We start from the raw sequence: 57671 nt of genomic DNA on the forward strand, positions 1-57671 counted from the left end.
GATGGCGGATACGGCAAGAAGTACTCGCGCGCTTTGGCCGTTGCTTCCTTATCCTGTCCGGCGAATACCGTGAACAAGTGATCCGGTAACACATCGTGTTGCAGTGCCTCGGCAACGCCTGGACGGCATTGTCCCGCCGCGCAGCCGCAGACGGAATTGATGACGACTAGCGTAGTGCCCTCTGCCGTAGGAAGCTTAGCTTCCACTTCTTCAGGCGTCCTTAATTCCTGGATTCCGATCCGAGTAAGATCATCGCGCATCGGTTGTACCATATCCAACATATATCTTTCGAAAGACATCGACATAGAAGGCCCCTCGCTTTCCGGTTTCTGATATTGGCGGTTCGTTCTTTCCGCTATTACTTATTATAGCGCGCCGCCGCAAGCTCCGTCAAAGAATAGCAGCCCTTCTCCGCCGAACTTCAAGGTTCATCGAGCACTTCGGGCACCGAGAAGTAATCGTCGTCATCCATATCGATCGAAATAGCGGTCGAATGGGTCGGATGCATGAACAAACCCGAGTTGGGAGCGATGCCCCGTTCGAACAGATCTTTGTTCTCCTCGGTTAGGAAGCCGATATCCTTGTAGGGGTGCACCCATTGCTCTCCCGCCATGACGGATGGATCCGTCTCCTTGCTCCACTGCTCGAGCGGCGATGTCGCAGACACGTAGTCGTGATCGCCAATCACGACTCCATGGGCATTCACGAAAGGCTCCCGCGGCCCCCGGTTGGCGCGGAATTCCGGGCGAAAATCTATCTCGTACGGATCCAATGCCGAATCGTCATGCCCCCCTGCGGGTCGAACGCCCGCATAGGGATTGCTTGGCTGATCAGCGATAACTTATGTCGACGGTCTGTTCGGGCCGTCTAATTTCTTGTCGAATCCCGGGGTTGTTGGCGAGACGTTTTTCCGATTGCGGTTAGCGCGATTCCGTCCTGTTTGAGACGGTCCCTGAGAGCTTGGCATGGAAGCATCCTCCTTGTCTGGATGAGTCCTCCGTAGTGTAACCGAATTAATAGGGCTTATCCGCTACCTTTACAAATCACCAGCAATTTCTGCCCGGCTTGCAGAAGGATACGATGAACGAAGTTCCTCGTCCGGGCTCCGATTCCACGTGAATTTTACCATTGTGCCGTTCGACGATACTAAGGCATAGGGCCAAGCCCAAGCCCGTTCCGTTGGTCTTCGTCGTATAGAACGGCTCGAACAGCTTTTCCAGCTTCTCCGGGGCGATTCCCACGCCATTGTCGGTAACCCGAAGCTGAATCGTATTCGCCATATTCAATGTTTCGAGTCGCAGGGTCCCCTTGTCGTTCATCGCTTCCATTCCGTTGCGAGCCAAGTTCAGGACGAGCTGCTTCATCTCTTTGCTGTTCATATGGAGCAAGTCCATTTCCTCGCCTAGCCGCATGTCGATGATTTGCCCGCGCAAATTGGCGTCCGCCCATAATAAAGGAAGCAACTCGTTCATAAGTTCGTTCAGATTGGAAGCTTCCTTCTCTACGATCCGGTTCTGCGCTAACGACAGGAAATCGTTAATGATAGCGTTGGCGCGATCCAATTCATCGATTACGATACGAAAATAAGACTGCTGGTCATCGGGACTTCTCTCGTTAAGCAATTGGACGAATCCTCGAATAACGGCCATCGGATTGCGAATTTCGTGCGTAATGCTCGCCGCCATTTGCCCGACGAGACTTAGACGGTCCATGCGATTCACTTCGTCCTTGAGTTGCTGGATTTCGGTAATGTCATGCCCGATGAAGAGCACACCGTCCATGCCCCCCAAATGCAATTGTTTGATCGGGCAAGTTACTGTGTAGTAAGCCCTGCCTCGCGCGCGAACGACCTCCGTATATCTATCCTCGTCTTGGAGCACGTGCTCCACGGGATTCGTTTCCGCTTCCATTTCCATTCTTTTCGCGAAGAAAGAAAAATAACGATTTATAATATCGCTGTTACCAAGGGGACTGACCAGTCTCTGCGCCATATCGTTAATATGGGTTACCCTCCCTTCCGCGTCGCAGAACACGACGATAAGAGGAGTATTATCAATAAACTGTTGCAGCCTGCGAACCTCGCCCCGATATTTATTGGAGACGTCGTACAATTGGATTTGCAGTTGAATTCTTTCGAAGCCTAATTCCACGAAATAAACGCACAACGTGGTTGCCAACAAAAAAAATAGGTAAAACGTGATGCTGGCGACGATATGCACGGGAAGTTCCGATGCGCTCCAATCGGAACCGCTATCGAAAAATTGCGCAACCTGAAACAACGCCAATAGCGAGCATAGAAAATAAACGATCCTCCGTTTTTTGGCACGACCGCTTGTCTTGTAAGCGCGGATTCTATAAAAGAGAATCGGAAAATAAATCATGACAAACGCCGCAAACAAAATAATATCCGCTTGCTGCGACAAATCGTTCAAACACATCGCGAGATAAATGATAATCAATAGGATCGCCCCCGGAATCCCACCGTAGAGGGTGCCGACAACGAACGGAACATGGCGAAAATCGAATATTACGGCGTCATTGCTGACTAGAGCGAATTGGAAGCTCAAGCAAATGGCCACTCCGCATACGATCGTTAAGAACGCCGGAACGTAACGGGTTTTTTCCGGTCTTGAGTACCACACCATGAAAATAAATACAGGGAAAAAGGCGATCAGGATCTGTAGCATCGAATCTTTCCACATCGATAGAACCCCCGGCTTGATCAGTCGACATATTCCAAGTATATTTTTCCACTCTGTAAATTAATTAGATTAAAACACATCTCACCAGAGGTTACAATATTAGCCATTCATATTGTCATAATATTTCGCTTTTTGCAGAATAAATACCATTCAATCACAATCCTGTCTATACTTAATCGGTATTTGGTATTCAGCCTTAACTGGTGTTAAACTTCGAGTATATTAATCGACAGATCGGAGCATGGAAATGAAATACGACGTCATCGTTATCGGGGGCGGCTCGGCCGGGCTAATGGCCGGCATTGCGGCCAGCAAGCAGGGAGCGCGCGTTCTACTGCTGGACAAAGGGGACAAGTTGGGGCGCAAGCTCGGCATTTCCGGGGGCGGCAGGTGCAACGTCACGAACAATAAAGAACTGGACGAACTGATCCGGCATATTCCCGGCAACGGGCGTTTCCTCTATAGCTCTTTCTCCAACTTCAATAATAAAGACATTATCGATTTCTTCGAGAGGTTGGGCATTCGTCTGAAGGAGGAAGACAACGGGCGCATGTTCCCCGTAACGGACAAAGCCAAAACCGTCGTGGATACGCTGGTGGCGCAAGTTCGCAAGCAAGGCGTCGAGATTCGGCTCGGTTCGCCGGTCGATACCCTTTTGTACGACGACGGTCATGTGGTCGGGGTTCGGCTACGAACCGGAGAAACGCTGGAATGCCGATCGGCCATCGTCGCGGCGGGAGGAAAGTCCGTTCCCCAGACGGGGTCGACGGGAGACGGATACGCTTGGGCGGAGAAAGCCGGACATTCGATTACGGAGCTCTTTCCTACCGAAGTCCCGCTCACCTCTAACGAACCTTTTATTTCGAGCAAAGAACTTCAGGGGCTCTCCTTGAGGGACGTATCCCTTTCCGTCTGGAATCCCAAAGGCAAGAAGCTAATCGAACACCGGGGAGACATGATCTTCACGCATTTCGGGATATCGGGACCGATCGCTTTGCGCTGCAGCCAATTCGTCGTCAAAGCGCTCAAGCAATTCGGAACGGGCAACATCGAAGTATCCGTTGACCTGATGCCGGATGCCGGCACGGACGAAGCTTATACGGAAACCCTAAAACTGGCGGAAAAAGAACCGAAGAAGTCGACCAAAAACATCCTTAAAAGCTTCTTGCCCGAGAAAATGGTTCCACTCTTGCTGCAACGGTCGGGACTGTCGGAATCTCTCACCTTCGACAATATCCCGAGGCAAGAATGGATGGAATTGGCCAAGCTCATGAAACGGTTCCCGATTCGAGTGTACGGAACGTTGTCGATCGAGGACGCTTTCGTAACGGGGGGCGGCATTAACCTGAAGGAAGTCGATCCGCGAACGATGGAGTCGAAGCTAATGGGCGGCTTATATTTCTGCGGGGAAATTCTCGACATTCACGGCTATACGGGAGGCTATAACATTACGGCCGCTTTCTCCACCGGATACACGGCAGGCCTCCATGCCGGCACGGAGGCTTGACCGCACTATTCAGGACTTGCCGGAAAGACATTCAAGTCGCGCTAAAATGGTCGTAGGAACCTGTGTCAGGCGTGAAATCATCTTCCTCGATCGAGGTCGGGTCATCCCCGCCTTGGAGATACTTATCCTCCCAATCCTCGTTGACGGTATGCGCGGGAATTCGGATACCGTCCATTCCGTACGCCATGTCGGTTACGTCCACGACTTCCGCCGGCGCATGCTCCATCAACTGTCCCGCGTAACATTGCACGATTTCCAGAGCCGAAGTCAAATCCTCGTCCTGCACGTGAATGTGCAGGCGTCCTCCCTCGTGCTGCTGCGGTTCGTATCCCAGATCGCCAAGCGTCTCTCCCGCCAATCTCGCCTGAGATTCATCCGGAAACTGGAACATCAAAGCGGCTCGGTTCATCGAATGATCCACTCCAATCGCTATGTACTCGACAAGCATCCCGCATAGCATTCCCAGTTATTGTTTCCCAATACATCGACGCCGGCCATGACAAAAAGCCTCCTCCCGGTTACCGGCCGGGAATTGCGGAGGCTTTCGGGAAAAGGGAGGCACCCTGATCCTAAAGTTTATTTTAGCCGATATTGCTAATTTCGAAAAGCATACAAGGCGTGGTTGATGCCCTTCGTCTGACCGTATGCTTCTTGGTAGATACCGAAGATCCGCTCGTATCGGAGGCTTGCTTCTTCGTTCGGGATATACGTTCGCGCTTGTTTTACGAAGTCGTCCCCGCATGCTTTCAGGCTCGGATACCAACCGCTGCCGACCGCCGCCAGCATGGCCGCGCCCATGCCGGGTCCCTGTTCGTTCTCCAAAGATACGACATTCGCGCGGAAGATGTCCGCTTGCATCTGCAGCCAGAGCGGATTTTTGGCGCCTCCGCCGATCGAGACGATCGTATCGACGCGTTTGCCGGCTGCCCGGAAAATCGCAATAGATTCGTTAAGCGAGAACGTAATGCCTTCCATAACGGCCCGCGCGAAGTGCGATCGGGTATGGCTTCCGTCGATTCCGATGAAGCTTCCGCGGATTTTCGCGTCCGCGTGAGGCGTGCGCTCCCCGACGATATAAGGCGTGAACAGCAAGCCGTTCGAGCCTTCGGGAATATCGCCGATGCCTTCGAGCAACGCGTCGAACGACTCGCCCTTGGCGAATGCGTTGCGGAACCAGCTTAAGGAATAACCCGCCGCCAACGTCACGCCCATCGCGTAGAACGCGTTTTCCTGACCATGGTTAAAGAAATGCACTTTGCCTTCGTAATCCGCCGACGCATCCGCTTCGTAAGTCAGGATTACGCCCGACGTACCGATGCTGCACAGCGTCACGCCAGGCGACAGAATGCCCGATCCGATTGCGCCGCAAGCATTGTCCGCGCCGCCCGCGAACACTTTCGTCGTCGTTGCGAGCCCCGTCGATTCCGACGCTTCGGGCGTAATCGTTCCCGTTAACGCGACGGCCTCGACGAGAGGAGGGCAGAACGAGGACGGAATGCCGAACGCTTGAAGCACGTCCTCGCTCCAACGCTTGCCCGCGATGTCTAGCATCAGCGTACCCGCGGCATCGGACAAGTCCATGTGCAAAGCTCCCGTCAGGCGCAGGCGAAGATAGTCCTTAGGCAGCAAGAAGCTTTTCGCTTGCGCGAACACTTCCGGTTCATGCTGCTTTACCCATAGGATTTTCGGCAAAGTGAACCCTTCCAACGCCGGATTGCGGGTAACGGCAAGCAACTTGTCGCCAAGCGCGCGTTCGATTTCGCGGCATTGCTCCGTCGTACGCGTATCGTTCCATAGAATCGCCCTGCGGATCGGCTTGTTCTCCGAATCCAGCAACACGAGCCCGTGCATCTGTCCGGAGAAGCTAATGCCGTCGATATCGGCCGGGTTTACTCCCGAGTCGGCCAGCAACGCCTTAATGGCCCCGATCGTGCCCGTTACCCAATCCTCCGGTTCCTGTTCGCTCCATCCCGCTTGTTCGTGATAGAGCGGGTACTCTTCCCTAGCTTCCGCCGCGAGGGTGCCGTTCCGCGACACGAGCAACGTCTTTACCGCGCTCGTGCCGAGATCTACGCCAATGACATATTTCATGGAGAGTCTCCTTAGAATTCCGATTAAACGCCGAAGATTACGTCGTTCAACGTTGCTTTAATTTGCTCTAGGCGAGCGGATTCGTTACGAATCGGCTTCGCTTGCAGCGCGTAAGCTTCAAGGGATTTCAACGTGGCTTTGCCGGATACGATGTCCGCGCCGATGCCTTCGCCGAAGCTGCGGTAACGATTGGCCACGATGTCTTCCAATACGCGGTCTTCGATGATCTTAGCCGCCGCTTTCAAGCCGCGTGCGTAAGTGTCCATACCCGCGATGTGAGCGAAGAACAAATCCTCGTCCTCGAAGGAAGAACGACGTACTTTGGCGTCGAAGTTCACGCCGCCGCGACCGATTCCGCCTTCGTTTTTCAGGATTTCGATCATCGCGAGCGTCGTCGCCACGAGATCCGTAGGGAATTCGTCGGTATCCCAGCCAAGCAGCATGTCGCCTTGGTTCGCGTCGATGGATCCGAGCATGCCGTTAATGCGCGCGACCGCCAGCTCATGTTCGAAAGTGTGGCCGGCCAGCGTCGCATGGTTCGCTTCAATGTTCAGCTTGAAATGGTCCTTCAAGCCGTAGCTTTGCAGGAACGCGATCGCCGTAGCGGCGTCGAAGTCGTATTGGTGCTTGGATGGTTCTTTCGGTTTAGGCTCGATCAGGAATTGAGCGTCGAAGCCGATTTCTTTCGCGTAGTCGACGGCCATGTGCAGGAAACGTCCCAGGTTGTCGAGCTCCAGCTTGAGGTCGGTGTTGAGCAACGATTCGTAGCCTTCGCGGCCGCCCCAGAATACGTAGTTTTCCGCGCCGAGCTCTTTGCCGACTTCGAGTCCTTTTTTCAGCGTAGCCGCGGCATAGGCGAATACTTCGGCGTTGTTCGTCGTGCTCGCGCCGTGAACGTAACGCGGGTTCGTGAACAGGTTAACCGTGTTCCAGAGCAGCTTCTTGCCGGAAGACTTCTGATAGTCCTTCAGCATCGCGACGATCACGTCGATGTTTTTGTTCGATTCGGCCAGCGTTGCGCCTTCCGGAGCGATATCCGCGTCATGGAACGCGTAGAAAGGCACGTTCAGCTTCTCGAGCAGCTCGAAGTTCGCTTCCACGCGAGCTTTCGCTTTATCCAGCGGAGAGTAGGAATCCCAGCTGCGAACCGCCGTGCCGGCGCCGAACGGATCGGATCCGTTAGCGTTGAACGTATGCCAGTAAGCAACCGCGAAGCGGAGGTGCTCCTCCATCGTTTTACCGAGAACGACCTCTTGCGGATTGTAGTGTTTGAAAGCGAAAGGGTTTTTCGAAGCGCGTCCTTCGTACTGAATCTTAGGAACATTAGGGAATTTGCTCATTTGGGAAAAAGGCCTCCTTGAAAGCGTTATCGAATTTGAGTTCTGAACACAGTTTATCACGCCCAAACTTAGTTTGTCTATCCAATAAACTAAGTTTAAATGACGTAAATATGATATGATGAATGGAAAATAGAACGATTACGCGAAGGAGCCTCTTTCCTGCCATGACGACACCGACGGGCGATCAAGCTCTCATCAAAAGAATAAACACGGCCATCGTGCTGGAATCGATATTGCGGAACGCTCCGCTGTCGCGCGCGCAAATCTCCGAGCAATCGGGCTTGAATAAAGCGACCGTCTCCAGCCTCGTTCAAGATCTGATCGACGGCTCGCTCGTAAGGGAGATCGGCACCGGACAATCCAGCGGCGGAAGAAAGCCGGTCATGCTGGACTTCGTCTCGTCTTCGGGGTACGCGATCGGCATCGACCTGGGAGTCAACTATATCCGCGGGGTATTGGCGGACTTGCGCGGCAACGTCGTGGCGGAACGGACATCCTCTCTCCGCTTAGGGGATGCCGGCGGAGAGGCCGGCGTCTCGATTGCCGTCGATCAACTGTGCGGCTGTATCGAATCGCTCATGACCGAAGCCCCGGCGAGCGCATACGGGATCGTCGGCATCGGCGTCGGCGTGCCAGGACTCGTCGACGATGGCGGAACCCTTCTGCTCGCGCCTAACCTGAAATGGCGGGACGTACCTCTTCAACGGATATTGACGGACAAGTTTTCTTTGCCGGTCACGATCGACAACGAAGCGAATATGGGCGCGCTCGGCGAGCAGAAGTACGGCGCCGGCCGCAGCATCGGCAATATAATTTACGTCAGCGTCGGTATCGGGATCGGAACGGGATTGATTCTGAACAAGTCGCTTTACAAGGGCGCATCCGGGTTCTCCGGCGAGATGGGTCACTTGTCCGTCGAAGCGCACGGCAAGAGCTGCACATGCGGCAATCGGGGGTGCTGGGAGATGTACGCCTCGGAGCAAGCGTTGCTCGAACAAGCCTCCCCCCTCGGCTTCGATGACTTGGAGAGCTTGCTCGCGGCTGCCGGAGAAGGTCGCGCCGACGTGCTTGAGCTATTCGCCGGCATCGGAGAATACCTCGGAATCGGCATCGCCAACATCGTTAACGTATTCAACCCGGATGCCGTCGTCATCGGCAACCGGATGAGCCAGGCGAGACCGTGGCTCGAGGACGTTCTGCGCAGAACCGTCGTTCAGCGCGCGCTCGGCTTCCATCTCCGCAAAGTCCAGCTCTTGTTCGCCGAGCTCGGAGAACGCTCTACTATGATGGGCGCCGCGGAAATGGCGATCGAAGGCTTCTTCGCCCGCGTTAAGGCGACCTGAATGGCTCTAGTCGATTCTGGGTTATCTGTTGGCGGATCGCGGCATTCTAGGCTGAAGGCGGCTCCTACGATGCGATAGTCGAATAAGTTGGAAAAACTACAGCAAATCGGGGATCATTGGGCGATAATCAAACATCAGTTGGAAAAAGTCCATTTAATTTTATTTCCAGTAGCTCTTGTCGTTCAGCACGATAGAAATACCTGGGTTTATTCCAACTAAACATCGTCAAGTGACCGAATACGGAAAATAACTGTACATTGTCCAATCAGTCCCTCCCGCTTCGATAAAAAGCCTGAATTTTATATTTTCAAAACAAAGGGACACGCCGAGAAATTCCGGAGTGTCCCTTTTGTTTGACTAACGATTTATTTGCTGCCCGTAAACGTAATCCCTTTAACGAAGAACCGGTTGAACCCGATATAAATGAGCAAAGCCGGAATCGTCATGATAATCGATGCAGCCATAATATAGTTCCAGAAGCTGATGTACTGTCCTTTGAACGTGTTCAGACCGACCGATAAAGTAAACATCGCCTTGTCGGACATCATCATGAGCGGCTTCAAGAACTCGTTCCAAGCTCCCATGAAGATAAAGATCGTCTGTGCGGCAAGCGCCGGTTTAGCCAGCGGAAGCACAACGCGGTAGAACAATCCGAATCTGCCGAGACCGTCCAGCTCCGCCGCTTCTTCCAGCTCTTTAGGGAAGCTGATGAAAAACTGCCGCATCATGAAAATGTAAGTCGCCTGCGCCCCCATCGGGACGATAATGGCTTGGTAACTGTTCAACCAACCCAAGGACTTGATGATCAAGTAACTCGGAATGATCGTCAATTGACCGGGAATCATGATCATAGCCAGAATGCTGAAGAACATGAGCGTACTGCCCGGAAATTTGATTCTCGCGAGCGCGTAACCGGCCATGGAATTGAACAACAGGTTAAACACCGTAACGGTTACGGCGATAAAGGCGCTGTTCAAAAACCAGCGGACGAATAACGGCTCCTGATGGAAAATGGTCCGGTAATTATCGAAAGTAAAATGTTTCGGAATGAAGCTAATGCCGCCCTTCACGATTTCCGGCAACGTCTTGAAGGAAGCCGATAATGCCCATAGGAACGGAACGAACGTGATGAGCGCGTAGACTCCGAGCAGGACATAGAACAACGGCCTGAACCGTTTCATCGATTTATTCACTTCTATTCCCTCCTAGTTCAGCTTTTCTTCCTTAAAGATAAGTCGCTGGATAACCGTGATCAGCATGATGACGACCGCGAGCAGGAAGGCCAGAGCGGACGCGTAACCCATGTCCAGGCTCTTGAACGCGTATTGGTAAATGAGCAGCACCATCGTCAGCGTCGCATTGTTCGGACCCCCGGAACCCGCGGAGAAAATATACGATTGGTCGAACAACTGGAAAGTTCCTATAATGCCCATGACGACGACGTAAAATGTGACCGGTTTAAGTTGCGGAACGGTGATGCGCCAGAATTTCTTCCAGCCGTTCGCGCCGTCGATTTCGGCCGCTTCGTATAACGACTCCGGAATATCCTGCAGCGCGGCCAAGTAAATAACCATAAACAATGGCGCGGTCGACCAGATATTCATGATCATGATGCCGATCAGCGCGACGGACGGATCTCCCAGCCAGTTATACGTAGGCAGGCCGACCATCTCGAGGAAGTAGTTGAGCAGTCCGTTTTTATTGTAGATCCACATGAAAATTAGCACGAGTACGGCGGACGAGGTGACGGTCGGAAGATAAAAGGCCACCCTGAAGAAGTTCCGGTACTTGAGCTTCATATTCAGTATCGCGGCTAATACGAGCGCCAGAATCGTTTGCGAAGGCACGACGATCAACGCGTACTTGACCGTATTTCTTAAAGCGATCCAAAGACGGGGATCGTCGAGCATTCGCTCGAAATTCGCCGTCCCCGTAAATTTGTAACTTACGGTTCCAAGGAGATTCACCTTATGAAATGACAAAAAGATAGCATAAGCGATCGGCAGCAATAAAAAACCGCCTATAATGAGGATCGCGGGGGTCATGAAAGAATAACCCGACACTGCGTCCCTCCACATGCGTTTTACGTTTGGTTTAGCCATCTTTGGTGCCACTCCTTTCTTCCATTTCGCATTGGGGCACGGAACGACTAGAGCCGTAGAATCCTTGCGTCTGCGGCTTCACTCGTTCCCCGCCAAGGCGCAAGCGGATTTAAGGGAATGCCGGAACGGACGGACTGTCCTCTCCCGGCACTCCCCAAGCATTAGGTTTTCGCTAAATTATTTTGCCGCTTCGATTTCTTTGTTGGCGGTATCTTGCCCCTTCTTAAGAGCATCGGACAGCGTGGACTGACCGGAATATGCCGCCACGAATTGGTTGTTGAAGTTGTTCATGATCGTCGGCAACGTAGTGCCTGCTTGCCATGACGTCGCATAAGATCCTCCGGCAACCAATGCGCCGCGAATCGGATCTTTATCGTAGCCGAGTTCGGCTGCAACGGATTTACGGGTTGGCAAAGCAAAACCTTTGCTCGTCCAAGTTTTCATTCCTTCTTTGCCTGTCAGGTAAGACAACAGCTTCCAAGCAGCTTCTTTTTTCTTGGAGTTTTTGTTCATAACGTAAGCGACCGTGAAGGCCATCGTACCTTTTTTACCGTTAACCGTCGGTACTTCAGCCGTTCCGAAATCTACATCGGGGAAGTTCGATTGGATGTACGGGATTGCCCAGTTGCCTTCGAGCACCATCGCCGCTTTTTGTTGACCGAACATTTCTCCGCCCCATCCGGCGCCAACGTCGGATGGTTGACCCGCTGTTTGAGCTTTCGTATGTTGATCGATAACGAGAGCCAAGCCTTTTTCCGCTTCAGGGGATGCGAATGTAGCTTTACCTTGATCGTCGGCCAATTTGCCGCCGAACGCGTTAATCATGAACATTTGGCGAGCCAATTCTGGCGCTTGGCCGAAACCGTATACTTCTACTTTTTTGCCGTTTTTCTTGGTCAGCTTTTCGGAAGCGGCCAATAATTCGTCCCACGTTGCCGGAGCTGCGTCGATACCTGCATCGCTGAACATTTTTTTGTTATAGAACAACGCGAGCGTCGAAGAATCTTTCGGGAAGCCGTAGATTTTGCCGTCCGCGGATTTGAAAGCATCCAGCATCGGAGTTTCGAAGTCGGCCGTATCGAACTCAGGAGTCACGTAGCTATCCAATGGCTCCAAAACGTCTTTTTCGATCAGGGCTGGAGCTTCGAATGCGTCCAGGTAGAAAACGTCCGGAGCTTCGTTGCCGATAAGGCGCGTTTTGATAACGTCCATGTATTGATCGGCGATAACTTCGTATTTGACTTTAACGTCAGGGTTTTTGGCTTGGAATTCATCCAATACTTGCTGCAGGAGAGCTTGCTCTTCCGGAGATGAGCCCCAGCCCGCGAGCGTAACTTCCACGGGCTCGGACGATGCCGATCCGGACGGAGACGCACCGTTGTTCGTATTCGATTTGCTGCCGCAAGCCGATAAAACCGTTACAAGCGCTAACATGAGTGCAAGCGTTAGAGTAAATCTTTGTTTCATTGTGAATCCTCCCTTTTTCTTGTTTGTATAATTAAACGGTCAAAGGAACCCCGCGATCTCCATGGTCGATCGGCTCGACGGTACGAGCCGGTACGGTGCCGATAACCGATGGCGATCGCGGTCCTTAACTCGCTCAATTCCTGTTGTTACGGCAACTTAGCCGTTGAACACGATTTTGCAACCGCTGGTGTTCGCGATAATCTCGACCCGCGGATCGCTTTCGCCATCCTTGCGCTCAAGCGCGACAGACAGCCTTCCGCCCGCTACGGGGATATCCTTGACGGTCAAGTTACGGATTCCGTCCGGCAAGAACGGATTAAGCTTAATCGTGCCTTCCAAAGCATCCGGCAGCAGCCCAAGCATTGCCTGGACCATCAGTACGGACGTGCCCGCCGCCCAAGCTTGCGGCGAACATGCCACCGGATAGGACACCGGATAGCCGACCGAAACGTCATACCCGCAGTAAAGCTCGGGAAGCCGATTGTATTCGAATCGCTCCGCCGCTTTCAGCAGTCCGTTAATGACGGTTGCCGCCTCGTCCTTGAAGCCCATCTGGCTCATGCCCAGGAAAGCGAGCGAATTGTCATGCGGCCAAATGCTGCCGTCGTGATAGCTCATCGGGTTGTAACCCGTCGATTCGGAGGACATCGTGCGAATGCCGTATCCGCTGAACATATCGGGAGCAACGAGTCTTTGGGCGACGATCCGCGCGCGGTCGGAGTCGACAAGCCCGCTCATGAACAAATGTCCGGGATTGGAAGTAACGGATTGCACTTGTTTCTTGTCTCCGTCGAGCGCGATCGCGTAGAACTGATCTTCCGGCATCCAGTAGACTTCGTCGAACTTCGCCTTCAGGTTCGCGGCTTCTTCGGTTAACCGTTTCGCTTTCTCCGTATGGCCGAGTTTCTCCAATATCGGAGCAAGGCGGTTTTTGGCCTGGTACACGTAACCTTGAACCTCGACGAGGGCAATCGGAGCTTGGGCGAATTCGCCGTTCTTATGAATGACGGAGTCCGCGGAATCTTTCCAGCCTTGGTTGGCGATACCTTTGGAGGACTCTTGGTGGTATTCTACCCAACCGTCTCCATCCCGATCACCGTATTTTTCGATCCATTCGAGCGCTCTGTCGATGTTAGGCAACAAACGCTCGACCGTATCCGTGTCTCCCGTCCAATGCGCGTATTCCGCGGCTAATAGGATAAACAGCGGCGTGGAATCGATACTTCCGTAATAAGGAGCGAACGGAACTTGACCCGATCTGGCCAATTCGCCGCTACGCATTTCGTGCATGATTTTCCCTGGCTGCTCGTCCTTCCAAGGATTCAACTCCGTACCTTGGTGCGCCGCCATGATCTTGAGCGTTCCCCGGGCGATTTCCGGGTCTAGCGGAAGCATTTGAAGGGCGGCGATTAAGCTATCCCTTCCGAACGGCACCGCATACCACGGCAAACCGGCTACAGGGAAAAGTCCTTGCCCGAAGTCCGTCAACAATACCCGGAGATCTTGAACGCCTCGGTCGTATAGCCCTGCGAGAACGGTGGAATCGGTCTCGATCTTCGTCGTATTCTCGTTCCAGCTCGCATAGATACCTTCCAATTCGGCAAGGGCTTTGCTACGCGGATAGATAGCCGGCTGATTATCGTCGATGGAAGGAATGACCGTAAACGTGATCGACTTCGCTTCCTTCGGCTCTAACCGAATCGCGTACCGGACGTCGCCTTGGCCCGAAATTTCTTCCGGCTCGGCGTCCCATATTATTTTCGTTTCCCTGCGGACTCCGTCGACGCCCTTGTACACGGAATGCCATCCGTCCTTGCCGAATTTGCGCTCCGTGATCGTGCCTAGTTCTTCGGCGGGTTGGAATCCGCGGATCAAGAACATATCGCTAAAGTCCGCTTCCATGGAAAAACCGATATCGAACGTCAATGGCTTTGTCGAGAAGTTCGTCAAGAAAATCGTCTCGTATAAGACTTCCCCGTAGATGAACCGTTCGCGGATGATCTCCACCGATTCTCTCCACAGCTTTACGTTACCGGCCTCTTCTTCGTGCTCGTTGGTGAGTCGAATTCTCGCAACATAGTTCTCGTCAGCGGCGGACGACAACAGAAGCGGCCGCTTGCCGTTCAAAGTCAGTTCAAGCTTGCTGAGGAAACGAGTATCTTTCATATACAGGCCGCCCTGCGCGTCGTTCCCCAAGATGTCCCCATGATGATCCGTCATCAGAAATAAATCGTTGTTTTTAATTACTCTGTAGTCCATCGTTTTCTCCACCCCGTTTTTTGTATCGTTTTTTCCATTGTTATGGATCCGCCGACAGGTAAATATTCCCGAAACGTTTCGGATTATCTCTAAAAAAATATTAACTTATTTCCCGAAACGTTTCGGAGATAACGCCGAAAAAAGCGGATTTACTCCGGCACTCGCCGCGTGCTATCCCTTACGATCAACTGGTTGCTAAGCAGGATCTTACGATTGTCCGTCCTGTCGTCCAGCATATCGATTAACAACTGGGCAGCTTGATAGCCTAATTCGTATTTGTCCTGCCTAACCGTGGTCAGCTTCGGAGAACAATAGGACGCGATGTTGATGTCGTCGAACCCGACGATCGAGATGTCTTCCGGGACTTTGCGTCCGAGCTTCTCCAAGGAACGTATGGCGCCTAGCGCCATAAGATCGCTCGCGCAGAACACCGCCGTCACTTCGGGATGCCGAAGCAGAATTTGATACATGGCTTCCGCGCCGCCGTCTTCCGAGAACTTCCCGTCGAATACCGGAACGGAATCCGTAGGTAATCCGAATAGGTTCAGCGCGTCCCGAAATCCTTCCAACCGCTCGCGGCTGACGAACGCCTGGTCGTGGCCGTTGATCATGGCGACGTTCCGATGCCCGTTCTCGAGCAGATGGCGTACGCCCATGGCAGCCCCGGATCTGCTGTCCGAAGTAATGTACGCGACGTTATCGCCGGTTTTGGGAATATCAATCAGCACGCATGGAAACGCATTTTGTTCGATGACTTCCTGCAAGTAAGGATCATCCAGCCGCAGGCCGGACAGAATCGCTCCTTCTACGTTCCTCTCTTTGCAGAGCGCCGTATAGGACTTCTCCACCTGCTTCGACGGATTCGTGCTGAACAGCAGCAGATCATAGTTTAGGTCGCCAGTGCGGTCATTAATCCCGCATAGGACTTCGTAGGCGAAAGCGTCTTTGGCTCCTGCGCGGTTAATATCCGATATGATAAGGCCGATTGTACGCGTTTTCTTGGAAACGAGGCTTCTGGCGACCGCATTGGGGCTATAAGATAACTCCGACGCAACCTGCTTGATCTTCTTTCTCGTTTCCTCGTTGACGTCATCGTAACCGTTCAACGCCCTGGAAACCGTCGTGATGGATACACCCGCCCGTTTGGCGATATCTTTAATCGTAGCCATTTTCAAACACCTTTCCAAAACGTTTCGGACTCATTATAAAGGACAATCCGACTGATTTGCAAGCGCTTGTCTCTAGGTTGTCCCTTCCCTCTTTATCCCATTCCTATTTTATGCTATAAATTGATATATCGTTATATACGAATATGAACGCAGATCAACGCCCATGCGAGAGATGAGGAGCGACAATGAGCGATCGATTAGCCGAAATGGCCGAGTTGCTGAAATTGTTAGGAGATAGGACGAGGTTGGCGATACTCGGCTTGCTCCAGGAGAAGGAGCTATGCGTCGGAGATATCGTGGATCTGCTCGGAACGAGCCAACCGAACGCCAGCCAGCATCTTCGACGATTGAAAAGCGCGGGCTTGGTGAAGGAAACGAAACGAGGGCAGTGGGTGTTCTATTCGCTTAACCTGGACGAGTTTCCGGACCTTCGCGTTTTTCTGTCCCAATTGCCCGGACGCAAGGAGCGGTTACGATCGCTTTCAGGCTTGCCTGAACGCGGTTAACCTCATCCTGACCGCCGCTTTATTACATCCGATTACCGCTCTTCTCGCAACGGAGTCGAGCGGTTTTTTCACGTCCGAAACACGCACTCCTGTTCGCCCTCCTTACTTACTTCTGTTATCATAGTAAGCATACCAATCTCGCAACTCAAAGGCAGGATTAACGCATGAGCTTCCAATTGACCAAACGGGTAATCAAACTGCTGTGCGGTCCGTACTCTTACGAACGGGGAGAAGCCTATTATCGGTCGGGCAAAGTGTCTATAACCGATTTCGATTCGGAGGCCTGCGAATATCGGGCCGCGATCTCCGGCAATCCCATCGGATATTCCGTTCGAATACGAATCGATCGCGACGGGGATGTGGATGCTCGGTGCAGTTGCCCTTCGCTGGACTCCTACGATAAATATTGCAAACATATCGCGGCCGCGCTGATCGCCATACACGATATCCAGAACTCGGGAAGATCGCCCGTGCGCTCCCACTCTTACAAACTGGACGATAACGATAACTTGCGAAGCATAGGAAAGACGGGACAATTGACTCAGCGCTTCTCTTCCGTCGCCTCCCGGTTCCCCGCGGACGAACGCGCTTCGGATGCCAGTCTAACGAACGGAATGCTGGATCTTTTCAGCAATAAACCATCTCGGTTAAGCCGGAAGCAAAAACGATTCGATTCGCGGGAAATGTTGGACATTGAGTTCACGTTCAGCGTGTTCCCGTACGCTTACCGGAAATCTATGTTCGGGGTCGAATTGAAGGTCGGGCCGAAAAGATTATACATCGTGCAGAAAATCAGGGAGTTCCTCGAACGGGTCGACAAGGGGGAAGCTTATCCTTTCTCCAAGCATTTCCTGTACGACCCGAGTCTGCATAGCTTTAGCGACAACAACGATTCGTTATTGCTTCAACTGATTCTCGTTCATCACCATGAGAAGATGTATCGCGAAACCTCCAGCATCTACTCGGCGCATGCAAGCCCGACCTGCGGCGAAAGAATGTTGCTTATTCCTCCCGCCGCATGGGAAGCGATCGTTCCGCTCCTCTCCCCGGACACGCTCGTCAAGCTGGAACACGATCAAGTCGTCTATGAAGGAATCCGGCTTTCCGACGAGCCTCTGCCGCTGCGCTTCGATTTCGATCAGTCGCCGCTAGAGACCGAAGCCGGTTACCGGCTTGAGGTTCAAGGCTTGGAGCGATTGACGGTGATGGAGTCTTACGGCTGCGTCCTTAACGAAGGCAAGCTACTTAAGGTGTCGCCCGACCGATGTCGGCGCCTTTCGGAGCTCAAGCATATGCTCGATCAATCGCACAGGAGTCAGGTCCGGATCGCCCCCGAACAGATGGAACCGTTCATGGAGCAGGTCATCCCGGGCCTTATGAAGCTCGGAAAAGTTCATGTTTCCCAAGAAGTATCCGCCAAGGTACTGCAGTTACCCCTAAAAGCCAAGCTTTATCTCGATCGGGTAAGGGACAGGCTACTGGCGGGATTGGAATTTCATTACGGGGATATCGTAGTTAACCCGCTGGAAAGCGGCGGAAGGTCGCGCGGAAGCGACCGCATTCTTATGCGCGACGGCGACCAGGAAGCGCGTATACTGGAACTTATGGACCTAGGCGGCTTCGCCAAAACAGAGAGCGGCTATTTCATGGACGACGAGGAAGGTCAGTACGAGTTTCTATATCGGATCGTACCTCAGCTCGAGAAACTGCTTCAGGTATACGCGACTACGGCCGTGAAAGCCAGGCTTCACGTCGGGCAAGCTCCCGTCAGAATCAAAGTGGACGTGGACGAGCGGACGGATTGGCTGGATTGCAAGTTCGAGCTGGAAGGCATTCCGGAGAAGGAAATCCGCGGTCTGATCAAATCTCTCTCCGACAAACGCAAATATTATAAATTGCCCAACGGGGCGCTAGTGCCCCTAGAAAGCGCGGATTATCAGGAAATTCTGCGCTTCATGAACGAGATCGGGGCCCGACAAGCTGATATCGAAGGAACGGACTTCCGCCTCCCCGTCGTTCGGGGGTTGCACTTCGTCGATGCCGACCGGCAAAGCTCTTCCGTCAAGCTCAGCAAGGAATTTCGCAAGCTACTGGAACATATCCGCAACCCGGAAAGTCTCGACTTCGAAGTGCCTAGCGGCTTGACCCCCATTCTGCGGGACTACCAGAAATTCGGCTTCCAATGGCTAAAGACGCTTGCCCATTACCGTTTCGGCGGAATATTGGCGGACGACATGGGCTTGGGGAAAACGCTGCAAAGCATCGCCTTCCTCGTCTCCGTCCTGCCCGAGATCAGGAGCGGGCAGTTGCCGGCGATCATCGTCTGCCCCGCTTCGCTTATGTACAACTGGCGAAATGAACTCGGCCGCTTCGCGCCGGAAGTCCGCGTAGCTATTGCCGACGGCAATAAATCCGAGCGCTCGCTTGCCCTGAAGCAGCTTGGCGATACGGATGTCTTGATTACCTCTTATCCTTTGCTTCGCCGAGACGTCGAGGAGTACGCGGGTCTATCGTTCCATACGCTGATCTTGGACGAAGCTCAGGCATTCAAGAACTACGCAACGCAAACCGCCCAAGCGGTAAAAAGCTTGCAGGCCAGGCATCGCTTCGCCCTTACCGGCACGCCGGTGGAAAACGGCATAGAGGAATTATGGTCGATCTACGACGCCGTATTCCCCGAATTGTTCCAAGATCGCAAAGCATTCGCCGAGCTGTCGCGGGAAACGATCTCCAAGCGGATCCGCCCGTTCCTCTTGCGGAGGCTCAAGACCGACGTGCTCGCCGAGCTGCCGGAGAAAATCGAGTCCATCCAAGCGACCGAGCTGCTTCCCGAACAGAAGAAACTTTACTTGGCCTATCTGGCGAAGCTGCAGAAGGAAACCTTGAAGCATCTGGACGAAGACGGCTTCAACAAGAACCGCATCCGCATTCTCGCCGGACTCACCCGCCTTCGCCAGATTTGCTGCCATCCGGCGTTGTTCTCCGAAGGTTACGAAGGGAGCTCCGCGAAGTTCGAACAGCTGATGGAGATCGTCGAGGAGTGCCGCCAAGCCGGCAAGCGCGTGCTCGTATTTTCCCAGTTCACGGAAATGCTGAAGCTCATCGGGCGGGAGCTCGGCCTAGAGGGAATCCCCTTCTTCTACTTGGACGGGAATACGCCCGCCTCGGAACGCGTGGAATTATGCGATAAGTTCAACGGGGGCGAACGCGACCTGTTCCTGATCTCGTTAAAAGCCGGAGGAACCGGACTTAACCTCACCGGCGCGGATACCGTCATCCTCTACGATCTTTGGTGGAACCCCGCCGTGGAGCAGCAAGCCGCCGACAGGGCCCATCGGATGGGACAGAAAAACGTCGTTCACGTGCTGAGGCTCATCACCCAAGGCACCGTGGAAGAGAAGATGTACGCGCTCCAGCAGCGCAAAAGAAATCTCGTAGACGAAATCATCCAACCCGGCGAAGAGGCATTATCGACGCTGACGGAACAGGAAATCAGGGACATCCTCATGATTGGATAAACGACGAAACCTTAGCCCATGGAGCATGCACGATTCCATTGCACTAAGGTTATTTTGTTGATTTCGTAATGAATTACGAATATATTATTACATATTGAAATCAAAACGAATAATTGCCATTCGTTTTGCAACCATCCTAGATCTGATGCAGGGAGGACTAACCTATGATTTCCATCGACGATATCGATCGCAGGATCATTAAGACTTTGAATGCCAACGGAAGAATTTCCTACACCGAGCTCGCCAAGGATATCGGCTTATCCCGCGTAGCGATCCAGCAACGGATCAACGCCCTGCTGGACGAGGGCGTCATCGAACGGTTCGCCGCGGTCATTAATCCGGAGAAAATAGGCATTACCGTATCTGCTTTCTTTAACGTCGAAGTCGAACCGAAGAGCCTGCAGAGCGTAGCGGACGCGTTGGCCGAGGAGCCTGCGGTAACAAGCCTGTATCACATGACGGGGCCGAGCAAGCTGCATATGCACGGTCTGTTCATGAACAACAAAGAAATGGAAACGTTCCTCAACGAGAAGCTTTATAAGCTTCCGGGCGTTATCGGCGTCGACTGCCAAATCTTGATCAACCGGTATAAGAGCCGCATGGGAATGAGGTTATAAGCATGGCCACCAGCACGATAGACCGCCAATACGCTCAGCTTGCATGGGCAATGGGAAAGACGGGCGTTCTCGGGTACGGCGGAGGACCGTCCGTTATCCCGCTAATCCGCTACGAAGCCGTAACTAAATACCGCTGGATGGACGATGAAGAATTCGGCGAAATTCTGGCGATTGCCAACGCGCTTCCCGGGCCGATCGCAACGAAGATGGCGGCCTACCTCGGTTACCGCCAGAAAGGCATTCTCGGATCGATTCTCTCCGTCCTAGCCCATATCGTGCCTTCCGCCATCGCGATGATTGCCCTCCTCTCCTTCGTGGACTACTTAAGCAATTCCGACGTCGTGCAGGGCATGATCGTCGCCGTCATGCCCGTTATCTCCGTCATGCTGGGCGTAATGGCTTACGAGTTCGTCAAACGGGCCTACAAAGGTCTAGGCAAGTGGATGGTCGTCGTCTTCTGCGGCATCTCGTTCGCGTTGCTCCAACTGCTCGCGGTTCATCCCGCTATCGTCATCGTACTCTTCCTAGCCTACGGGGCCGTTCACTTCCGGTTCGTCGAACGCCTGAAAGCGAACAAATCGCGGAAACCCGGAGGAGACGCCCAATGAACGATCTGATCCACCTCTTGCTTGGTTTCTTCGTCTCCAACGTGCTCGGCTATGGCGGAGGTCCGGCTTCGATTCCGCTTACGTATCAAGAAGTCGTCACTCATTACGGCTGGACGTCGGACCACCAGTTTTCCAACATTCTCGCTCTGGGCAATACGCTTCCCGGACCGATCGCGACGAAAATCGCGGCCTTCGTCGGATACGACGTCGCCGGAGTTATCGGGGCTTTGGTGGCTTTAATCGCGACCGTCGTCCCGTCTGCCGTCGCCTTGATCCTGCTTCTGCGAATGATGCAGCGCTATCGGCAGTCGTCCGTCGTCAAGGGCATGACGCTGCTCGTGCAACCGGTCATCGCCATACTCATGCTAATCCTGACCTGGCAGATGGGCCGCACGTCCATCCAATCGCTTGGAATATGGCAAGCGCTCATCATCGCCGCGGTAGCGCTCTGGGCGATGGAGAAACGCAAGATTCATCCGGCGTTGGTCATCTTATGCGCCTTCATCTACGGCGGACTGGTCGTTCCCCATCTGACCGTATGAAAAAAGCCGGGAAATGTCGGAGCAAACTCCGTCGTTTCTCGGCTTTTCGTTAACCTTTTTCCAATGACTTCTTCAGCATATCCCGACCGCGCTTCAGTCTGGACTTCACCGTGTTCATCTTCACGTTATTGATCTCCACGATCTCTTCCATCGACAGATCGAGCACGTAACGTTGGTAAACCATGAGACGATAAGCCTTAGGAAGCTTGCGGATCGCTACCAGCAAGCTTTCGGAAGCTTCCTTGACGAGCAGGGCTTCTTCCGGATGCATGCCTTCAAGCGCCCCCGCTTGATCTTCCCAGCCTTCGTGCTTCATCATCGGATGAGACAAGGAAAGCTTCGTCTTTCTCTTACGCAGAATGTCGATGCAGATGTTCTTGGCCGTCGTGAAGATAAGAGAGGATACCGATCCTGCCGGATCAAGCCTCTCGAAGTTCACGTATAGCTTCAGGAACGTCTCTTGCACGGCCTCTTCGCTATCCATCTTGCTTCGCAGGATTTTCCAAGCGAAGCTGAAAATTCTATCTTTGTAGTGCTCGAACATTTGCTCATAGGAGATTACGGGAATTCCCCTGCCCGCGGCGTGCTGCATATCCATCGGCCTGCACCTCTTCTCTGTGAACCGCTATAAGCCCTATTATAACAAAAACTAGCGCGTCTGCTCGCCATTCACAGAAAATTCGCAAAATCCGTTCGGTTAGCGTCCGCCCGGAAGGAATTTCTTAATCCAACTCCCGAAGCCGGCCGGATTACGGGTTTGGATAAGGACGATTCCTTCGCCGCGGAACCGGCATACGATTCCCTCGCCGCTCGTAAGACTGGATAACCAGCCTTTGGAAGCTTTCTCGACCGTATAGTTCACGTAGTTAGGCCATGCGACCAGATGTCCGTTGTCGACGATGCGTTCTTCCCCCGGCTCGAGATTGATCGCATGGATAGAACCGTAAGATGCCAAGAACACGGTACCCTGCCCGCTGATCTCGATGATGAAGAATCCTTCGCCCGACAATAGCCCGCGGCTAAGATTTTGCATTTTCGTGTTTACGTTAATCCCGCTTGTCCCAGCCAAGAATCCGTCCTTCTGCACGTATAGACTGTAGCTTCCGTCCAGTTCGACGGCTTGAATATCTCCCATGGACTTCGGTGCCAGCAGCACTTCCCCGCCTCCGCGGTTCGCCGAAAGCTCCTGGAAGAAAAATGTCTCTCCGCTCAGCATCCGACCTAGCCCTGCCATGATTCCTCCGTCCATCGTGCCCTTGACGTCGACGTTCGGAGACATGGATACCATTGCTCCAGACTCCGCCTTTACGACTTCGCCTGGGTTCATTTGGAGTTTAAGCAGAGCGAACGCTCCCTGGTACATCACTTCGTGTTTCATCGATTAATCCCCCATATCGTTTAGGCCGTTAAAGTTTCAAGTCTCTAAATCTAGCGACAGCATCTTTATAAATGCGGGAAATCTCTTGAATCCGATCGAACTCCGCATCTCCGGGTCCCAGATTCTCGTAGAACATCCGCTGAAGCAGCTTGTTGTAAAATGCCAGCTTGTCCTCCATAGCCTGAAGCTCGCCGGCCAAGATTTCCTCTAAGGTACGGCTAGCGATCCATTCCTCTAGCTCGTCAGGCTTGTCCAATTCCGCCGAAGGCTCGGCTTCTTCTCCAAGGCGCCCACCGCGGATCCGATCCCGGCCGTCACCGTCCCCGGACACGTCAACGGACGTCCGCAGATGCGAGAGCATTATTCGCTCTTTCGCCAGCATAACCTGGAAAGGCTTATTCGAAAGCAAGTCCGCGACGACAAGCCGGCACATGTCCGGATTCCCTAGCAAACTCGCATCGAACGGATGAAGAATCCATTCGCCATGCTTATGGAATAAATTAAAATCGAACCATTCTCCCCCGTAATTCAACCGGACGTTGATCGTGGCAGGATCCAAGATTTCATAAGTAAAATCCAAGCCGGCTTCCCCTCCCGGGCGTCTAGTTCCTTTATTCGTATAGTACCAAATCGGGCTCCTTTTGGGAAATGAATGGAGCGCCTGGCTGACTTAGCTAGCTTGCTCCTCGATAAGCTCCATGATCGATTCCGCGCGCTCGCTGCTCGCAGCGATGATCAGGAACAGTATGATCAATCCCGCAATCCAGCTCATGATCAAGTCGGACCATCCTCTCTCGCCTACCGGATTCCGAACGTTACCGTAGTTTATCCGGCGCTAAGAGCAAATATGACGATGAAATGCTACAGCCCGTACCTATTAAAATAGCTCCCGGATGACCCGGGAGCTAAATAAATAAACGCGAATTAGTCCAATAATCTAGTTACTTCAGGCTGTTGGAGAGCCGCGGGCGTCGCGGAAGAAGTGCCCGGATTCAGACCCAGTCTCGCGCCCATCTGTTTATTGATCTCTTGCATGCGAGTCGTTTGCTCGGTCGCGGATGCGATAATCGTACGGTTGGACTCTTCGCAACGCGTGATCGCTTGCGTTAGATCGTTCATCGCTTGGTTGATCTGCTCGATCGACATCGCCGATCTCGTCATCGCTTGCGTCGTTTTCTCCGTCGTCTCGTTCAACATGCGCGCGTTCTCCGCGAACTGCTTGCCGAGCATATCGTTCGTTGCGTTCACGGCGTCGATAACCTTCATCTGGTCGTCGAGAGCCGTCGCGATCATCGCGGATACGGTAATCAGATGCTGCGTCTTGTCGATGGTCGCATCGACGGAATCGATCAGCTTATCGTTGTTGTCGTTAATGATATCGGAACCGGCGATCGCTTGCTGGTACAGCATGATCATCTCGGTCAACGATTGAATGCGCGTTACGACTTTGCGCAATCCGCGCTCCAATTGCGTTTTGCGGCCTTCATTTTCCGGTTTGGCGATCTCTTGCTCGAACAGCACCTTCAATTGGTTACCCAGTTCGATCCGTTGCTGCACGTTGTACATTTCTTGCAGGCACATTTGCTTCAAGTTGCGCATGTGCACGATGTTCTCTTCCAGCGTGTCCTTGCCATTGCGCAGGCTGGAGATGATCGCTTGAACGTTCGTTCTGACCGATTGATATTTCATGATGTAATTTTTGAGCGGCGTCTTGCGAAGAATTTTCTGCATCAGCGAAAGATCCTTGCTCCGGTTCAGATCGTCGACCTCGTTGCGTAGCTTCATGATGTTGCCGGCGATTTCGGACCGTTTACCGGTAAGAAGATCGTTCAGGGGACGTTCGAGCAACGTCAGGTTAGCCCCTGCCTTCTCCATCGTTTTCTGGCCCATTCTTCCGATTTCGTCCATCAGGGAATCCAGTTGGGTGGCATCGGTGGATGATATTCGTTGAATCGTGGCTTGCGCTTCCTGTTGAACCTTGGCTGTGTCTGTGTCCTTGAGCAGAATGGCTTGCGTACTCATGCGTGAATCCTCCTCGTAAGATTAGTTGCCCGCGCCGTAGCGCTGGTGAATGAGCTCGGCTTTGTTCTTCAATTCCAGCAAGTCCTTCTGTTCGATAAAGCTCGTGTATGTCGTAATCTGACTGTCGATGTCCTTCAAGCTGTTCAATAATATCCGGCGATTTTGCCGCTTGGCTTCCCCGCTTAGATGAATGAACGGCGTGATCGTACCGTTCAGATCCTTCAGCACGAGGCGCTGGATCTTATGGTTGATATCGCCGTTATTGAAGTCGACGAGCTGCGGGATAACCCGGTTCAACCGGACGAGCAACGATAAAGTACGCTGAACGATCTCGTTGTCGAGATTGTTCTTCTCCCCTTCGAGCAGCACCATGTCCTCGATCGTCCCGATGTATTCGATTACCGAATCCCATTCGGGGCCGAGGCTTGGAGCCCTGGCAGCCTGGGGCTCGGCGGCGGCATGGCGATTGCCGGGAGCTCCTAAATTAAGCGCACTGCCGGATTGGCTTGGGCTTGCGCCGCTAAAGCCGCTGCCGGCATTCTCGGGCACGTTGATGCGTTGGCCGTTCGGATTACCTTGGGCGTTATTCGCGGCTTCCCGCTCGGCGGCCAGCTTGGCCACTTTGAGCTCGGCTTGGCGAATCGTGGAGCCGAGAAGAGTACCTAGCACCGGGAAGATTAGCGCGATCGGGACGGAAAGAAATTTGGAAACGATAAGCCCGGCAACATATCCGATTAGGACGGAGGCAAGCCCCCATTTGGAACGAAGCAAGTTATGCGTACCTCCTGTCGAACGATCTTTTGATTTTAGTTTAGGGTTTTCGCTAGCTCCCGTCAATTATTTCGCGAACCCGTTACCTCAGATCGGCTAGCACGATAGGATGCTCGATATAACTGGCCCTGACTCCATAGCGGGGAACGGGCGTATCCGTACGCTTGCCCAGTATTTCTTGTACGGCCAAGTAAGGCATGTTCACCCCGCTTAGGCAAGTAATGTACAAACCCCCGGACATTCTCGGATTAATCTCCAATAGCTTCGGCACGCCTTTGTTGTACTTGACTTGAATGTTGTACACGTAAGGAATGCGGAACTTGTCGGCGATACCCCGGGCGATCTCCAGAAGCTCGGGAACGGCATCCAGCGTGTAGACGCGTCCGGCGGCTTTCCTCCTCGGGATAGCCGTCAGCAGTCCGCCTGCGGAATCCGCCAAGCAATCGATGGAATACTCCTCGTCCTCCAACAGCTCCATGACCATGAGCTTCGGAAACCTCTCGACCCGGGAAAGCGCGTCATAAGCCTGCTCGAAAGAAATAGATGAGCTTACGTAACCGTATAGACCGGCCAACGGATCCAGATCGTTGTCGATGATCCGGAAGCCCATGCCGCCTTCCGCGTTCGTCGGCTTGAAGCAGACGCGATGTCCTTGTTCTGCGAGTTTCTCGTATCCCGACCGGAATTGCTCCGGCGTCTCGGCCGTCTCGTATTCGGGAATCGGAACGACGTCCGAGCCTTGAAGCCGTTCGTAGAAGAGCTCTTTCTCCATCATGCTCTCCAGCAGTTCGACGTCCCGGCATACCATCACCTTCGTACCGATCGCATCGAACCGCCCGATCTCCTTCGCGATCTCCAACATCTTCAGCCGAGGGATGAACACGTCGATCTCGTTGCGGCGACAGAAGTCTAAAGCATAATCGACGTATTCCCCACCCTGCAATGACGGTTCCTGCTCCGCATGGTCGCAAGCCTGCAAGGAAAGATGGTTCACGTCCGGATGAGTTCCATAGAAGCGGAAGCTTTCTCCGTCCGGGTTATCGCGAATCATGTTCATATAGTGGTAAGCCACGGAAAACCAGCGGTTAAAATAAATGTTCGTCATATCGCCGCGCTTACCTCCATCCGTTTCAGCAACGCATTTATGATTTCTTCGGAAGCCCGGATTCCCGAGCTTTCCGTAAATCGGATATGGCCATGCGAGCCATACTTGCGATAGAGCTCGCCGTGACAAGGAGCCATAGCTTGGTCGGCGACCGCAAGCATGCATTCGTCGAGCAGGCTATCTCCGGCCGCGAACACGATCGACGAGCCGGCGAGCTCCTTTACGTAGCGGACGGCCGCGCCTTTGCTCACCGGGTCGGGAACGAGGTACAATTTGCGGCCTTGAAGCGAACTGCTCCATCCGAGGCCTTGCAGCATCGTCTCCAGTTCCGTCATGAACCCTTCTTCTAGTCGTTCCATGTCCAAGACGTAGGCGTAGAACAATTCGTCGCAATAGCTGGCCCGCAGAGCCAAACCTTCGTTGGCGAGCCCGATGAACCGCTCGGAAACCTCATCGCCGGGCGCGCAACCGTCGCGCAGTGCCGTTCGAACCTCGCGTTCCCAGTCCGCATCCGGCATGCCATCCTTCAATACCTTGCCTCCGTTGCTAACGATCGCATACCGAGGGCTAAGCCCTTCGCTAATGCCGTGAACCCTCCGATATTGCTCGTGCGTTCTCGTGGTCGCGGGTACGAAGAGCATGCGTTCGCCGAGCATCCGCAAGCTTGCGTATACGTCGCGGGTAACGAACGAATGCTCCTTCCCGTCGTAAATCTCGACGGGGACAAGCGCCGCGGGATCGATGGTCCCCATCGAGTTCCGCGAATAGATAAGCGTCCGGTCCAGATCGCAAGCGAAGATCATGAGATTACCTCTTTCAACGGTTTGATGATGCCGCAGCACGAATAAGTCAGATCCGCATATTCCTCTACGGGAACTCCGCGGTCTTTCGCGAGCAACAAAATCGGTGCCAGATTCGGATTGTTCAAGTCGTCGACGAGGATTTTCCACGGAACCCTGCGCAACAACACGCGCGTCGTCTCCCCGACTCCCGGTTTCACCAAGTTAATATCCGCGATTCCGAAATCGCTCTGAATTCTGCGGATATCTTGCTCGCCTTTCCAAGTAACGGGATCTTCCTCGCGTGCCAGCAGCGATAAAGCTTGAGCGCGCGCGGCTTCCCGCACGGATTCGAAATGCTCGGCGATCGCGTCGACGTAGCCGTTCGATAGATCTTCCTCCGCCCATTCCTTGTAATACTTGGCTCCGTGGTAATCGTTCGGTCCGATCAAGTCATCGCGAAGCACGGTGCGACTGATCAATCCCGAAACCGTGGAGTTCAAGCAGGCGCTCGGGATGAGGAAATCATCGCGTGTGCCGTAAGTCGCGGAGCAGCATCCGGGATCCGCCAGCACGGCCAGATCGTCGTTCAGCCGCACGCCGTAATCGCGCTCGAACTTGGCGCAAGCCTGGATGAGCACCTTGCGGATCGCGCCCTTGCCCGTCCAGCCGTCCACGAACTGGATGTCGGCGCCGGGGTGTTCCCGCAGCATGTATTTCAAGGCATTCTCGTCGATGCCCTTGCCGCGAATGATCGATATGCCATAATGCGGAGGATTCAAATTACTATGCGTCCGGATGTAACGCTTGATCAACACGCCGATCGGCGTTCCCGCCCTGGCAAGCGACGCGAGAACGAGGTTATCCCCTCTTCTTTTCGCCATGATCTGCTCGGCCACGACGGCGACCGCTTCGGCCACCTGTCGCGCGGTCGTTCGCAGCGTATCATGGAACAAACGGATATATTCCTCCGACGGCCGATATTCGACCGGCAACATCTCCGAGTAGTGCGTTCCGTTCTGAATCGCTTCCTCGCGGTCTTCCGTTCCTCTCTCCAAGTCGACCGAGCTCAGGTCCTTCAACAGGAAAACGACGTCCTCGCTCCGATAGCTTCCCATCGGAACCGGGGTCGCGAGAAGGTTGTTTTCTAATCGCGTTTCTTTCATGCGGTCACCTCCGAAGCGCCGTCCGCAATACCGAAGACGACCAAATGAACGACAGGTATCCCAAGACGGGAAAGTGTAGATTCGAAAGAGTCGCCTTGCGCGGCGGTATACTCCCGTTCGACGAAAACAAAGGCTTCGTCATACTGACCGGGCTCGATATTATAGACGAAATTCGGCACCTCCGCGTCGTCCACGGAATCGAAGCGATAAGCGGAGGTAATCGCGTAGCTTTCATCGCGCAATGGATGGATCGGGCTGCGGGTCGTCGACTGAAAGACGACACCTTCTCCCATTAATGCCGCGATGCGCATCGGCACGTACATAAACTCGCCCGTGCCGATGCATACGGAGCGCCGGCTAGTCCGGTGCGCGGCCAGTTCGGCCGCCGCCAGCTCGACTTCCCGCTTCAGCGAATCTCCCTCGCTTGCCTCGATACCGAATCTGCCCGTATGCCATAAGTAGGCAGGCTCGTCGTCCCCTTCCCGATGCTTGAACAACCGGGAGACGTCGAGCTTGCGGATCACGAAGTCATCTGTTACATCGGGAGCTGAATTCACTGCGGCTTTCTCCGCGACCGGGGAGCCCTTGACCTCGATAACGCCTTCCACGAGCGCCAGGCAGCGAATCCCGATACCTAGCTCCTGTTCCAGAGCCGCGAAACTTTCACGGTCTTCCGCGGATCGCCAATCCAGCAAGCTTGCCACGACGAAATCCCGATGTCCGAAAGCTTCATGCAATTCCTTGATAATGTTAAGCGACGTTCGGCCTGTCGTAATCTCATCATCAACGAGCACGACTTTGCTCGCTTTGCGGAATAGATCCTCGTCGCGGACGTAACAACGGTGAGCCGTCGCATGCGAATGCTCTTCCTCGAACTGTATGAGCGGCTCCTGTCCGCCGACCGTCTCCCGCGTCGTATGCAAGTAGGCGGCGCTCCCTTCGAAAGCTTCGAACATGCTATGTCCGAGGGCCGTCGCCGTCTCGGCGAAGCCGATGAACAAAGTCGGCTCCTCCAGCTTTATCTTGTTCGCCATTAATCGGCTATAGAGCTCGTCCGCCCGATGCCGATCGTCGATAGCCTCTTGCATCTGCTCCGCGCTCACCTCGGCTTGCCTATGAAGCACTAACCTTGAATAGAGATCGCCGAGAAGCGCGCCCGACGCCAGCGATAACGCCGGATGCACCGCGATATGCTTGCCGAGCAGCTTGCTGACGAATAAGAACGCGCGTTTCTTGTTGATTCTGGCCGCCATGCCGAACAACCGGTCCAACCCGATTCCGTACGGGTTCGCGACGACGCTCACGCCGACCTCCAGCCCGTCCGCGATCTTATACAAGCGCTCCCGTCCGCTGCTCTTCGGCGAGCAGACAGGTGAAGTTATGTTTGTCATGTAACACCCCGAACACTTTCGATCGATGAACGATCCGGTTGGACCAGTTCAGATGCGGTTTAATTTCGTTCATTTTGTTCTCGTACTCGCTTTTCATGACGCCATGTTCGCCCGTACTATTCGAGATGATGCTCATCGCGTCGATATACTCTTCGTGCGTGACGACGTACATGGCTTGAACCGGCTGCAGATGGGAAGGATGGATAATCGTCTTCCCGACGATACCGTTCTCTTTATCGTACGCGACTTCCCGGATCAATCCGTCGACGTAACGGTCGATATAGGACATGCGCAACCTCAGGCCGTCTTTGCCCATCGCTTCCGAGAACGGAGTCTGCCTCAATTGAGGCTTAAGCACCCTGTCGCTCTTGAAGTACTCCCATACCGGACCCGAGACGACGAAACGATTGTTTTCCCGTCCGAAAATATTCAGAATATCCGTCACGCAATCCCGAATGACTCCGATATCGTAGATCGTCATGTCGGGACTGCGCCGCAAGCCGAAAATACTCGAGAAATCGGTTGCCCCGATACGTACGTTAAGCACGTAGTGCTTATATTCCGTCAGCAACGCTTGAATGTCGAGTAACGTGCTCAACCGGCTCTCCCGGTAGATGACCTCCGACGTTTCCAGTATCGGCATTCCGTACAGGAGGGGCGCACCTTCGGCTCTCGTCTTGTTATATCCGTCCAGAATACGGAAGTACGCCTCCCCGCCGCTCGCCGTGAACTTCGGAAAAGCAAAGCCCGTAACGAGCGGCAACTGCTCCTCCAACTGCGAGAGCAGACGTTCGAATTGCTTTGCGGATCTTACGCGAACGAAGATCAAGGGCAAATCTTTAGCCTCCAGCGTTCCTCTATTCACGTAGACTTGCAGCTTGTCCAACGTCTCGAGGAGGCGAAGCTCCGCCAGCTCGACCTGCATATCCCCAACCGCATCCTCCAGGTCGATCACGACGGAGGCGAGGCCTTTGATTTTCCGGGCCACGATATCCTCGGCGATCGACGGCCTAGTCGCGGGCATGTACAGAGCCGCTCCTACGGCGTAGGCAAGCAGTTCCTTGTCGTCTCGGTTACTGAACTCGGTGGGGAGATAATGAAAAATCTCCCTCTCCTGCTCCGGCGTCAAATAATCGAAATACCTCACCGAATGTCACCTCCTTTGCGCGACCGCTTTACCGCAATATTTAAAAATATCCCTCACGGTTCTATGAGGGATATTCCGGTATCAAGCCGTTAAGCGGATTTCGAAGCCGATTGCTGCGACTGCGTATTTTTTCTTCTGACCGCGCTGTAGATTATCGTGCCTACGAAGATCGCGATCAACAGCGGGAAGAACACGACGTGCGGAACTTCGAAATCGAATGCTCCGGCAATCATCTTCGCGCCGATTACGACGATCAGGATGAACGCCGCTTTCTCGAGTTCCGGGAATTTCTCGATCAGCTTCAGGAACAGCTGAGCGACTCCGCGCATCATAAGCACCCCGAGAATACCTCCGAGGAACAACACCCATACTTCTTCGCTAACGCCGAACGCGGCGAGAACGCTATCGATACTGAAGGCGATATCCATCAATTCGACGGCAAGCACCGTCTTCCAGAAGCCGAGCACTTTGTTCTGGACTTCCCCGTCGCCTTCTTCTTCGCCTTTGCGGCGAATATAAGGAAGCAACGGTACGCCTCCGACCCGCATCATCGCGAACTCCAGATTGAACAAGTTGCTAAGCGCGATCCAGAGCAAGTACAGCCCGCCGGCCACCTTGATCCAGGTAATCTTGACCAAATAAGTTCCGATCCCGATCGCCAGGAACCTGAAAATATAAGCTCCGATAATTCCGTAGAATAAGGCTTTCTTTTGTTGTTGTTTCGGCAGATGCCTTACCATAACCGCCAGCACGAGCGCATTATCCGCGGAAAGCAAGCCTTCCAATACGACTAGCGTCCCGATAATGCCCCAGGTGGAAGGTTCGGCGAGAATGGACGACAAATGCTCCCAATTAAAGAAACTCGAGAAATTGTCTATGAAACTTTGAAAAAAGTCGTTCATGTTAATCCTCCTGAAGGTATAGCCAGATTTATGCAAAGTCTACTTGCGCCCTTTTACCCAGCGCAAGTTCCATTGATAGGCTTTGTCCAATTCCTGCTGGTCGTCGAAAAACCGCACCAGCCTCTCGATGCTGAACGTCTGGTCGCTAACGTTCTTAATCATCGCGATCGCGCACAGGCCCTTGCTATAGTTGTACTCGTCCATCCGGACGACGATATCCGGCCCGCCCGTTTGCTTCACGGTAACGACGGCATCCGCGTCCGACCAATTGGCGATTCCTTCGTATATGAACGCGAAGACAACGATTCTCTCGATCTCGGCTACTCTTGCTCCGTTAATGCGCAGATTCTCGCCGCCGGCCAACGCTCCCGTCCGATCGTCTCCATCCAGCGAAACGTAGGGCGCGCGTTGGAAATTGCCGAATGCGTTGCCTAGCGCCTGAACGCCGCCTTTCGAACCGTCCTTCAGTTCGAAGAGACATCCGAGATCCAGATCGATCCCCGCGGAAGTCTTGAACAATCCCCCCGGTTTCTTGCGATTCCAGTTCAGATTAATCAAGATTTCACCGAGCGAACCTCCGCTCGAATTTTTCTGCAGGTTAATGACTTCGCCTTTTTTTCGCAGTTCGATTTTGTCCAATCGAATCGGCTGTACCGGAGGGGCTTCGGCGGGAGGAGCTTGTCCCGTCGCCGACTGCTGGGAACCCGAGTGAGACGACCGCTCTTCTTCCCGCACGTCGATGCCGAAGCTTGCGCATAAAGCAGCCAAACCTCCGGAATAGCCGGATCCGATCGCGCTGACTTTCCATTCCCCGTTGTGCCGATATATTTCTCCGACGACGATCGCCGTCTCGACGGGGAATTCGTTGCCTAGGGAATACCTAACAAGCTCCTTGCCCGCAGCCTCGTCGACAACCCTAATGTAGGCATCCTTCGCGAGCGAGAAATTCTGCTTGCGCTTCACTCCTTCATGAATCGTGAGGGAGAAAGCGATTCGTTGTATTTCCTTGGGTATATCGTTAAGCCGTATATCGACTTGCTCGCGATCCGTCCGACCTTCGTATTCCTTCCCCTTATCGCCTGACAGTACGACCGCGCCGCCGGCGCCGGAAGGATTGGAATAGAAGATCAGATCGTGATCGGAGCTTACTTTCCCGTTCGCTTGCAGCAAGAATGCCGAGAAATCCACGTCGACCCCGGAGCTCGGCTGCCACCCCATGCCGACGATAACGCGGTTAAGCGAGGGAACATTTTTGGTTAGATCCGCTTTCTGGCCTTTAACTAACGACAGTGTCATTCCTCGACAGCCTCCGTAGTTCGGTTACTTGGCATCAAGCCCGTAATTTCTCGCTAGCGCCGACAGCCCTCCGGAGAAGCCCGAACCTACGGCTTGGAACTTCCACTCGCCGCCATTGCGATACAATTCGCAGACGACGATCGCCGTCTCGACGGAGAAATCCTCGCCCAGGTCGTAACGGAGAATTTCGAAGCCCGTATGCTCGTCCACCAGGCGAACGAACGCGTTAGCCACTTGACCGAAATTTTGTTGGCGCGCGTCGGCGTCGTGAATCGTTACCGTAATTCCAATGCGATGGATGCTCTCTGGAATTTTCGAGAAATCCAGCTTGATCTGTTCGTCGTCCCCGTCGCCTTCCCCGTCGCGATTGTCTCCAGTGTGAACGACCGCGCCGCCGTAGACGGTCAGATTATTGTAGAATACGAAGTCCTCGATGCCGCTGGCTTTGCCGTTCTCGCGAAGCAAGAACGCGGACGCGTCCAAATCGAATTCCTGGCCTCCGGAGTATTTGTTCGTATCCCAGCCGAGTCCGATAATCGCGTTCTTAAGCGACGGATTCGTCTTGGTAAGATCGATTCTTTGGCCTTTGGATAAACTAATCGTCATGAGTTGTTCCTCCTTATACTTGAACGCCGTAATCGCGGCATAAGCCCGCAAGACCGTCCCGATATCCGCTTCCTACCGCGCTGAATTTCCATTCTCCGTTATAGCGGTACAGCTCCGCCACGACTACGGCCGTCTCGATAGAGAAATCTTCGCCCAAGTCGTAACGAATCAACTCCGCGCCGGAGTCCGATAGAACCCGCGCGAACGCGTTGGCGACTTGCCCGAAGTTCTGGTTGCGGGATGCCGCGTCGTGAATCGTGATGCAGAAGGCGACTTTCTGAATGTCGGCGGGAATCAGACTTAGATCGATCGTTAACGTCTCGTCGTCTCCCTCGCCTTCTCCGGTTTGGTTATCACCGGAGGTCTGAATCGCTCCGTTAACGCTGCTTCTGTTGTTGTAAAATATGAAATCCCGTTCGGAGTTCACTTTACCGCTCGCGTTCAGGCAGAACGCGGACGCGTCGAGGTCGAACGAGCTTCCTCCGTCGTATTTATTCGTGTCCCAACCTAAGCCTACTTTGACTTTGGAGAGTCCTGGATTGGATTTGGTCAGATCTACTTTCTGGCCTTTGGACAAGTTAACCGCCACGCTCGGGGCCTCCTTCGCAATTAAAAAAAGGGAACCGCAATGTGACAAAAAAGCGGTCCCTTCCTAGTCAGGACTTCAATGCCTTACATCAATCCGTAATCTTTGCACAACCCGGCGAGTCCGTCGCGATAGCCGCTGCCGATCGCGTTGAATTTCCATTCGCCGCCGTTACGGTACAATTCGCCGACGACAAGCGCCGTTTCGACGGAGAAGTCTTCCCCGAGGTCGTAACGGATTAACTCGGCGCCGGAGTCCTCGCTTACGATACGTACGAACGCGTTCGACACTTGTCCGAAATTTTGCGCTCTTTCGGCAGCTTCGTGAATCGTGATGCAGAAGGCGATCTTTTCTACTTCGGCAGGCACGTTAGCCAGGTTTACTTTCAATTGCTCGTCGTCTCCGTCGCCTTCGCCCGTCAGATTGTCGCCCGTATGCTCAATCGACCCGTTCGTGTTTTTCAAATTGTTGTAGAAAATAAAGTCTTTCTCGGAGCCTGCTTTGCCGGATGCATTCAGGCAGAATGCGGACGCGTCGAGGTCAAAAGCTTTGCCTCCGTCGTATTTGTTCGTGTCCCAACCGAGTCCGATTAGCACTTTCGTAAGTCCCGGGTTCGTTTTCGTCAAATCGATTTTCTGGCCTTTGGATAAGCTGATCGACATTGTGGAATCCTCTTTTCGTTTATAGGTTATCAATCAATCTCTTAACTATTATTGATAGGTGCGAGCCAGTAAATCCACGTGGGCGGCGTTCGTTCCCTCGCCGATAGCGTTGAACTTCCACTCGCCGTTGTAACGGTAAATTTCACCGACGATCAGCGCCGTCTTGCCGGAATAGTTTTCCGTCAAGTTGAAACGAACCAGCTCTTGCTCGTTCGTCTGGTTCAGCACGCGGATGTAAGCATCCGAGATCATGCCGAAATCCTGCTTGCGGTTAATGCAGTCGTAGATATTCACGACTACCAGGATTTTGTGAATGTTCGAGGGAACGCGGACGAGGTCGATGCGGATTTGCTCGTCGTCCCCTTCTCCTTCGCCCGTGCGGTTGTCTCCGGAATGAACGACGGACCCGTCCGGACTTTTCAGGTTATGAAAGCAAACGAGGTTTTTCCCTTGAAGTTTGCCGTTCTCGTCCAGCAGAAGAGCCGACGCATCGCAGTCAATGTCTATTTTCTTGGAGCCGAAAAAGCGTTTCTTCTCTACCGGACTCCACCCAAGGCCTACAACGATGTTGCTCAGCCCGGCATTGCCTTTCGTAAGATCGATTTTCTGACCTTTTACTAGAGATATCGTCATTTCAATGGGAGCTCCCTTCCGTATCGCCAACTATTATTTCGAGCGTTCACTACCTGATTTACGGGCAATTCGCCAAAAAGTTTCAAATCGCGAACGCTAACTAAATTATAATCTAATTTCGCCCGTCTATCGAGTCGCCATACATTAATTTCCTATAAAATCGAATTAAAGAAATCTTTCTCTGCAATCTAGCGACAATATCTGGGAATCGAACGTTAGCTGTAACCTTATCGTCCTTTCTTGCGTCAGTACCCTTGTCGAATTCGTCAGACGACTACACAACTTCAAGGAGAGTGCGACAAGATGAAAAAGGGAACTGTTTTAATATTGCTAACCGTCATGTTGAGTCTAGCGCTTAGCGCTTGCTCTAACAATACGAAACAATCTTCCATCGAAGCCAAGGTTGCCCCCAAGGAAATGGCCGATCAAATCCTCAAGCAAATCGAACAGCCCATGTTGATGGAATTGGAAGACGAAATGATTCAGAAGCTGTATCACTTGGATCCCGCCCTGTTGGAGCAACATACGATTCGCGTTCCCCTTATGAACGTGAAGACGAACGAGATCGCAATCCTGAAAGCGAAAGACGCGAAGGATATCCCTGTTATCGAAACGGCAATTAAGCAGCGAGCTGCCGACGTCCAGAAGCAATTCGAGACTTACTTGCCCGACCAGTACGAGAACGCCAAAAATTACAAGCTCGTGGTCAAAGGCAACTACGTATTGTTCGTTATTTCGGAGAGAGCGGACGATATCGTCAAAGCTTACGACGCATTCTTCGAAGCGCAATAATCGGCCATGGTATTCAGCAGCCTGCTTTTTCTTTTCCTATTCCTGCCGGCCGTATTGCTGCTGTACTGGCTTTCGCCCCGCAGGCTGAAAAATCTCGTTCTCTTCCTGACGAGTCTCGCGTTCTACGCGTGGGGCGAACCGGTCTATATCGTCATCATGCTGATTTCCACGGTAACGGATTTTAGTTTCGGGTTAATGCTAAGCAACCCTCGCTTCGGTCAAACAAGCCGAAGGTGGATCGTCGTCTCGTCCGTCATTGTCAACCTGGGATTGCTGTCTTACTTCAAGTACGCGGATTTCCTGATCGTCAACGTGAACGATCTGCTCGGAACGAGCATTCCGTTGACGGAACTCGCACTGCCGATCGGCATCTCGTTCTATACGTTCCAATCGATGTCTTACATTATCGACGTATACCGGGGAACGGCGAAGGCGCAGCGCAATTGGATCGACTTTGGCGCGTTCGTCGCCCTCTTTCCGCAGCTGGTCGCCGGCCCGATCGTGCAATACAACACGCTCGCGGAACAGCTTCGCAACCGTAAAGTCACGCTGGAGATGTTCGCGGAAGGCGTGCGCAGGTTCATTATCGGTTTAGCCAAGAAGGTGCTGCTCGCGAACAATATCGGATTGCTCTGGCATTCGATATCGGGCACCGATGCCGGAACCCTTTCCGTGTTGACGGCATGGCTAGGGATCGTCGCTTTCGCCTTCCAGATCTATTTCGATTTCAGCGGTTACTCGGATATGGCGATCGGGCTCGGGCTCATGTTCGGCTTCCGGTTTAACGAAAACTTCAACAAGCCGTATACGGCCCAGAGCATTACCGATTTCTGGCGAAGATGGCATATTTCGCTCGGCAGCTGGTTCCGGGATTACGTGTACATCCCTCTCGGCGGAAACCGCAAGGGGTTCGGCAAGCAGCTCCGCAACATCTTGATCGTCTGGATCCTAACGGGCATCTGGCACGGCGCGAGCTGGAATTTCATGCTGTGGGGCTTGTACTTCGGCGTTATTCTCATCTTCGAGAAATGGACGGGTCTCCGTCTGCTGGCGAAAGCGCCGCGTTGGGTCAGGCACGTCTACGCCTCCGTGCTCATCCTGATCGGCTGGGTATTATTCGCCTTCGACGAGCTTCCTCGCGTCGGCGGTTACTTGAAAGCGATGTTCGGGCTGAACGGCCGGCCCCTATGGGATGACCAATCGTTGTATTACGGATACACGAACGTGATTCTGCTCGTCCTGCTCGTTACCGCATCCATAGCTTGGACTCGACGTCGTTCCGCGGAAGGAGAATCCGGTAGCATGCGCGGGCTGCTCAATCTCGCTTGGTGCGCCGTTCTGTTCTTTATTTCGGTGTCTTATCTGGTCGACGCGACGTTTAACCCATTCTTGTATTTCCGTTTCTGACGGCGAAGGAGGTACGGACATTGTGAAACAAACAGCGGATCGTCTGCTCGCCGGAGGGTTCGTAGCGACGCTGTTCCTCTTGTCGCTGACGTTCTTCCTGCTGCCGGCCGGGAAATTCTCCGAACTGGAAAACCGTTATCTGCAATCCGCCCCGCATTTCACTTGGGACGATCTGATCTCCAAAAATTTCGCGAACGAGACGGAGAGCTACGTCACGGATCACTTTCCTTATCGCGCGGATTGGATCTGGTCGAAGTCCTTCATGGAGCAGCTTCGGCTTCAACAGGAGAACAACGGCATATACAACGGCAAGGACGGTTACTTATTCGAGAAGTTCGCCGAGCCCGATTACTTAGCGGTGGAGCATTATGCCGATGCCGTCAACAATTTCGCGCAGAAGCATCCGGACGCCAATATGACGTTCATGCTCGTTCCCACCTCCATCGGGATGTATCCGGAGAGGTTACCGTGGAAGGCTCCCTTCTACCCCGAATCGGACGTAAACGACTTCGTCGCCGATCGTACGCAAGCCGGTAATCTAACGTTCATGGACGGTTTCGATATTTTGCGCCCGCACGCCTCGGAATCGATCTACTATCGTACCGACCATCACTGGACGACGCGCGGCGCTTATTACGCTTACGTCGCTTATGCGGAGAAAATGGGATGGAAGCCGCTCGGAGAGAACGATTTCGCGATTACCGACGTGAGCGACACTTTCTTGGGCAGCTACCATACCCGCGGTCAATTCAGCGGCGTGAAGCCGGACACGATTCAATCCTTCGTTCCGAAGAACGCCGTACATACCGAAGCGTACGTCGCGGATACGGATTCGAAGCTAGACGGCCTTTACGACGACAGTTTCCTGCAAAAGAAAGACCAGTATTCTTATTTCCTGGGCGGAGTGCATGCTCTGATGACTTTGAAAAGCGATCTCGCTCACGCGGATCTGGACAAGCTTCTCATCGTCAAAGATTCCTACGCCCACAGCTTTATCCCTTTCCTGACGCAGCACGTGAAGGAGATCCACGTCATCGACGTGCGGTATTACAACGGCAGCATCGGGGACTACATGAAGGAAAACGGAATCAAGGAAGCGTTGTTGCTGTTCAACACCGCTACCTTCGTCGGCAACGGCGAAATCACGAAGCTAAGCAATTAAAAATCAACCCGACAACGAGGAGAACATCACAATGAAAAAACGCGCCATCGTACTTCTATTAACGACGATCATCATGGGAAGCGTGCTAAGCGCATGCGGCAGCAACAACAACAACAATAATAATAATGCGACACCGCCTTCTCCGTCGGCATCGAGCTCCGCGAGCCAAAGCGCGGAATCAAGCCCTAGCGCCAGCCCTAGCGATGAGGCAAGCGCTAGCCCCGAAGCTAGCCCGAGCGCGGATGCGAGCCCTAGCGCGGATGCCAGCGCCAGCCCAAGCAAGTCGCCGGAACCAAGCAAGTCGCCTGCGCCGAGCAAGACGCCCGCACCAAGCAAAACTCCTGCCCCGAGCAAAACCCCTGCTCCTAGCAAAAAGCCGGCCGAACCGACGCCGAGCAAATCGCCCGAGCCTGCCGCGAACGACATCGTCGAAAGCATGCTCAAGGCCGTGGAACAACCCAAACTGATGGAGATGGGCGCGGATCAATTCAAAGAATCTTACGGAATCGATACGTCTCTTCTATCCGAATACACCGTCCGCATGCCGCTCATGAACGTCAAGACGAACGAGATCGCGATCTTTAAGGTCAAAGACGCCAAGAAAATCGATACCGTCAAGAAAGGCATCGTGAAACGGGCGGAAGCCGTGCAGAAGCAATTCGAAACCTATTTACCCGATCAATACGAGAATGCCAAAAACTATAAAATCGTCGTCAAAGGCAACTACGTGCTGTTCCTGATTTCGGAGAGCGCGAGCGATCTGGAGAAAGCATTCACTGCCGCTTTCGATAAGAAGTAAAGCAACAAAAAAACGGTCGGTCAAGGATAGCTCCCTTGACCGACCGTTTATTTCTTTTCCTATAGAACGCGTCGAGCCCATACGTAAGCATTTTTCCAATAGCTCGAATTCATGTTCGCCAAGGTGACTCCTTGGCTGCTGCTCGCGTGAAGGATCATGCCGCTTCCCGCGTAGATCGCCACGTGGCTGATGCTACCGCCTACGGTTCTGAAGAAAACGAGATCTCCGACGCTGAGATAGGCTTTATCCACTTTCTCGCCGGTATAGGCTTGCGAGATCGATGTCCGAGGAAGATCGATTCCCATTTGACTAAATACGTATTGGACGTATGATGAGCAGTCGAAAGCATATGTAATGCCTGCCGGCGCTCCGAAACGGTATGGCGTGCCGATATGTTCCTTGCCGAGAGAGATAAGATTCAGCGATTCCTGAGTGGCCGCGCTTGCCTTCGGCGCCGGTCCGGCCATCGATCCGAACAATCCCGTCGCGATGATGCTACAAGCTAGTACGATTTTCATCGTTAATTTCTTTTTCATAGTCGGTAGTTCCTCCCGGCTGCTCTGGTTGTTATCGAATCTTGCTGACGGGATTTACTATAACACATCCGTTTTTTCCGAAACTTTTCCAAGGAGAACGCGGAAGCTTTGGCTATCGCTTATTTATGGCTTTCTTAGAAAATAGTTAGAAATCGTTAATGTTAGCAACCCGCTATACTTTCAGATCGGAATGCCGGATGCCGGAAGTCTCGATCTGAATGGTAGCATGCTGAATCTGAAATTTCTCTTCCAACATTCGTATGGCTTGCTGAAGCACATGTTGCGGGTCGGCCTCGTCCTTGACGAGCAGATGGCAGCTCATAGAATCCAGCCCCGACGTGATCGTCCAGATGTGCAGATCGTGAACGTCGACGACATCCGAAATATCGGCTAGCGCCGCGTGGACTTCCCCTTGGTCGATGTTGGGCGGTGTCCCCTCCATCAGAACGTGAACCGTATGAACGACGACTCCCCATGCGCTGCGCAAAATAAGGACCGATACGAGCACGCTGATAATCGGATCCGCCAAGTACCAGTCCGTAGCCAACATGATAATTCCCGCCCCTACCGCTCCTACGGAACCAAGAGCATCGCCGAGCACGTGAAGGTAGGCGCTGCGCAGATTGATGTTGTTTTTGACGTCGCCTTGCTTGAGCAAAGCAAGTGCGCTTAACAAGTTCGCGATTAACCCGACGGATGCGATCAGGATCATCGAGAGGCTCGACACTTCAGGCGGGGCGGCGAATCTGCGTATGGCCTCCCATAGGATGAAGCCAGCGACGACGAACAGCGTTACGCCGTTAAAGAGCGCGGCGAGAATCTCGAAGCGGTGGAAGCCGTAGGTTTTGCGGGGAGAGGCCGGCTTGGCCGCGAACCAGATGGCGACGAGGCTGAGCACAAGCGAGCTCGCGTCGCTCAGCATGTGGCCGGCGTCGGATAACAGCGCCAAGCTGTTCGTGACGAGTCCGCCGACGAACTCCAGCACCATGATGCAAGCGGTAATGGCGAGAGCGATCATCAAGCCGCGTTTGTTGCCTTCGCGCGCGCCATCGTGATGGTGGTGACCGCCGTGGCCATGGTGATGATGGCCGTGGCCGTGGTGGGTGTGAGGGGAATGGGAATGGCGGGCGTCGCTGTGTCCGCATTCTGCATGGTCAGGGCTATGTTGGGAATGGACGCGTTCGGATACTTCGTTATATTTTTTGTTGCTAGGCTCATGTTTATCGGTCATATCGCTTACCCTCGCTTTTATATATGAATATATGCTCATATATAGTATTATGTAAAAAGCACGAAGATGTCAATAACATTCCCATATTTCGCCGAAAAACGATGCTAAGTTAAAAGGCCATTCCTTTTTCGGCTTACATACCAAGAATGATGGATGCAACCTGTATTCACTACAGTGGAATACTCGTCATTCCTACAATATTAGTTCTCAACCTGCATTTACTACATTTGTTTAGACGATATTTGCTCCTCTCCGCCAATTTCGGCAGAATCACATGCACTTTCTGCAGGTTGTCTCGCAAAAACAATTATTCCCGGTCATCCCACTATACTTAATGCAGTCTGGCGCGCGAAAAGTGATCTGCTATTGGATGGTCTGTGATTGAACATGAACGTAAAAAAGTCCCATTCTCGGAAGAGAAGGGGATTACTTGATTCGCTCGCAATGAGCCCGAAATGCACCTGTTTAACGTACCTCACACCTTATTTCCTACATTTGCAAGACTGCTGTTTTTCTCGCTGGAAACTGACAATCGATATTGCCCCAGGGTCATTCTCGATTTGCTTCTGAAAGCATTCGAGAAATGATGAATATCGGCAAACACGCAATATTCCGCGATTCGTTCCTGCGGCAAATCGGTCGTGAAGAGCATTTCGCGGGCATGGGCGGGAGGACTCTTCTGCATAGAGCTCGGAATTCGGGGCATGCCGGCCGATCCGTACAAAGGTTAGACCTAATAAAGACCCCTGTAAGCCTTGACCAAAATGAATTTCGCCCCGCCCGATTCCGCGGGTTCGTACTTGAGTTCGGCTTGCATGCTTTCCGCGATTCGCCGGCAAATGGATAACCCCAATCCGGTTTGTCCGCCCTCTCCTTTGAAGTAACGTTCGAAGATCCGGTCCCGCAATTGTTCGGGAACCCCCTCGCCGTCGTCCTCTACCGAGAGAAACCATCCCTCGCGATCGTATCCGTAACGAATGCGAACTTCCGTCTTCGCATAGCGTATTCCGTTCTGCACGAGATTGATGAGCAATTGAAACAGTTGCTCGGCGGGAACGGTAACGAGCGTTTTCTCGTTGTTCCATAAGATCGCGACGCCTCGTTCCGCCGCGCTCGCCGCCAGTAAATCGTTCGTCTGCGCCGCCATTTCGTTCAGATCGACCGTCTGATCCTCCTGCGGCAAATCCGGGCTTTCAAGCCTCGTGAGCTCCAAAAGCCGATCGACCATCCGAACGAGTCGGTACGACTCCTCCGTAATGATCGCAAGTCCCTTATCCTGGGTCACGACCTGGTCCCTGATGGCGTTCGCGTAGCCTTGAATCGACATTAACGGGGTACGAAGCTCGTGCGAAACATGCTGCAAAAATTCGATCTGGTTCTCGTGATGATTGCGAATGCGCCCGGACATCGATTGGAGCGTATGCATCAGATCGTCGATTTCCGTCGCGCCGACCTTCGAGACCGGCAAGACGCCCCGTTTAGGGTCGTATCGGTTGACGGCTTCCTTCAGTTTCGCGATCGGCCTCGTAATTCGCCAAATAAAAAGAAATCCGATCACATACAAAATCAAGCCGCTCACGGCAATCGACGCGAACACGATGCGAAGCGCTTCGCGGAACATGCGTTTCAAGAGCCTCTCCGGCGCGTAAAGCACGACCGTATAGCCTTCCATCGTCTGGGATACGTACCTGACTTTATAACCGTGCAGCGTCGCCGTACCGTTCTCCGTCTTCAGCCGGATCGGGGGCGGACGATCGACGAGTCTGTCGTGGCTCGCCGCGACGACTTTGCCGGAAGCATCGACGATATAGAATTCGGCGTTGAACTGATGGTTCTTGAACCGCAACGGCAAATCGCTCGGCTCCAAGTCGTCGGGACTGCCGCCGTCGAGTATGCCGACCGCGTTATCCAGTTGAAGAAGCAACTGGTTTTTGGCTTGGTCAACGAGCATCCGGTAGACAATGCTGGAGCAAAACCCGAACGTGACGATAACCGTGAACAGCATGACCAGCGCCATGGACAGCAAAATCCGGGCTCGCAGCGACCTCATCGCGGATCTGCCGCGGCTTTATAGCCGTAGCCCCATACCGTATCGATGCTGAAGCCCACCCCGCGCTCCTGTATTTTTTTGCGGAGCCGCTTCACCAGCTCGTCGACGACGCGCTCGTCCCCCAGAAAATCGTAATCCCACACTTGCCGGATTAACTGCTCCCTGCTGTAAGGCCGATTCGGATTTCTCGCGAAATGAAGCAACAACTCGAACTCTCGGAAAGTGAGCGAGAGCTCAGGCCCGTGATCGACGACCGCTTTGCGGTATTCCGGCGAGATGGACAAATTGCCGATCCGGATCGACGGTTGCAAAGCCTCGGGCCGCGCGTTCTTGTGCGCTTCGACAAGCCGGATCATCGCTTTCACCCGGCCAACCAGTTCCCGAGGATGGAACGGCTTGCCGAGAAAATCGTTGCAACCGAGCTCAAGCCCCAGAATGCGGTCCATTTCCTCTCCTCTCGCCGACACCATCACGATCGGCATCTCGCTGAAGCTTCGGATGAGAGTGAGCAGCTGCAGGCCGTTGATCCCGGGCATCATAATATCTAAAATGAGGCAATCCGGGTCTTCCTCCCGGACCTTATCGACAAGCCCGTCCCCGCTTGCGAAATCCAGAACCTCATGGCCGTCCTTCTTCAAATATTCCGAGATTAACTGGCGAATATTATGATCGTCGTCCACGACGAAAATACGCGACATATCCCGCCCCCCAATCACGCTTAATGTGCTTGTATAGCTTATTTCCTCTAAGACTACTACCCGCCAAGGAAAAAAGAAAGACGGGAATGATAGCTTCCCGCCTCTCTCTGTCTTGCTTATGTTTTGCCGGCTTACTTGGTCGTTGCTTTCTTATCGTCCGATTTGGCCGCCGGTTTGGCTACGGGTTTCGTTGCTTTATGTTTTTTGTGTTTTTTGTGTTTCTTATGAACGGCAGGCTTCTTCGTTGGCTTCGCAGCCGGTTTCTTGTCTGTCGCGGCTTTCTTGTCTGTCGCGGCTTTGTCGTCCGCTTTCTTCGTCGTTGCTTGGGTCGTCGCTTTGGCGTCCTTCGTCGTTGCAGCGAACGCGCTTCCCGCCCCCGCGACGAGCAATGCCGTTACTACGAGCGCGATTAATACGTTTTTCAACCTGGTCATTCCATCCAGCTCCTTTTTTTATAGGCGTTTGTTACAAGTTCAATACTATCCGTCAAATGTGAGGGTTCTATCGTATAAATAAGAGAAAACAAAGAGAAAGAGAGCCGACCCTTAAGGGTCGGCTCTGACTATGTTGCTATGAATGATCGCACGACTTACAATGCATCGCGATAAGCTCTAAGCCCAAGCGCAAGCGAGCCGCACAGACCGGCATTGTCGCCGAGGCCGGGCGGAACGATGTAGCCGTCGATGCCCGCGGATTCGATGGCAGGGGAAGCTACATAGCCCTTCAGGTTGCGGCGAACCTGCTCGCGGATGAGCGGGAATAGCTGCGCTTGGTGCATGACGCCTCCGCCGAGGATAATCTTCTTCGGCGACAGGAGCAGGATCGCGCTCGCGAGCGCCTGTCCGATGTAGAAGGCTTCCATCTCCCAAGCCGGATGGTCGGGGCCGAGCTCGCTCCCCTTCACGCCCCATCGCGCTTCGATCGCCGGACCGGCGGCCATCCCCTCGAGGCAATCGCCATGGTACGGACATTTGCCCGCGTACGTATCGTCCGGATGACGGCGAGTCAGCACGTGGCCGCCTTCCGGATGCACGAGGCCGTGCACCATGTGACCTTCGGCGAATACGCCGACGCCTACTCCGGTGCCGAACGTATAGTACAAGCAGCTATCCAAACCGGCAGCCGCTCCCCATGTCGCTTCCCCGAGCGCCGCGGCGTTGACATCCGTATCCCAACCCATCGGTACGCCTAGGGCCGACTTCAAGGTCGACAATACCGGATAGTTCGCCCATCCCGGCTTAGGCGTCGTCGTAACATAACCGTACCGCGGGCTCGAACGGTCGATATCGATCGGTCCGAAGGAGCCAACTCCGATCGCCTGCGTTTGCTTATCCTTGAAATACTCTACGACTTGAGCCAGCGTCTTCTCCGGCTGCTCCGTCGGAAAGCTGATCCGGTCGAGCACCTCGCCTTTTTCATTGCCGACACCGCATACGAACTTCGTTCCCCCTGCTTCGACCGCTCCGATCAACATCTTCGTTCCCCCTGAAGATTTCCCGCAGACTTTAAGCCCGCAAGTGATATGTTAGACGAAAAAGCTTTCCAGCTGCTTCGCGATTTCCGCTTTCGCGTTGTCTACGACGACTTGGCGCTGCGGTTTGTCGAACAGCTCTTGAATGCGTTCCGGGAAACGCTGCTCGATGCCGAGCAACCGGATCGCCTCGTCGAACTTCGCCGGATGCGCGGTCGCAAGCGACACGAACGGTCCGTCTTCCTGTTGGCCCGCGCTCTCGTAAGCCGCGATTCCGCAAGCGGAATGCGGATCGAGCAAATAACCGTAACGGTCTTGATACGACCGGATCGTACTCAAGCATTCGTCGTTGCTTACGCCGTAAGCGGACAAGTCTTGCTGAATGCGAGCGACTTCCTCCGGCGAGAACGTAAGTTGCCCTTCCGCTTTGAATTGCTCCATTCGCGCGGTTACCGCCGCGGAGTCTTCGCCGAGGAAATAATACAGATAACGCTCGAAGTTGCTCGCCACTTGAATGTCCATGGACGGGCTGTGCGTCATGCGGAAGCCTTCCGGCTTGTACACGCCTTCGTTGATAAACCGTTCGAGAATGTTGTTCTCGTTCGTCGCCAGAACGAGCTGCTTGATCGGAACGCCCATCCGTTTCGCGAGGTAGCCTGAGAAAATGTTGCCGAAGTTACCCGTCGGAATGCTGAAGTTAACGCCGCCTGCCCGAATGTTCGCCGGAAGCTGCAGGTAAGCGTAGAAATAGTAGACCGATTGCGCCAGGATGCGCACGAAGTTAATGGAGTTAATCGCGCGCAAATGGTATTTGGACTTGAACGGGAGATCCGCGAACAGTTCCTTAATGATCCCTTGGCAATCGTCGAAATTGCCGTTCACCGCCAGATTAAGCACGTTGTCGTCCTGAACGGTCGTCATTTGCAGCTCTTGTACGCGGCTGACTTTGCCGTTCGGATGCAGGATGCAAATCCGAATGCCTTCTTTGCCGCTTACGCTGCTGATCGCCGAAGCGCCCGTATCTCCGGAAGTCGCGCCGAGAATGTTGATGATCTCGTTTCTTTGCTTCGCGACGTAGGCGTACAGGTTACCCATGAATTGCAAAGCCACGTCCTTGAACGCGAACGTAGGTCCATGGAATAGCTCCAATACGTGGAGCGAATCGTTTAACGTCGTTAAAGGCAGTACGTCCGGGCTAGTAAACCCGGCATAGCTGTCTTGAATGAGCCGCTTCAGATCGGCATCCGGAATCTCGCCGTTCGTATACAGGGAGAAAACTTCGAACATCAGATCCTGGAAGCTCAGCTTCGCCCAGCTTTCAAGCTGTTCCGCGTCCACGGCAGGAATCGTTTCGGGAACGATGAGGCCTCCGTCTTCGCCTAGCCCCATCAAGAACATATCGATAAAGCCGATCGGAGCGACTTTCCCTCTCGTGCTTATGAAATTCATCGCTGTTTCTCTCCTCGTCTCGCATATTTTTCTTTTCATCCATTGTGGACGAAACCTGAGGGAATTTCAATCCTTTACATCGCTAAAATGTCGCTTATTCGCACACGAGCACGGAGCGGACGAACTTGCCCTTATTGACCGTGCATCGATCCCGGATCGAGAACCCCGCCTCGGCGACGGCCGAATCTATATCCTCTACCGTAACGAAGACGACCCGCGACGCGACACGGCGGGCGCTTCCGAGCATCGCGAGTTTCTCGTCATCCGGCAATACGGAACACAGATTGTAAGGCATATCGATGATCGCGACGTCGTAACGGTCCCCGATCTCCCGCATGTCGCCCAGCGTAACCTTCGTCTCTCCGTAGCCGAAGTGAGTTAGATTCTCCCGCGCTCCGGTCGCCGCGAGCGGATTGATCTCCCGTCCGACGATGTCGATGCCCATCGATCGCGCTTCGACGAGCACCGTCCCGATGCCGCAGCACGGGTCGATCGCTCTAATGCCTTCGGCCCGGGGAACCGCGATGTTCACGACCGCCCTGGCTACTCTCGTGCTTAGCGCGGTCGAGTACTTGCGCGGCTTGTCGTTATGCGTCAGCCAGACGGCTTCGCCCATGGCGCATTCGCCGAACAACCACTTGCCGCCTGCCCGCGCGAAGCCGAAAGTCCGATCCGGCTTGCGCATTTCCGCGGTACCTCGCATGCACGACCCGATCTCCCGCTCCATTTTCCTCTTTTCATCGTAATCGAACTTCCCGTTTTCCCCAATCGCTTCGTTGTCGATCGCCAACACCTTGAAGGTCGCTCCCCCAAGCTCGATTCCAGCCGCTTGTTCCGCGATCTCGCGCAGGTTGACTCCCTCGAACATGACCTCGACCCTAAGCTTCAGGAACGGACTTCTGCCCGGATCTACGCGAACGGAGCTGAGCAGCAAGCCCCCGTCTCCCTCGTCCCCGAACAACGAACGCGATTCCAATCTGCGCAAGCCCTGTTCTTCTTCGCTGCTCGCGGTTACATAATAGTATAAGGACAATTGATGCTCCACCTTTGCACGGACTAACTCGTTCTTCCATTGTATCCCTTACCCTTGCCGATGACAAAAAACGAGAGGAATCGAACATATTAGGCGTTAGTAAAAGATGGAAGATTAGTCTAGTATAGAAACAAAGGGATTGGCGATTATTCTGAGCATGAGGAGAGGATTCGCATGTTGGACGATTACCGTCTGGACGAGAAGAAAAAAGTATCTCTGGAGGACTTCGATCCGGAGGATACGGCCGGTTTCGCGAGCAAGGAAGAAGTCGAGGAAAGCTTCGAGAAGCTGAAGGAACAGCTGCAGGACATTCAGGAGCGATTATTCGCGTCCAAAACAAACGGCGTTCTCGTGCTGTTCCAAGGAATGGATTGCAGCGGCAAGGACGGCGTCGTCAAGAAGGTTCTGTCCGGACTTAACCCGCAAGGCTTCCGTGCGGAAAGCTTTAAGCAGCCGACGAGCGACGAAACGGCGCACGACTTTTTATGGCGCGCCCATAAAGTGACGCCCGCCAAAGGTTATCTCGTCTCGTTCAACCGCTCCTATTACGAGGACGTGCTCATTACCCGCGTGCACGGACTCATCGACAAGGATATTGCCGCCACCCGACTGAAAAACATCCAGCATTTCGAGAAGATGCTCGTCGAGAACGGCACGGTGCTCATTAAGATCTTCCTCCATATTTCCCCGGAGTTTCAATTGAAGAAAATCAACGAGCGCATGGAAAATCCAGAGAAGCTGTGGAAATTCGACCCGAGCGATCTGGAGGAACGACGTTATTGGGATCAATATATAAAAGCCTACGAAGCGGCTTTCAAAGCGACGGCGACCAAAACGAACCCTTGGTACGTCGTCCCGGCGAACAACCGTTGGTTCCGCGATTACCTCGTGCTGAAGATCATCGTCTCTACGCTTAACAAACTTAAGCTGGAATATCCTCAAGTCGTTATCGACTCTATACCGAAAGAAGGCTGAACGATGTCTTATTTATCCTTTAGCACCTGGAGCCTGCACCGTATTCTCGGCCCTTTGCGTTGGACCGCGTGGGATTCGGAGAAGTCCGCCCACCAAACTCATATTCAAGATCAACCTCAATTACATACGTTGCTCGAATTGCCGGCGGAAGCCGCCAATCGCGGATACAAGGCGATCGAGGTATGCCATTTTCATTTTCCGAGCGTGGACTCCGTGTACCTGCTTGAGCTTAAAAAAGCATTCGCTGATGCCGGGGTTGCGTTCGACACGCTGCTGCTCGATTACGGAGATCTGACTTCGACGGACGAAGCGCGCGTAGAGGCCGACCTGGATTTGATGCGCCATTGGATCGACGTGGCCTCGCAGAGTGGAGCGAAACAAATCCGCATCGTGGCCGGCGAAGCGCCGGCTACGGACGAAAGGGCGATCTTGCGTTCGGCGGCTTCTTTAAGCGAATTGGTGGAATATGCTGCACCGCTCGGAGTAAGGGTAATTACGGAAAATTTCAAAGCGTTGACGTCTACCGGGGCGAGTTGCATGAAGCTGCTGGAGGCGAGCGCCGAGGCTTCGGGAGCAGGGGCAGGGGCTCAGGGCACGCTTCGAATGATTACGGACTTCGGTAACTTTAAAGGACCCGAGAAATACGAGGAAATCGCGATGACTACGCCGCATAGCGTCTCCGTTCACGTGAAGCCGATTTACGACGAAGAAGGAATTCCGGACGAACGCGAATTGGCACGTTGCCTCGAAGCCGTCCGCGATGTCGGTTACGACGGGGCATACGTGCTGATCTACGACGGTCCGGGCGATATGTGGGCCGGTCTGGAACGCGTGAAGGCGATCGTGGAACGGGAGCTGTAAGGTTTGTAAGTTGGGGTTGGGGCGGCCTATCCGTTTCAACCCCTGCGTTATTCGATGACGAGCTTGATCGCCGTGACGATTCCCGGATACGACGAAAGTACTAATCCTGTCGTCCATGCCGTAGCTTCCTTGCCGATAAGAGAATCGTCGAACGTCCGCGAGGTCTGTTTATCGCCGAAGAATACTTGAGCATCTTCCGTCAGGCCGACCCAATTCGCGACCGGATCGTCGGTGTTGCCGTTTTTCTGTTTCTCGTTGACGAGGAGGATTTGGTTGTTGGTCACGTCGATATCTTTGATGACGCCGGTAGCTCCGGGCACTCCCTCGCAACACTCCATGACGTTGACCGTCACCGGGAAACGTTCCCCTGCCAGCTTGTACAAACTTTCTTTATAGTCGGTAATCTCTTGCTCGGAAAGCTTGCGTTCGTAATCGCCGTAGCTGCGTACGGTCATCACGATCTCGTCCTTCCCGATGCCCGAGTACATGATCTCGATCGCATGCGTCTGCTTTAGCTCCGCGTAATGCTCGTTCAGCTTTTGCTGAACGGCTGCCAGCCCCGTTGCAGGTTCATCCGGCGGCTTGACGGACGCCGATGGCATTGGCGACGGTAATAGCGGCTCGGCGTTGCGTTCGGAAGCGCAGCCTGTTAAAGCAAGAACGATTAAACACGCGCATACAATCAGTTTCAGCTTCATAACTAAACCTCCACGGTAAATTCGATCTCCATAGGTTATAGGAAAATTTTAACATAGATGACTACCGTGTGGGGAAAAGGGTAGAGATTTATGGGAACATTGCTTTTCAGTACCACTCGCCTACGCTGTTACGATGTTTCATCGCATGAGGGACCAATTTCGCATATTTCACGGACTTTTCACCTTCCAAGCGACGCTCTTACGATGTTTTTCATCGCATGCCACTCGGTTTCGGAGAAATTGCGTGCTGTTACGATGTATTTCATCGCAAGAGAGATCAAATTCGGACTTTCCACCCTACTAGCGACGTTCTAACGATGTTTTTCATCGCATGCCACTCGGTTTCGGCGAAACTGCGTGCTGTTACGATGTTTTCCATCGCAAGAGAGATCAAATTCGGGCATTTTCCTCGTTTAGTCTCATTTGGCGAACGCGATTACCCTCTGGCTTTGTGCAAAATTTCTCATCTCGACCGCCGTCGTTTACGAATGACGGTTTTTCTGCTATACAGAGAGTAACGATTATGCGAAAGCGAGTGTATCCGTTGTAAAACATGGACGAATAACCGAACCCGCAACCTAACAAGCTTGTACGACACCAATGAAATAGGGGTTATTTCGCCATGCTCAAAAATGCTTTTAGATTTCTGTGGATCGGGCAATCGTTCGCGTCTTTGGCCGATACGCTCTATCTTGTCGCTCTCATTACTTTGCTCTACGATGCTACCGGCTCGGCCGCATATACGGCCATGATTCCGTTCCTGCGATGCTTCGCTAATCTCGTAAGCGGATTCCTCGCCCCGCTTGCGATGAAACGCTACTCCCTACGGAAGTTGCTCGTGTTCGCGCAGTTTAACCAAGCCGCGCTGCTATTGATTCTAGTTGCCGTCATGCTAGCTTACTCTTCGACCGTTCCGACCTGGATCATCCTCCTGTTCGTCTTGCTGCTCTCGTGGCTGGAAGCTTGGATCTTGCCCGCCAAGAACGCGATCGTCCCGTTACTCGTCGGCGAGGACGAGCTCGTAAAAGCGAACGGAACGCTCGCTTCGATCGACAATGGCGTCCGGATGGCCGCATGGTCGTTGGGTGCAACGTTGCTCGTCGCGGTGGGCGCGAAGAATATGATGTGGATTTCGTTCGCGTTGTTTACTTTATCCGCGATCGCGATGGTTTGCATCCGTACCCGCGAGACGGCAAAGCAGACCGCGGCTTCGCTAGAGCGTTCATCCGCATGGACGACGCTACGCGAAGGATGGATCGTGCTCTGGCGAGTGCCCGTGCTGAAAGCCGTCGCGGTGCTGGAAATCCTGGAGGGATTGGCCGGAGGAATATTCATCGGAGGCGTCATGCTCGTTTACGTAAAAGAATTGCTGCATCAGGGCGAGGAATGGTGGGGATTCATTAATGCCAGTTTCTTGCTCGGAACGATCGTCGGAGGCCTGGGAGGCATCGCCTTGTCGCGATGGGTGGACCGGAGGCTGGGGCATACGATCGTGTACGGATCCCTCGTATTCTCCGCGCTAACGTTCAGTTTCGCATGGATCCACATTCCGATCGCCGCGTTACTGCTCAACTTCCTGATGGGCCCGGCTTTCCAACTGCGCGATATCGCCCAACGTACTCTGTGCCAGAAATCCGTCGACCCCCGCATGCTGCCGCAAGTGTTTTCCGCCAAAGGCACGTTAATGTACGCGACCTTCGGCATATCCGCGGTGCTTATGGCCGGTCTGACCGATCTGCTGGGCGTGCAATCCGCGCTCACGACGGCCGCCCTGCTGTACGCGGGATGTACGGTATTCGCGATCGCTAAGAGAAAGTTATTCTTGAGCGCATCGCACCAAACGCAGTAAAAAAAGAAGCTCTACGAATGAACTTCGTAGAGCTTCATGTTATTCATGGAACCGAATCCGCCGCCGGTCGAAGATGAGGTTTGCCATTCATCCGAAGGGATTTCCGTGCCGTGTTCTTCGATCCATTGCGTCAGCCCCGAGCTTCCTCCCCGTTGCCCTCCGGGACCTCCGCCCATTCCCTCGCCCAGCAAGAAGTATTTTACTTTTCCGGAGCTTACCAATTCCTGAAGCGTCTCCGTCGTATACACCTGGTCGCCGCCGTTAAAGCCGTTCAGCGTAATGACTTTCTCGTTCTTGTCGATAATGTACGGTGCGGCCGTACCGTAATTTTCCGTCGCGAACAAGTAAGTTTCCCCGTTGTTATGCGCATGCAAGTATGCGATCAACTTCTCGTTCGCGGCGCCTTGCGCAGGCTCACCCACTCCGCCCCAGCCTCCGGCTCTAATGCCGCCGCCCATGCCTATGCCCATCCCCATGCCTCGGCCATCGGAAGCAATTCCGGCTTGCGGAAGCATGCTATTCTGCCCGTAAGCGATAGGGGTTAAAGCCCAATAGATCGGACCGATCAGCATAAGCGCGAGTCCGACGAACGCCGTCCATTGCACGCCGTTATTCCGACTCCATTGCCCAAGGACGAGCGCGATCGCAATGACGAACCCTCCGAATAGAACGCCCATCGACCAACCTTTGCCGATACTTAAGTCGTTCGGGTGAAGCACGTACCAAGCGAACGTCGTCGTCGCTACGATAGCGATCGGCAGCAACGAAGACTTCCACCCCGCCGAATCCCGGTACATCCTCCATAGTTCCGACCAGCCTCCCCCGACGAGCGCGGCGATAGGCGGAGCCAGCATAATCAAATAATAAGGATGGAAAAACCCGGCGATGCTGAAAAAGCCCATGACCGGCAATAGCCAAGCTAGCCAGAACAACGTTTCCTCGTGCTTGGCCGTGACTTTGCGCAGCGACATTCCCAATAGTAGCGCTAGCGCCCCGAACGCCGCGAACGGAATAAGCCAACTGGCCTGGCCGGAAAGCTCGGACTGGAATAACCGCAACGCCCCTTTCTGACCGGTACCGAACATGCCGCCTGAATTGGCGCCGCCGCCCGGGAAGCGGTTGTCCATGCCGGAGGGGAACGACCTAACGCCGCGGATTCCGCCGTCTTGCCGGTTGCCGTCTTGCGGAACTGCGGCGGAAGCATCCGGGGTAGAGGCGGTTGGCGCGGCGTTCTGTGCTTGGCCTCCGCCGCCGTCTCCAAACATTCCGCCTCTTCCGAATCCGCCACCACCGCCTCCCGGCCCATTTTCACCCGTTAGCCTGGATACCCCGTTATATCCGAGCGCAAGCTCCATGACGGAATTGTTCGTGCTGCTGCCGATATACGGCCGTTTGCTAGCCGGTACGGAATCGACGATCAGCGCCCACAACAAGGAGACGACCAGCAGGGTCGCCGTCGCTCCGGCGGCGACCGCCGCCTTCTTGCGCCATGGCATCCGGAACGCGATCGCGTACAAAAGATAAAAGGCGGGCAGCACCATGTAGGCTTGCATCATTTTCATGTTGAACGCGAGTCCGACGACCGCGAAAGCGCCAATGACGCTTGCTGCGCTGCCGGACCGAACGCCCTTCATGAGCAGCCAAGTCGCGATAAGCAAAGCGAACACCAGCATGCTGTCGATGTTGTTCGTACGGCCTACCGCCACCGCGATCGGCATCGTCGCCATCGCTACCGCGGCTATTCTAGCGGCTACAATGCCGAAAGAAGGCTTCATAAGCTTATAGATCAGCCATACGGAAAGGACGCCGCTGAGCGCTTGGGGGAGAATGACGCTCCAGCCGTGCAATCCGAATATTTTGGCGCTGAGTGCCTGAATCCAGAACGTAAGCGGCGGCTTATCTACCGTAACGGAGCCGGCCGAATCGAGCGAGACGAAGAAAAAATTGTGCCAGCTCTGCAGCATGCTGCCAACCGCAGTCGTGTAATAAGTGTTCGCGTATTTATCCGTCCAAATGTTATAGCCCTGCAAGAACGAGGACATTAACATCGTTAACAAGAGATAAAAATCCCATCTCCCCGTACTTTTCGGCACTTCATGGCTCATGCGTCTTCCACTCCTCTATATAGGTCAACCCTGTCTGCGTTCATTGTGATGCATTTTGCTGAAGCGTACATGAAGTCTGGCTGAATGTATTCTGAACGCGCTTGGCCAGATAGCGAAATGTTGATGTTGGGAGTGGATCGCCGAGGCGGAGGAGTAAAATAAAAACCCGTACCATTAAGGTACGGGCTGCGTCTGACTATTCATACGATAAGCGGAGGTTTGGCGTACTTTTTCCCCCACCCTGTAGAACGCTACCGCGAATAGCGCCACGACTGCCATGACTAGGAACAACACTGTTCCGTCATACCGGCTAAGCAACAGTCCACCGATCCAAGGACCGAGGAAATGTCCCAGATTGCTGAATGACTGCGCTCCGTAATAAGCGCCGCGCATGCCGTCGGGAGCGATTTTGTCCGTAAGCATGTTGCCTGCCGGATATGTGAGCATCTCTCCGAAAGTGAATACGATCATGGAGACGATAAACGCGATCCACCCGCCCGATAACGCAAACCCGACGTTGCCTAAAGCATAGAAGATAACGCCCACCGCAAGTACCGTAATCGGTGCGAACCTGTCCGCCCACTTCGTGAACGGGACCTGCAGGGCGACGACCGTAATCGCATTGACGCTCATCATGACGGCGAATAAAGCGACCCCGTCCGTGAATTTGCCTCCGACATACTGGGATAACGTGACCGTCATCTGCGAATACCCGATCGCCGTGACGATGCCTCCGAGCAAATAATAGCGAAGAACCAAGTCGCTCCGCACCACGTTCCATACGGATAAAAAAGTGTTGTTCCCCTTCTTCTCCCCCTCGATGCGCCGAATGCCGAATTTGTTGAGCAACAGGTACAAAGAGAAGGCATAGAAGAAGTACACGCATCCGGTGATGTAGAAGGGCAGCGAGCTGTCGAGAGCCGCGAACACCGCGCCTAGCAACGGGCCGACCGCAACGCCGATATTAATCGCCAAATAACGCAAGGAAAACACCTTAAACCGATTCTCTTTTTCCGTCAGATCGGCCATCAGGGCTTGAGATACGGGCTCGTAGAAGGAGCGGCATAATCCGTTCAACAAGCTTAGGAGGAAGAAAATCAGAGCGCTGTTCGCCATCGCGAAGCCCACGAACACCACTCCCCAACCGAAAAGGGCGCCGAGCAGGATTTTGCGTCTGCCGAATAGGTCGGATAGCGTGCCTCCGATGAAACCTCCCACCGTGCCCGCCAACGAACCGGCTCCGATAATGACGCCGATCATAACCGCGCTCAAATCCGTGTGCTTGGCCAAATAAATCGCGAGGAACGGCAAGCTCATGGACGAGGCCAACCTGGCGAGTATCGTTCCCAGCAGCAAGGAGTGGACGATCGGATGATAAGATTTGCCGAAAAGTAGAAGCTGCTTATACCATTTGCTGTTTCTCATGTAGCAACCTCCAACTATATTTTTGATTTTCTTGTTTCATCTAATGAAACTTTGTTTCATATTATGGAATATTATATTTCTCATCTTAACCCGATATCGTCGGTATTGCCAGAGCTTATTTTGGGAAAATGCTAGCCAAACGACAAAAAACGCATTCGTCCCCGATGATGGGGGAATGCGTCTCTTATCCCGGCATGAATCTCGTTCTCGTTCATCGGATTAATCGCAACATCTGAACAACCGGCCTTCCGTCGCCTTTTAATTTCATTTCGCGGCTGCGCAACTGCGAAGAGCCGTCACCGTCGAGGAAAATCCCGTTGACTAGCTTGCCATCTCCGATTTTCTCCACAATCGCTTCGCGAAAATCGGCCAAGCTGCCTCTCGTCGTGCTGACGATGAGGTACAAGTCGCCAACCGAATCATACACGGCCGCGGAACGAAGCCGGTCCTCGTAAGGATACGGAGCGTTCTCGGCCACGATCCGATCCAGCCAAGCGGTATCGTCGTCCAAGCTCATGCTGATACCGCCTTGCGCCCAATAACGTGAACGATCCGACACCTGAAGCTCCTCGGCTTTGCCTGCCACTTGAACGCTCAACCTGTCCAGAGCACCGTCCCAGACGAGCGTGCCTCTCGCATACTTCGCGTTCGCCGCGCCCGTGCCGTAGGTTACCCGTTCCGTGTTGACGGGCGAATCGTTCACGACGGCGATGCTGAGCAGCGCGTCTTGATAGAAGAAGCCGCCGTTCACTCCATAGAACGGAGCGATCGTGACATTGTTATAAATCGATTCCAACGTGATGTTAGAGGGACGAGTTCGTACGTAATGTAGCTCCATTCGATTGGAAGCCACGACCTTGCCGTACGCATAATCGTGCGGCATGTTTAACTCTTCGTCTTTGGGGGCTTTCTCGT

54 protein-coding genes (2 of these 54 running past the window's edge) are annotated in these 57671 nt (G+C 53.6%); 14 read left to right on the forward strand and 40 right to left on the reverse strand.

Annotation, left to right across the window (positions count from 1 at the left end; all coding sequences use genetic code 11):
• From D7Z26_RS20770 to D7Z26_RS20780, 3 genes are all read right to left on the reverse strand, one after another.
• On the reverse strand, nt 1-305 hold the 5' portion of the coding sequence (locus D7Z26_RS20770) for a BrxA/BrxB family bacilliredoxin (RefSeq protein ID WP_120978948.1). It extends 130 nt beyond the left edge of the window; the window shows 305 of its 435 coding nt (coding positions 1-305); its start codon is at nt 303-305; its stop codon lies off the left edge, out of view.
• A 116-nt stretch (nt 306-421) separates the two neighbouring features.
• Nucleotides 422-772 carry a DUF3905 domain-containing protein gene (locus D7Z26_RS20775; protein WP_233567088.1) on the reverse strand — a complete coding sequence of 117 codons (351 nt, stop codon included), beginning with the start codon at nt 770-772 and terminating at the stop codon, nt 422-424.
• A gap of 271 nt (nt 773-1043) precedes the next feature.
• Nucleotides 1044-2702, reverse strand: coding sequence for a two-component system sensor histidine kinase NtrB (locus tag D7Z26_RS20780; protein ID WP_120978950.1), 1659 nt, complete (start codon nt 2700-2702; stop codon nt 1044-1046).
• A gap of 247 nt (nt 2703-2949) precedes the next feature.
• Here D7Z26_RS20780 and D7Z26_RS20785 point away from each other — a divergent pair, with 247 nt between their 5' ends.
• Nucleotides 2950-4209 (forward strand): BaiN/RdsA family NAD(P)/FAD-dependent oxidoreductase, encoded by a 1260-nt coding sequence (locus tag D7Z26_RS20785; protein WP_120978951.1) that lies wholly within the window; start codon nt 2950-2952, stop codon nt 4207-4209.
• Nucleotides 4210-4240: 31 nt separating this feature from the next.
• On the opposite strand, the gene D7Z26_RS20790 is transcribed toward D7Z26_RS20785, so the two are convergent.
• From D7Z26_RS20790 to xylA, 3 genes are all read right to left on the reverse strand, one after another.
• Nucleotides 4241-4618: a hypothetical protein gene (locus tag D7Z26_RS20790; RefSeq protein ID WP_120978952.1), complete on the reverse strand. Its 378-nt coding sequence runs from the start codon at nt 4616-4618 to the stop codon at nt 4241-4243.
• A 185-nt stretch (nt 4619-4803) separates the two neighbouring features.
• Complete coding sequence (gene xylB / locus D7Z26_RS20795; protein WP_120978953.1) at nt 4804-6300, reverse strand: xylulokinase; 1497 nt, start codon at nt 6298-6300, stop codon at nt 4804-4806.
• A 23-nt stretch (nt 6301-6323) separates the two neighbouring features.
• The gene (gene xylA, locus D7Z26_RS20800; protein WP_120978954.1) at nt 6324-7640 is read right to left on the reverse strand and encodes a xylose isomerase; all 1317 of its coding nucleotides are present in this window, start codon (nt 7638-7640) and stop codon (nt 6324-6326) included.
• Between the two features lie 164 nt (nt 7641-7804).
• Here xylA and D7Z26_RS20805 point away from each other — a divergent pair, with 164 nt between their 5' ends.
• Nucleotides 7805-8983, forward strand: coding sequence for an ROK family transcriptional regulator (locus D7Z26_RS20805; protein ID WP_120978955.1), 1179 nt, complete (start codon nt 7805-7807; stop codon nt 8981-8983).
• 365 nt (nt 8984-9348) lie between these two features.
• Here the strand turns inward: D7Z26_RS20805 and D7Z26_RS20810 are convergent, their stop codons facing one another.
• The 5 genes from D7Z26_RS20810 to D7Z26_RS20830 form a co-directional block, all read right to left on the reverse strand.
• On the reverse strand, nt 9349-10164 hold the full coding sequence (locus tag D7Z26_RS20810; protein WP_120979121.1) for a carbohydrate ABC transporter permease: 816 nt from the start codon (nt 10162-10164) through the stop codon (nt 9349-9351).
• A gap of 24 nt (nt 10165-10188) precedes the next feature.
• The gene (locus D7Z26_RS20815) at nt 10189-11085 is read right to left on the reverse strand and encodes a carbohydrate ABC transporter permease (protein WP_120978956.1); all 897 of its coding nucleotides are present in this window, start codon (nt 11083-11085) and stop codon (nt 10189-10191) included.
• Nucleotides 11086-11262: 177 nt separating this feature from the next.
• Nucleotides 11263-12552, reverse strand: coding sequence for an ABC transporter substrate-binding protein (locus D7Z26_RS20820; protein ID WP_120978957.1), 1290 nt, complete (start codon nt 12550-12552; stop codon nt 11263-11265).
• 156 nt (nt 12553-12708) lie between these two features.
• The gene (locus D7Z26_RS20825) at nt 12709-14811 is read right to left on the reverse strand and encodes an amylo-alpha-1,6-glucosidase (protein ID WP_120978958.1); all 2103 of its coding nucleotides are present in this window, start codon (nt 14809-14811) and stop codon (nt 12709-12711) included.
• 149 nt (nt 14812-14960) lie between these two features.
• A complete protein-coding gene (locus D7Z26_RS20830; protein WP_120978959.1) occupies nt 14961-15980 on the reverse strand; it encodes a LacI family DNA-binding transcriptional regulator in 1020 nt (339 codons plus the stop codon).
• A 185-nt stretch (nt 15981-16165) separates the two neighbouring features.
• Here D7Z26_RS20830 and D7Z26_RS20835 point away from each other — a divergent pair, with 185 nt between their 5' ends.
• From D7Z26_RS20835 to D7Z26_RS20855, 5 genes are all read left to right on the forward strand, one after another.
• On the forward strand, nt 16166-16486 hold the full coding sequence (locus tag D7Z26_RS20835) for an ArsR/SmtB family transcription factor (protein WP_120978960.1): 321 nt from the start codon (nt 16166-16168) through the stop codon (nt 16484-16486).
• 164 nt (nt 16487-16650) lie between these two features.
• The gene (locus D7Z26_RS20840; RefSeq protein WP_120978961.1) at nt 16651-20004 is read left to right on the forward strand and encodes a DEAD/DEAH box helicase; all 3354 of its coding nucleotides are present in this window, start codon (nt 16651-16653) and stop codon (nt 20002-20004) included.
• A 164-nt stretch (nt 20005-20168) separates the two neighbouring features.
• Nucleotides 20169-20621 carry an Lrp/AsnC family transcriptional regulator gene (locus tag D7Z26_RS20845; protein ID WP_120978962.1) on the forward strand — a complete coding sequence of 151 codons (453 nt, stop codon included), beginning with the start codon at nt 20169-20171 and terminating at the stop codon, nt 20619-20621.
• A 2-nt stretch (nt 20622-20623) separates the two neighbouring features.
• Complete coding sequence (locus tag D7Z26_RS20850) at nt 20624-21229, forward strand: chromate transporter (RefSeq protein WP_120978963.1); 606 nt, start codon at nt 20624-20626, stop codon at nt 21227-21229.
• Nucleotides 21226-21771, forward strand: a complete 546-nt coding sequence (locus D7Z26_RS20855; RefSeq protein ID WP_120978964.1) for a chromate transporter — start codon at nt 21226-21228, stop codon at nt 21769-21771. The genes D7Z26_RS20850 and D7Z26_RS20855 overlap by 4 nt, the downstream gene beginning before the upstream one ends.
• Before the next feature lie 49 nt (nt 21772-21820).
• On the opposite strand, the gene D7Z26_RS20860 is transcribed toward D7Z26_RS20855, so the two are convergent.
• From D7Z26_RS20860 to D7Z26_RS20935, 16 genes are all read right to left on the reverse strand, one after another.
• Nucleotides 21821-22369, reverse strand: coding sequence for an RNA polymerase sigma factor (locus D7Z26_RS20860; RefSeq protein WP_120978965.1), 549 nt, complete (start codon nt 22367-22369; stop codon nt 21821-21823).
• Nucleotides 22370-22468: 99 nt separating this feature from the next.
• Complete coding sequence (locus D7Z26_RS20865) at nt 22469-23149, reverse strand: TIGR00266 family protein (RefSeq protein ID WP_120978966.1); 681 nt, start codon at nt 23147-23149, stop codon at nt 22469-22471.
• Nucleotides 23150-23177: 28 nt separating this feature from the next.
• Nucleotides 23178-23729, reverse strand: coding sequence for a hypothetical protein (locus tag D7Z26_RS20870; protein WP_120978967.1), 552 nt, complete (start codon nt 23727-23729; stop codon nt 23178-23180).
• 344 nt (nt 23730-24073) lie between these two features.
• Nucleotides 24074-25171: a toxic anion resistance protein gene (locus D7Z26_RS20875; protein ID WP_120978968.1), complete on the reverse strand. Its 1098-nt coding sequence runs from the start codon at nt 25169-25171 to the stop codon at nt 24074-24076.
• Nucleotides 25172-25192: 21 nt separating this feature from the next.
• Nucleotides 25193-25942 carry a hypothetical protein gene (locus tag D7Z26_RS20880; RefSeq protein WP_120978969.1) on the reverse strand — a complete coding sequence of 250 codons (750 nt, stop codon included), beginning with the start codon at nt 25940-25942 and terminating at the stop codon, nt 25193-25195.
• A gap of 82 nt (nt 25943-26024) precedes the next feature.
• The gene (locus D7Z26_RS20885; RefSeq protein ID WP_120978970.1) at nt 26025-27047 is read right to left on the reverse strand and encodes an ATP-grasp domain-containing protein; all 1023 of its coding nucleotides are present in this window, start codon (nt 27045-27047) and stop codon (nt 26025-26027) included.
• A complete protein-coding gene (locus tag D7Z26_RS20890) occupies nt 27044-27850 on the reverse strand; it encodes an HAD family hydrolase (protein WP_120978971.1) in 807 nt (268 codons plus the stop codon). Before D7Z26_RS20890 ends, D7Z26_RS20885 begins: the two co-directional genes overlap by 4 nt.
• Nucleotides 27847-28992, reverse strand: coding sequence for a cysteine protease StiP family protein (locus tag D7Z26_RS20895; RefSeq protein WP_120978972.1), 1146 nt, complete (start codon nt 28990-28992; stop codon nt 27847-27849). Before D7Z26_RS20895 ends, D7Z26_RS20890 begins: the two co-directional genes overlap by 4 nt.
• Nucleotides 28989-30383, reverse strand: a complete 1395-nt coding sequence (locus tag D7Z26_RS20900; protein ID WP_120978973.1) for a phosphoribosyltransferase family protein — start codon at nt 30381-30383, stop codon at nt 28989-28991. The genes D7Z26_RS20895 and D7Z26_RS20900 overlap by 4 nt, the downstream gene beginning before the upstream one ends.
• A complete protein-coding gene (locus D7Z26_RS20905) occupies nt 30322-31530 on the reverse strand; it encodes an HpcH/HpaI aldolase/citrate lyase family protein (RefSeq protein WP_120978974.1) in 1209 nt (402 codons plus the stop codon). The genes D7Z26_RS20900 and D7Z26_RS20905 overlap by 62 nt, the downstream gene beginning before the upstream one ends.
• A gap of 89 nt (nt 31531-31619) precedes the next feature.
• On the reverse strand, nt 31620-32432 hold the full coding sequence (locus D7Z26_RS20910; RefSeq protein WP_120978975.1) for a TerC family protein: 813 nt from the start codon (nt 32430-32432) through the stop codon (nt 31620-31622).
• A gap of 39 nt (nt 32433-32471) precedes the next feature.
• Nucleotides 32472-33728: a TerD family protein gene (locus D7Z26_RS20915; RefSeq protein ID WP_120978976.1), complete on the reverse strand. Its 1257-nt coding sequence runs from the start codon at nt 33726-33728 to the stop codon at nt 32472-32474.
• 24 nt (nt 33729-33752) lie between these two features.
• On the reverse strand, nt 33753-34334 hold the full coding sequence (locus D7Z26_RS20920; RefSeq protein WP_120978977.1) for a TerD family protein: 582 nt from the start codon (nt 34332-34334) through the stop codon (nt 33753-33755).
• Nucleotides 34335-34347: 13 nt separating this feature from the next.
• Nucleotides 34348-34923, reverse strand: a complete 576-nt coding sequence (locus tag D7Z26_RS20925) for a TerD family protein (RefSeq protein WP_120978978.1) — start codon at nt 34921-34923, stop codon at nt 34348-34350.
• An 83-nt stretch (nt 34924-35006) separates the two neighbouring features.
• Nucleotides 35007-35582: a TerD family protein gene (locus tag D7Z26_RS20930; protein ID WP_120978979.1), complete on the reverse strand. Its 576-nt coding sequence runs from the start codon at nt 35580-35582 to the stop codon at nt 35007-35009.
• 48 nt (nt 35583-35630) lie between these two features.
• Complete coding sequence (locus D7Z26_RS20935) at nt 35631-36215, reverse strand: TerD family protein (protein WP_120978980.1); 585 nt, start codon at nt 36213-36215, stop codon at nt 35631-35633.
• A gap of 303 nt (nt 36216-36518) precedes the next feature.
• On the opposite strand from D7Z26_RS20935, the gene D7Z26_RS20940 reads away from it, so the two are divergent.
• The 3 genes from D7Z26_RS20940 to D7Z26_RS20950 are packed head-to-tail and all read left to right on the forward strand — an operon-like array spanning nt 36519 to nt 39576.
• The gene (locus D7Z26_RS20940) at nt 36519-37007 is read left to right on the forward strand and encodes a DUF4358 domain-containing protein (protein WP_120978981.1); all 489 of its coding nucleotides are present in this window, start codon (nt 36519-36521) and stop codon (nt 37005-37007) included.
• Between the two features lie 6 nt (nt 37008-37013).
• Complete coding sequence (locus tag D7Z26_RS20945) at nt 37014-38414, forward strand: MBOAT family O-acyltransferase (RefSeq protein WP_120978982.1); 1401 nt, start codon at nt 37014-37016, stop codon at nt 38412-38414.
• 22 nt (nt 38415-38436) lie between these two features.
• Nucleotides 38437-39576 carry a DHHW family protein gene (locus tag D7Z26_RS20950; protein ID WP_120978983.1) on the forward strand — a complete coding sequence of 380 codons (1140 nt, stop codon included), beginning with the start codon at nt 38437-38439 and terminating at the stop codon, nt 39574-39576.
• Between the two features lie 3 nt (nt 39577-39579).
• Here the strand turns inward: D7Z26_RS20950 and D7Z26_RS20955 are convergent, their stop codons facing one another.
• Nucleotides 39580-40020 carry a hypothetical protein gene (locus tag D7Z26_RS20955; RefSeq protein WP_147423881.1) on the reverse strand — a complete coding sequence of 147 codons (441 nt, stop codon included), beginning with the start codon at nt 40018-40020 and terminating at the stop codon, nt 39580-39582.
• A 4-nt stretch (nt 40021-40024) separates the two neighbouring features.
• Between D7Z26_RS20955 and D7Z26_RS20960 the strand changes: the two genes are divergently transcribed.
• On the forward strand, nt 40025-40375 hold the full coding sequence (locus D7Z26_RS20960) for a DUF4358 domain-containing protein (protein WP_158602387.1): 351 nt from the start codon (nt 40025-40027) through the stop codon (nt 40373-40375).
• 59 nt (nt 40376-40434) lie between these two features.
• Here the strand turns inward: D7Z26_RS20960 and D7Z26_RS20965 are convergent, their stop codons facing one another.
• From D7Z26_RS20965 to D7Z26_RS21005, 8 genes are all read right to left on the reverse strand, one after another.
• Nucleotides 40435-40911, reverse strand: a complete 477-nt coding sequence (locus D7Z26_RS20965) for a C40 family peptidase (RefSeq protein WP_120978986.1) — start codon at nt 40909-40911, stop codon at nt 40435-40437.
• A gap of 172 nt (nt 40912-41083) precedes the next feature.
• Complete coding sequence (locus D7Z26_RS20970; protein WP_120978987.1) at nt 41084-42142, reverse strand: cation diffusion facilitator family transporter; 1059 nt, start codon at nt 42140-42142, stop codon at nt 41084-41086.
• 733 nt (nt 42143-42875) lie between these two features.
• The gene (locus D7Z26_RS20980) at nt 42876-44192 is read right to left on the reverse strand and encodes a sensor histidine kinase (RefSeq protein ID WP_120978989.1); all 1317 of its coding nucleotides are present in this window, start codon (nt 44190-44192) and stop codon (nt 42876-42878) included.
• Nucleotides 44189-44890 carry a response regulator transcription factor gene (locus tag D7Z26_RS20985; RefSeq protein WP_120978990.1) on the reverse strand — a complete coding sequence of 234 codons (702 nt, stop codon included), beginning with the start codon at nt 44888-44890 and terminating at the stop codon, nt 44189-44191. The genes D7Z26_RS20980 and D7Z26_RS20985 overlap by 4 nt, the downstream gene beginning before the upstream one ends.
• 131 nt (nt 44891-45021) lie before the next feature.
• Nucleotides 45022-45324: a hypothetical protein gene (locus D7Z26_RS20990; protein WP_199731752.1), complete on the reverse strand. Its 303-nt coding sequence runs from the start codon at nt 45322-45324 to the stop codon at nt 45022-45024.
• 155 nt (nt 45325-45479) lie between these two features.
• The gene (locus D7Z26_RS20995; protein ID WP_120978991.1) at nt 45480-46364 is read right to left on the reverse strand and encodes an ROK family protein; all 885 of its coding nucleotides are present in this window, start codon (nt 46362-46364) and stop codon (nt 45480-45482) included.
• 51 nt (nt 46365-46415) lie between these two features.
• Nucleotides 46416-47810: a threonine synthase gene (gene thrC / locus D7Z26_RS21000; protein WP_120978992.1), complete on the reverse strand. Its 1395-nt coding sequence runs from the start codon at nt 47808-47810 to the stop codon at nt 46416-46418.
• Nucleotides 47811-47904: 94 nt separating this feature from the next.
• Nucleotides 47905-48843: a TRM11 family SAM-dependent methyltransferase gene (locus D7Z26_RS21005; protein ID WP_233567090.1), complete on the reverse strand. Its 939-nt coding sequence runs from the start codon at nt 48841-48843 to the stop codon at nt 47905-47907.
• A gap of 174 nt (nt 48844-49017) precedes the next feature.
• Here D7Z26_RS21005 and D7Z26_RS21010 point away from each other — a divergent pair, with 174 nt between their 5' ends.
• Together D7Z26_RS21010 and D7Z26_RS21015 are read left to right on the forward strand one after the other, a co-directional pair.
• Complete coding sequence (locus D7Z26_RS21010) at nt 49018-49818, forward strand: PPK2 family polyphosphate kinase (RefSeq protein ID WP_120978994.1); 801 nt, start codon at nt 49018-49020, stop codon at nt 49816-49818.
• Nucleotides 49819-49821: 3 nt separating this feature from the next.
• A complete protein-coding gene (locus D7Z26_RS21015; RefSeq protein WP_120978995.1) occupies nt 49822-50679 on the forward strand; it encodes a sugar phosphate isomerase/epimerase family protein in 858 nt (285 codons plus the stop codon).
• A 47-nt stretch (nt 50680-50726) separates the two neighbouring features.
• Here D7Z26_RS21015 and D7Z26_RS21020 read toward each other — a convergent pair whose 3' ends face one another.
• Nucleotides 50727-51377, reverse strand: a complete 651-nt coding sequence (locus D7Z26_RS21020) for a hypothetical protein (protein ID WP_120978996.1) — start codon at nt 51375-51377, stop codon at nt 50727-50729.
• Nucleotides 51378-51999: 622 nt separating this feature from the next.
• Here D7Z26_RS21020 and D7Z26_RS21025 point away from each other — a divergent pair.
• A complete protein-coding gene (locus D7Z26_RS21025; RefSeq protein WP_120978997.1) occupies nt 52000-53226 on the forward strand; it encodes an MFS transporter in 1227 nt (408 codons plus the stop codon).
• An 11-nt stretch (nt 53227-53237) separates the two neighbouring features.
• Here D7Z26_RS21025 and D7Z26_RS21030 read toward each other — a convergent pair whose 3' ends face one another.
• The 3 genes from D7Z26_RS21030 to D7Z26_RS21040 form a co-directional block, all read right to left on the reverse strand.
• Nucleotides 53238-55331 (reverse strand): glycosyltransferase family 39 protein, encoded by a 2094-nt coding sequence (locus D7Z26_RS21030; RefSeq protein WP_120978998.1) that lies wholly within the window; start codon nt 55329-55331, stop codon nt 53238-53240.
• A gap of 174 nt (nt 55332-55505) precedes the next feature.
• A complete protein-coding gene (locus D7Z26_RS21035; protein WP_120978999.1) occupies nt 55506-56756 on the reverse strand; it encodes an MDR family MFS transporter in 1251 nt (416 codons plus the stop codon).
• A gap of 211 nt (nt 56757-56967) precedes the next feature.
• Nucleotides 56968-57671: the 3' portion of a hypothetical protein gene (locus D7Z26_RS21040; protein ID WP_233567092.1), read on the reverse strand. It continues 94 nt past the right edge of the window; only the last 704 of its 798 coding nucleotides appear in the window; its start codon lies off the right edge, out of view; it ends in the stop codon at nt 56968-56970.

This window comes from Cohnella endophytica (genome assembly GCF_003628305.1).
GTDB lineage: Bacteria > Bacillota > Bacilli > Paenibacillales > Paenibacillaceae > Cohnella > Cohnella endophytica.

Excerpts from the sequence above, each read along its gene's own strand:
- D7Z26_RS20780 (WP_120978950.1), bottom strand. The coding sequence starts at position 2,702 with ATGTGGAAAGATTCGATGCTACAGATCCTGATCGCCTTTTTCCCTGTA.
- D7Z26_RS20785 (WP_120978951.1), top strand. The coding sequence starts at position 2,950 with ATGAAATACGACGTCATCGTTATCGGGGGCGGCTCGGCCGGGCTAATG.
- D7Z26_RS20790 (WP_120978952.1), bottom strand. The coding sequence starts at position 4,618 with ATGAACCGAGCCGCTTTGATGTTCCAGTTTCCGGATGAATCTCAGGCG.
- xylB (WP_120978953.1), bottom strand. The coding sequence starts at position 6,300 with ATGAAATATGTCATTGGCGTAGATCTCGGCACGAGCGCGGTAAAGACG.
- xylA (WP_120978954.1), bottom strand. The coding sequence starts at position 7,640 with ATGAGCAAATTCCCTAATGTTCCTAAGATTCAGTACGAAGGACGCGCT.
- D7Z26_RS20805 (WP_120978955.1), top strand. The coding sequence starts at position 7,805 with ATGACGACACCGACGGGCGATCAAGCTCTCATCAAAAGAATAAACACG.
- D7Z26_RS20810 (WP_120979121.1), bottom strand. The coding sequence starts at position 10,164 with ATGAAACGGTTCAGGCCGTTGTTCTATGTCCTGCTCGGAGTCTACGCG.
- D7Z26_RS20815 (WP_120978956.1), bottom strand. The coding sequence starts at position 11,085 with ATGGCTAAACCAAACGTAAAACGCATGTGGAGGGACGCAGTGTCGGGT.
- D7Z26_RS20820 (WP_120978957.1), bottom strand. The coding sequence starts at position 12,552 with ATGAAACAAAGATTTACTCTAACGCTTGCACTCATGTTAGCGCTTGTA.
- D7Z26_RS20825 (WP_120978958.1), bottom strand. The coding sequence starts at position 14,811 with ATGGACTACAGAGTAATTAAAAACAACGATTTATTTCTGATGACGGAT.
- D7Z26_RS20830 (WP_120978959.1), bottom strand. The coding sequence starts at position 15,980 with ATGGCTACGATTAAAGATATCGCCAAACGGGCGGGTGTATCCATCACG.
- D7Z26_RS20835 (WP_120978960.1), top strand. The coding sequence starts at position 16,166 with ATGAGCGATCGATTAGCCGAAATGGCCGAGTTGCTGAAATTGTTAGGA.
- D7Z26_RS20840 (WP_120978961.1), top strand. The coding sequence starts at position 16,651 with ATGAGCTTCCAATTGACCAAACGGGTAATCAAACTGCTGTGCGGTCCG.
- D7Z26_RS20845 (WP_120978962.1), top strand. The coding sequence starts at position 20,169 with ATGATTTCCATCGACGATATCGATCGCAGGATCATTAAGACTTTGAAT.
- D7Z26_RS20850 (WP_120978963.1), top strand. The coding sequence starts at position 20,624 with ATGGCCACCAGCACGATAGACCGCCAATACGCTCAGCTTGCATGGGCA.
- D7Z26_RS20855 (WP_120978964.1), top strand. The coding sequence starts at position 21,226 with ATGAACGATCTGATCCACCTCTTGCTTGGTTTCTTCGTCTCCAACGTG.
- D7Z26_RS20860 (WP_120978965.1), bottom strand. The coding sequence starts at position 22,369 with ATGGATATGCAGCACGCCGCGGGCAGGGGAATTCCCGTAATCTCCTAT.
- D7Z26_RS20865 (WP_120978966.1), bottom strand. The coding sequence starts at position 23,149 with ATGAAACACGAAGTGATGTACCAGGGAGCGTTCGCTCTGCTTAAACTC.
- D7Z26_RS20875 (WP_120978968.1), bottom strand. The coding sequence starts at position 25,171 with ATGAGTACGCAAGCCATTCTGCTCAAGGACACAGACACAGCCAAGGTT.
- D7Z26_RS20885 (WP_120978970.1), bottom strand. The coding sequence starts at position 27,047 with ATGACGAACATTTATTTTAACCGCTGGTTTTCCGTGGCTTACCACTAT.
- D7Z26_RS20890 (WP_120978971.1), bottom strand. The coding sequence starts at position 27,850 with ATGATCTTCGCTTGCGATCTGGACCGGACGCTTATCTATTCGCGGAAC.
- D7Z26_RS20895 (WP_120978972.1), bottom strand. The coding sequence starts at position 28,992 with ATGAAAGAAACGCGATTAGAAAACAACCTTCTCGCGACCCCGGTTCCG.
- D7Z26_RS20900 (WP_120978973.1), bottom strand. The coding sequence starts at position 30,383 with ATGACAAACATAACTTCACCTGTCTGCTCGCCGAAGAGCAGCGGACGG.
- D7Z26_RS20910 (WP_120978975.1), bottom strand. The coding sequence starts at position 32,432 with ATGAACGACTTTTTTCAAAGTTTCATAGACAATTTCTCGAGTTTCTTT.
- D7Z26_RS20915 (WP_120978976.1), bottom strand. The coding sequence starts at position 33,728 with ATGACACTGTCGTTAGTTAAAGGCCAGAAAGCGGATCTAACCAAAAAT.
- D7Z26_RS20920 (WP_120978977.1), bottom strand. The coding sequence starts at position 34,334 with ATGACGATTAGTTTATCCAAAGGCCAAAGAATCGATCTTACCAAGACG.
- D7Z26_RS20930 (WP_120978979.1), bottom strand. The coding sequence starts at position 35,582 with ATGTCGATCAGCTTATCCAAAGGCCAGAAAATCGATTTGACGAAAACG.
- D7Z26_RS20935 (WP_120978980.1), bottom strand. The coding sequence starts at position 36,215 with ATGACGATATCTCTAGTAAAAGGTCAGAAAATCGATCTTACGAAAGGC.
- D7Z26_RS20940 (WP_120978981.1), top strand. The coding sequence starts at position 36,519 with ATGAAAAAGGGAACTGTTTTAATATTGCTAACCGTCATGTTGAGTCTA.
- D7Z26_RS20945 (WP_120978982.1), top strand. The coding sequence starts at position 37,014 with ATGGTATTCAGCAGCCTGCTTTTTCTTTTCCTATTCCTGCCGGCCGTA.
- D7Z26_RS20965 (WP_120978986.1), bottom strand. The coding sequence starts at position 40,911 with ATGAAAAAGAAATTAACGATGAAAATCGTACTAGCTTGTAGCATCATC.
- D7Z26_RS20970 (WP_120978987.1), bottom strand. The coding sequence starts at position 42,142 with ATGACCGATAAACATGAGCCTAGCAACAAAAAATATAACGAAGTATCC.
- D7Z26_RS20980 (WP_120978989.1), bottom strand. The coding sequence starts at position 44,192 with ATGAGGTCGCTGCGAGCCCGGATTTTGCTGTCCATGGCGCTGGTCATG.
- D7Z26_RS20985 (WP_120978990.1), bottom strand. The coding sequence starts at position 44,890 with ATGTCGCGTATTTTCGTCGTGGACGACGATCATAATATTCGCCAGTTA.
- D7Z26_RS20990 (WP_199731752.1), bottom strand. The coding sequence starts at position 45,324 with ATGACCAGGTTGAAAAACGTATTAATCGCGCTCGTAGTAACGGCATTG.
- D7Z26_RS20995 (WP_120978991.1), bottom strand. The coding sequence starts at position 46,364 with ATGTTGATCGGAGCGGTCGAAGCAGGGGGAACGAAGTTCGTATGCGGT.
- thrC (WP_120978992.1), bottom strand. The coding sequence starts at position 47,810 with ATGAATTTCATAAGCACGAGAGGGAAAGTCGCTCCGATCGGCTTTATC.
- D7Z26_RS21010 (WP_120978994.1), top strand. The coding sequence starts at position 49,018 with ATGTTGGACGATTACCGTCTGGACGAGAAGAAAAAAGTATCTCTGGAG.
- D7Z26_RS21015 (WP_120978995.1), top strand. The coding sequence starts at position 49,822 with ATGTCTTATTTATCCTTTAGCACCTGGAGCCTGCACCGTATTCTCGGC.
- D7Z26_RS21020 (WP_120978996.1), bottom strand. The coding sequence starts at position 51,377 with ATGAAGCTGAAACTGATTGTATGCGCGTGTTTAATCGTTCTTGCTTTA.
- D7Z26_RS21025 (WP_120978997.1), top strand. The coding sequence starts at position 52,000 with ATGCTCAAAAATGCTTTTAGATTTCTGTGGATCGGGCAATCGTTCGCG.
- D7Z26_RS21030 (WP_120978998.1), bottom strand. The coding sequence starts at position 55,331 with ATGAGCCATGAAGTGCCGAAAAGTACGGGGAGATGGGATTTTTATCTC.
- D7Z26_RS21035 (WP_120978999.1), bottom strand. The coding sequence starts at position 56,756 with ATGAGAAACAGCAAATGGTATAAGCAGCTTCTACTTTTCGGCAAATCT.